This is a genomic window from Cognataquiflexum nitidum (assembly GCF_022538055.1).
GTDB classification, from domain to species: domain Bacteria; phylum Bacteroidota; class Bacteroidia; order Cytophagales; family Cyclobacteriaceae; genus Cognataquiflexum; species Cognataquiflexum nitidum.
In genome coordinates this window covers 57,672-115,342 of record NZ_JAKZAM010000014.1, presented here as the reverse complement: position 1 = coordinate 115,342, position 57,671 = coordinate 57,672, and the positions used below count along the sequence as shown (strand labels likewise).

At 41.2% G+C, this 57,671-nt stretch carries 58 protein-coding genes (2 of these 58 cut by a window edge); 31 read left to right on the top strand and 27 right to left on the bottom strand.

The annotated features are described in order from the left end of the window. Positions 1 to 592, top strand: the 3' portion of a protein-coding gene (locus MMU07_RS11445; protein ID WP_241126013.1) for a methyltransferase RsmF C-terminal domain-like protein. Its footprint begins 791 nt before the window's first position; the window shows 592 of its 1,383 coding nt (coding positions 792-1,383); its start codon lies beyond the left edge, outside the window; the stop codon is at positions 590 to 592. Between the two features lie 158 nt (positions 593 to 750). Here MMU07_RS11445 and hflX read toward each other — a convergent pair whose 3' ends face one another. Continuing rightward, a complete protein-coding gene (gene hflX / locus MMU07_RS11440; RefSeq protein WP_241126012.1) occupies positions 751 to 2,016 on the bottom strand; it encodes a GTPase HflX in 1,266 nt (421 codons plus the stop codon). Positions 2,017 to 2,244: 228 nt separating this feature from the next. Here hflX and rfbC point away from each other — a divergent pair, with 228 nt between their 5' ends. The 10 genes from rfbC (at position 2,245) to MMU07_RS11390 (ending at position 11,437) form a co-directional block, all read left to right on the top strand. After that, the gene (gene rfbC, locus MMU07_RS11435) at positions 2,245 to 2,796 is read left to right on the top strand and encodes a dTDP-4-dehydrorhamnose 3,5-epimerase (protein ID WP_241126011.1); all 552 of its coding nucleotides are present in this window, start codon (positions 2,245 to 2,247) and stop codon (positions 2,794 to 2,796) included. Next, positions 2,796 to 3,548: a tyrosine-protein phosphatase gene (locus tag MMU07_RS11430; RefSeq protein ID WP_241126010.1), complete on the top strand. Its 753-nt coding sequence runs from the start codon at positions 2,796 to 2,798 to the stop codon at positions 3,546 to 3,548. Before rfbC ends, MMU07_RS11430 begins: the two co-directional genes overlap by 1 nt. Then, on the top strand, positions 3,545 to 4,510 hold the full coding sequence (locus tag MMU07_RS11425; protein ID WP_241126009.1) for an SDR family NAD(P)-dependent oxidoreductase: 966 nt from the start codon (positions 3,545 to 3,547) through the stop codon (positions 4,508 to 4,510). The genes MMU07_RS11430 and MMU07_RS11425 overlap by 4 nt, the downstream gene beginning before the upstream one ends. 146 nt (positions 4,511 to 4,656) lie before the next feature. Next, the gene (locus MMU07_RS11420) at positions 4,657 to 6,084 is read left to right on the top strand and encodes a tetratricopeptide repeat protein (RefSeq protein WP_241126008.1); all 1,428 of its coding nucleotides are present in this window, start codon (positions 4,657 to 4,659) and stop codon (positions 6,082 to 6,084) included. A 20-nt stretch (positions 6,085 to 6,104) separates the two neighbouring features. After that, positions 6,105 to 6,875 (top strand): phosphosulfolactate synthase, encoded by a 771-nt coding sequence (locus tag MMU07_RS11415; protein WP_241126007.1) that lies wholly within the window; start codon positions 6,105 to 6,107, stop codon positions 6,873 to 6,875. Between the two features lie 52 nt (positions 6,876 to 6,927). Further along, positions 6,928 to 7,863: a polyprenyl-phosphate transporter gene (locus MMU07_RS11410; RefSeq protein ID WP_241126006.1), complete on the top strand. Its 936-nt coding sequence runs from the start codon at positions 6,928 to 6,930 to the stop codon at positions 7,861 to 7,863. Further along, positions 7,860 to 8,600: a shikimate dehydrogenase family protein gene (locus MMU07_RS11405; protein ID WP_241126005.1), complete on the top strand. Its 741-nt coding sequence runs from the start codon at positions 7,860 to 7,862 to the stop codon at positions 8,598 to 8,600. Before MMU07_RS11410 ends, MMU07_RS11405 begins: the two co-directional genes overlap by 4 nt. Positions 8,601 to 8,628: 28 nt before the next feature. Continuing rightward, positions 8,629 to 9,885, top strand: coding sequence for a pyridoxal-dependent decarboxylase (locus tag MMU07_RS11400; protein ID WP_241126004.1), 1,257 nt, complete (start codon positions 8,629 to 8,631; stop codon positions 9,883 to 9,885). Positions 9,886 to 10,198: 313 nt separating this feature from the next. Continuing rightward, complete coding sequence (locus tag MMU07_RS11395; protein ID WP_241126003.1) at positions 10,199 to 11,008, top strand: mechanosensitive ion channel family protein; 810 nt, start codon at positions 10,199 to 10,201, stop codon at positions 11,006 to 11,008. Positions 11,009 to 11,206: 198 nt separating this feature from the next. After that, complete coding sequence (locus MMU07_RS11390) at positions 11,207 to 11,437, top strand: hypothetical protein (RefSeq protein WP_241126002.1); 231 nt, start codon at positions 11,207 to 11,209, stop codon at positions 11,435 to 11,437. A gap of 255 nt (positions 11,438 to 11,692) precedes the next feature. On the opposite strand, the gene MMU07_RS11385 is transcribed toward MMU07_RS11390, so the two are convergent. The 8 genes from MMU07_RS11385 to MMU07_RS11350 form a co-directional block, all read right to left on the bottom strand. Beyond that, the gene (locus MMU07_RS11385) at positions 11,693 to 13,039 is read right to left on the bottom strand and encodes a transglutaminase-like domain-containing protein (RefSeq protein ID WP_241126001.1); all 1,347 of its coding nucleotides are present in this window, start codon (positions 13,037 to 13,039) and stop codon (positions 11,693 to 11,695) included. Between the two features lie 768 nt (positions 13,040 to 13,807). Beyond that, complete coding sequence (guaB, locus tag MMU07_RS11380; protein ID WP_241126000.1) at positions 13,808 to 15,286, bottom strand: IMP dehydrogenase; 1,479 nt, start codon at positions 15,284 to 15,286, stop codon at positions 13,808 to 13,810. A gap of 482 nt (positions 15,287 to 15,768) precedes the next feature. Next, positions 15,769 to 16,530 (bottom strand): hypothetical protein, encoded by a 762-nt coding sequence (locus MMU07_RS11375; protein ID WP_241125999.1) that lies wholly within the window; start codon positions 16,528 to 16,530, stop codon positions 15,769 to 15,771. After that, positions 16,527 to 16,967, bottom strand: a complete 441-nt coding sequence (locus MMU07_RS11370) for an ABA4-like family protein (protein ID WP_241125998.1) — start codon at positions 16,965 to 16,967, stop codon at positions 16,527 to 16,529. Before MMU07_RS11370 ends, MMU07_RS11375 begins: the two co-directional genes overlap by 4 nt. Before the next feature lie 87 nt (positions 16,968 to 17,054). Then, on the bottom strand, positions 17,055 to 17,759 hold the full coding sequence (locus tag MMU07_RS11365; RefSeq protein WP_241125997.1) for a hypothetical protein: 705 nt from the start codon (positions 17,757 to 17,759) through the stop codon (positions 17,055 to 17,057). A 100-nt stretch (positions 17,760 to 17,859) separates the two neighbouring features. Next, positions 17,860 to 19,602, bottom strand: a complete 1,743-nt coding sequence (locus MMU07_RS11360) for a T9SS type A sorting domain-containing protein (RefSeq protein ID WP_241125996.1) — start codon at positions 19,600 to 19,602, stop codon at positions 17,860 to 17,862. Positions 19,603 to 19,690: 88 nt separating this feature from the next. Continuing rightward, the gene (locus MMU07_RS11355; protein WP_241125995.1) at positions 19,691 to 20,416 is read right to left on the bottom strand and encodes a hypothetical protein; all 726 of its coding nucleotides are present in this window, start codon (positions 20,414 to 20,416) and stop codon (positions 19,691 to 19,693) included. 192 nt (positions 20,417 to 20,608) lie between these two features. After that, entirely contained in the window at positions 20,609 to 21,799 is a 1,191-nt protein-coding gene (locus tag MMU07_RS11350; RefSeq protein WP_241125994.1) for an RsmB/NOP family class I SAM-dependent RNA methyltransferase, read from the bottom strand. A 119-nt stretch (positions 21,800 to 21,918) separates the two neighbouring features. Here MMU07_RS11350 and prfA point away from each other — a divergent pair, with 119 nt between their 5' ends. The 6 genes from prfA to MMU07_RS11320 all read left to right on the top strand — a co-directional run bounded on the left by prfA (position 21,919) and on the right by MMU07_RS11320 (position 30,115). Next, on the top strand, positions 21,919 to 22,995 hold the full coding sequence (prfA, locus tag MMU07_RS11345) for a peptide chain release factor 1 (RefSeq protein ID WP_241125993.1): 1,077 nt from the start codon (positions 21,919 to 21,921) through the stop codon (positions 22,993 to 22,995). 444 nt (positions 22,996 to 23,439) lie between these two features. Then, a complete protein-coding gene (locus MMU07_RS11340; protein ID WP_241125992.1) occupies positions 23,440 to 23,982 on the top strand; it encodes a GNAT family N-acetyltransferase in 543 nt (180 codons plus the stop codon). A 33-nt stretch (positions 23,983 to 24,015) separates the two neighbouring features. Then, positions 24,016 to 25,149: a BamA/TamA family outer membrane protein gene (locus MMU07_RS11335; protein ID WP_241125991.1), complete on the top strand. Its 1,134-nt coding sequence runs from the start codon at positions 24,016 to 24,018 to the stop codon at positions 25,147 to 25,149. 74 nt (positions 25,150 to 25,223) lie between these two features. After that, positions 25,224 to 27,722 (top strand): TonB-dependent receptor, encoded by a 2,499-nt coding sequence (locus tag MMU07_RS11330; RefSeq protein ID WP_241125990.1) that lies wholly within the window; start codon positions 25,224 to 25,226, stop codon positions 27,720 to 27,722. A gap of 5 nt (positions 27,723 to 27,727) precedes the next feature. Continuing rightward, positions 27,728 to 28,990 (top strand): carboxypeptidase-like regulatory domain-containing protein, encoded by a 1,263-nt coding sequence (locus MMU07_RS11325; RefSeq protein WP_241125989.1) that lies wholly within the window; start codon positions 27,728 to 27,730, stop codon positions 28,988 to 28,990. Positions 28,991 to 29,116: 126 nt separating this feature from the next. After that, a complete protein-coding gene (locus MMU07_RS11320; RefSeq protein ID WP_241125988.1) occupies positions 29,117 to 30,115 on the top strand; it encodes a class I SAM-dependent methyltransferase in 999 nt (332 codons plus the stop codon). A gap of 109 nt (positions 30,116 to 30,224) precedes the next feature. Here MMU07_RS11320 and MMU07_RS11315 read toward each other — a convergent pair whose 3' ends face one another. Further along, on the bottom strand, positions 30,225 to 31,451 hold the full coding sequence (locus MMU07_RS11315) for a cation:proton antiporter (protein ID WP_241125987.1): 1,227 nt from the start codon (positions 31,449 to 31,451) through the stop codon (positions 30,225 to 30,227). A gap of 9 nt (positions 31,452 to 31,460) precedes the next feature. Beyond that, on the bottom strand, positions 31,461 to 32,291 hold the full coding sequence (locus MMU07_RS11310; protein WP_241125986.1) for a universal stress protein: 831 nt from the start codon (positions 32,289 to 32,291) through the stop codon (positions 31,461 to 31,463). Between the two features lie 241 nt (positions 32,292 to 32,532). On the opposite strand from MMU07_RS11310, the gene MMU07_RS11305 reads away from it, so the two are divergent. Beyond that, entirely contained in the window at positions 32,533 to 34,149 is a 1,617-nt protein-coding gene (locus tag MMU07_RS11305) for a M14 family metallopeptidase (RefSeq protein ID WP_241125985.1), read from the top strand. Between the two features lie 12 nt (positions 34,150 to 34,161). Beyond that, positions 34,162 to 35,901 (top strand): M14 family metallopeptidase, encoded by a 1,740-nt coding sequence (locus MMU07_RS11300; protein WP_241125984.1) that lies wholly within the window; start codon positions 34,162 to 34,164, stop codon positions 35,899 to 35,901. A 268-nt stretch (positions 35,902 to 36,169) separates the two neighbouring features. Here MMU07_RS11300 and MMU07_RS11295 read toward each other — a convergent pair whose 3' ends face one another. The 5 genes from MMU07_RS11295 to MMU07_RS11275 form a co-directional block, all read right to left on the bottom strand. Next, positions 36,170 to 37,276: a Fic family protein gene (locus MMU07_RS11295; RefSeq protein WP_241125983.1), complete on the bottom strand. Its 1,107-nt coding sequence runs from the start codon at positions 37,274 to 37,276 to the stop codon at positions 36,170 to 36,172. A 127-nt stretch (positions 37,277 to 37,403) separates the two neighbouring features. After that, a complete protein-coding gene (locus MMU07_RS11290; protein ID WP_241125982.1) occupies positions 37,404 to 37,985 on the bottom strand; it encodes a DUF4256 domain-containing protein in 582 nt (193 codons plus the stop codon). An 11-nt stretch (positions 37,986 to 37,996) separates the two neighbouring features. Then, entirely contained in the window at positions 37,997 to 38,272 is a 276-nt protein-coding gene (locus MMU07_RS11285; protein ID WP_241125981.1) for a type II toxin-antitoxin system RelE/ParE family toxin, read from the bottom strand. Positions 38,273 to 38,298: 26 nt separating this feature from the next. Continuing rightward, entirely contained in the window at positions 38,299 to 38,481 is a 183-nt protein-coding gene (locus MMU07_RS11280) for a hypothetical protein (protein WP_113923355.1), read from the bottom strand. 240 nt (positions 38,482 to 38,721) lie between these two features. Beyond that, positions 38,722 to 39,270: a hypothetical protein gene (locus tag MMU07_RS11275; RefSeq protein ID WP_241125980.1), complete on the bottom strand. Its 549-nt coding sequence runs from the start codon at positions 39,268 to 39,270 to the stop codon at positions 38,722 to 38,724. A gap of 82 nt (positions 39,271 to 39,352) precedes the next feature. On the opposite strand from MMU07_RS11275, the gene MMU07_RS11270 reads away from it, so the two are divergent. From MMU07_RS11270 to MMU07_RS11250, 5 genes are all read left to right on the top strand, one after another. Next, on the top strand, positions 39,353 to 40,090 hold the full coding sequence (locus MMU07_RS11270) for a CBS domain-containing protein (RefSeq protein WP_241125979.1): 738 nt from the start codon (positions 39,353 to 39,355) through the stop codon (positions 40,088 to 40,090). A 127-nt stretch (positions 40,091 to 40,217) separates the two neighbouring features. Beyond that, positions 40,218 to 40,712: an RNA polymerase sigma factor gene (locus tag MMU07_RS11265; RefSeq protein WP_241125978.1), complete on the top strand. Its 495-nt coding sequence runs from the start codon at positions 40,218 to 40,220 to the stop codon at positions 40,710 to 40,712. After that, the gene (locus MMU07_RS11260) at positions 40,693 to 41,328 is read left to right on the top strand and encodes a hypothetical protein (RefSeq protein WP_241125977.1); all 636 of its coding nucleotides are present in this window, start codon (positions 40,693 to 40,695) and stop codon (positions 41,326 to 41,328) included. Before MMU07_RS11265 ends, MMU07_RS11260 begins: the two co-directional genes overlap by 20 nt. Then, complete coding sequence (locus MMU07_RS11255) at positions 41,321 to 42,424, top strand: hypothetical protein (RefSeq protein WP_241125976.1); 1,104 nt, start codon at positions 41,321 to 41,323, stop codon at positions 42,422 to 42,424. The genes MMU07_RS11260 and MMU07_RS11255 overlap by 8 nt, the downstream gene beginning before the upstream one ends. A gap of 554 nt (positions 42,425 to 42,978) precedes the next feature. Beyond that, positions 42,979 to 44,031: a CNNM domain-containing protein gene (locus MMU07_RS11250; protein ID WP_241125975.1), complete on the top strand. Its 1,053-nt coding sequence runs from the start codon at positions 42,979 to 42,981 to the stop codon at positions 44,029 to 44,031. A 79-nt stretch (positions 44,032 to 44,110) separates the two neighbouring features. Here MMU07_RS11250 and MMU07_RS11245 read toward each other — a convergent pair whose 3' ends face one another. Together MMU07_RS11245 and MMU07_RS11240 are read right to left on the bottom strand one after the other, a co-directional pair. Continuing rightward, positions 44,111 to 44,344, bottom strand: a complete 234-nt coding sequence (locus tag MMU07_RS11245) for a hypothetical protein (RefSeq protein ID WP_113926050.1) — start codon at positions 44,342 to 44,344, stop codon at positions 44,111 to 44,113. Continuing rightward, positions 44,319 to 44,921, bottom strand: coding sequence for an RNA polymerase sigma factor (locus tag MMU07_RS11240; RefSeq protein WP_241125974.1), 603 nt, complete (start codon positions 44,919 to 44,921; stop codon positions 44,319 to 44,321). The genes MMU07_RS11245 and MMU07_RS11240 overlap by 26 nt, the downstream gene beginning before the upstream one ends. A gap of 410 nt (positions 44,922 to 45,331) precedes the next feature. On the opposite strand from MMU07_RS11240, the gene MMU07_RS11235 reads away from it, so the two are divergent. Both MMU07_RS11235 and MMU07_RS11230 read left to right on the top strand, forming a co-directional pair. Beyond that, positions 45,332 to 45,682 carry a DUF3127 domain-containing protein gene (locus MMU07_RS11235; RefSeq protein ID WP_241125973.1) on the top strand — a complete coding sequence of 117 codons (351 nt, stop codon included), beginning with the start codon at positions 45,332 to 45,334 and terminating at the stop codon, positions 45,680 to 45,682. Between the two features lie 98 nt (positions 45,683 to 45,780). Next, positions 45,781 to 46,239: a hypothetical protein gene (locus MMU07_RS11230; RefSeq protein WP_241125972.1), complete on the top strand. Its 459-nt coding sequence runs from the start codon at positions 45,781 to 45,783 to the stop codon at positions 46,237 to 46,239. Here MMU07_RS11230 and MMU07_RS11225 read toward each other — a convergent pair. The 5 genes from MMU07_RS11225 to MMU07_RS11205 form a co-directional block, all read right to left on the bottom strand. Beyond that, positions 46,236 to 46,385, bottom strand: a complete 150-nt coding sequence (locus MMU07_RS11225; protein ID WP_198669940.1) for a hypothetical protein — start codon at positions 46,383 to 46,385, stop codon at positions 46,236 to 46,238. The genes MMU07_RS11230 and MMU07_RS11225 overlap by 4 nt on opposite strands. Before the next feature lie 117 nt (positions 46,386 to 46,502). Next, a complete protein-coding gene (gene purE, locus MMU07_RS11220; protein ID WP_241125971.1) occupies positions 46,503 to 47,009 on the bottom strand; it encodes a 5-(carboxyamino)imidazole ribonucleotide mutase in 507 nt (168 codons plus the stop codon). 3 nt (positions 47,010 to 47,012) lie between these two features. Beyond that, on the bottom strand, positions 47,013 to 48,152 hold the full coding sequence (locus MMU07_RS11215) for a 5-(carboxyamino)imidazole ribonucleotide synthase (RefSeq protein ID WP_241125970.1): 1,140 nt from the start codon (positions 48,150 to 48,152) through the stop codon (positions 47,013 to 47,015). Positions 48,153 to 48,270: 118 nt separating this feature from the next. Next, the gene (locus MMU07_RS11210) at positions 48,271 to 48,423 is read right to left on the bottom strand and encodes a lmo0937 family membrane protein (protein ID WP_241125969.1); all 153 of its coding nucleotides are present in this window, start codon (positions 48,421 to 48,423) and stop codon (positions 48,271 to 48,273) included. A 71-nt stretch (positions 48,424 to 48,494) separates the two neighbouring features. Continuing rightward, positions 48,495 to 50,252, bottom strand: coding sequence for a MutS-related protein (locus MMU07_RS11205; protein ID WP_241125968.1), 1,758 nt, complete (start codon positions 50,250 to 50,252; stop codon positions 48,495 to 48,497). 188 nt (positions 50,253 to 50,440) lie between these two features. Between MMU07_RS11205 and MMU07_RS11200 the strand changes: the two genes are divergently transcribed. Genes MMU07_RS11200 through MMU07_RS11185 form a run of 4 tightly spaced genes read left to right on the top strand, consistent with a single transcriptional unit; the run spans position 50,441 to position 53,166 of the window. Further along, complete coding sequence (locus MMU07_RS11200) at positions 50,441 to 50,887, top strand: hypothetical protein (RefSeq protein ID WP_241125967.1); 447 nt, start codon at positions 50,441 to 50,443, stop codon at positions 50,885 to 50,887. 1 nt (position 50,888) lies between these two features. Beyond that, positions 50,889 to 52,085: a GTP-binding protein gene (locus MMU07_RS11195; protein ID WP_241125966.1), complete on the top strand. Its 1,197-nt coding sequence runs from the start codon at positions 50,889 to 50,891 to the stop codon at positions 52,083 to 52,085. Positions 52,086 to 52,141: 56 nt separating this feature from the next. Further along, a complete protein-coding gene (locus MMU07_RS11190; RefSeq protein ID WP_241125965.1) occupies positions 52,142 to 52,279 on the top strand; it encodes a hypothetical protein in 138 nt (45 codons plus the stop codon). A 47-nt stretch (positions 52,280 to 52,326) separates the two neighbouring features. Beyond that, a complete protein-coding gene (locus MMU07_RS11185; RefSeq protein WP_241125964.1) occupies positions 52,327 to 53,166 on the top strand; it encodes a hypothetical protein in 840 nt (279 codons plus the stop codon). Positions 53,167 to 53,243: 77 nt separating this feature from the next. Here the strand turns inward: MMU07_RS11185 and MMU07_RS11180 are convergent, their stop codons facing one another. From MMU07_RS11180 to MMU07_RS11170, 3 genes are read right to left on the bottom strand one after another with little or no spacing between them, the layout of a single operon-like run. Further along, positions 53,244 to 54,092 (bottom strand): mechanosensitive ion channel family protein, encoded by an 849-nt coding sequence (locus tag MMU07_RS11180; protein ID WP_241125963.1) that lies wholly within the window; start codon positions 54,090 to 54,092, stop codon positions 53,244 to 53,246. A gap of 41 nt (positions 54,093 to 54,133) precedes the next feature. Then, positions 54,134 to 54,841, bottom strand: coding sequence for a methyltransferase domain-containing protein (locus MMU07_RS11175; protein ID WP_241125962.1), 708 nt, complete (start codon positions 54,839 to 54,841; stop codon positions 54,134 to 54,136). Next, positions 54,841 to 55,917, bottom strand: a complete 1,077-nt coding sequence (locus MMU07_RS11170) for a type III polyketide synthase (protein WP_241125961.1) — start codon at positions 55,915 to 55,917, stop codon at positions 54,841 to 54,843. Before MMU07_RS11170 ends, MMU07_RS11175 begins: the two co-directional genes overlap by 1 nt. A gap of 88 nt (positions 55,918 to 56,005) precedes the next feature. Between MMU07_RS11170 and MMU07_RS11165 the strand changes: the two genes are divergently transcribed. Further along, entirely contained in the window at positions 56,006 to 56,899 is an 894-nt protein-coding gene (locus tag MMU07_RS11165) for a UbiA family prenyltransferase (protein ID WP_241125960.1), read from the top strand. Between the two features lie 135 nt (positions 56,900 to 57,034). On the opposite strand, the gene MMU07_RS11160 is transcribed toward MMU07_RS11165, so the two are convergent. After that, on the bottom strand, positions 57,035 to 57,671 hold the 3' portion of the coding sequence (locus tag MMU07_RS11160) for an NAD(P)/FAD-dependent oxidoreductase (RefSeq protein WP_241125959.1). It continues 476 nt past the right edge of the window; 637 of the gene's 1,113 nt are visible here — the last part of the coding sequence; its start codon lies beyond the right edge, outside the window; it ends in the stop codon at positions 57,035 to 57,037.

Sequence of the window (57,671 nt, the reverse complement as noted above, 5' to 3'; positions counted from 1 at the left end):
TGTGGAGTCGGAAGTTGGTATCGATGGAAGCAGTTTTTTTGGGTACCGATTTTTCCCACACCGTGTCGAAGGAGAGGGTTTTTTTATCACTGTCCTCAAAAGACCCGAAAGCTCTTTGGTACACCAACCAAAAAGGACCAAAGATTTCAAGCATCCTTATATCAAGCCAGTTGGAAAACAAGAAGCAGAAAAGCTGATGGTTCAATTGGGGTTACCCGATTACAGTTGCTTTTACAATCTTCAGGATAGCTATTTTTGGGTTAACAAAGATTTTCAGCAGCATTTTGAATACCTGTGCAGGTTTTTGAATATCCGGTATTTTGGAGTAGAACTTGGCAAAATCAACAAGCAGCAATTTATCCCCAACCATGAATTGGCTGTAAGTATTTTGCCGAAATCAGGGTTTTTGACTTATGACCTTGACTTGAAGGAGGCCTTGGATTATTTGAGAAAAGAGGATATTCCAGTTAAGGATTTTCCGGAGGGTTGGGTTTTGGTGACTTTTAAAAACATGCCTTTGGGTTGGCTTAAAAACCTTGGCAACCGGACCAACAATTACTATCCAAAAGATTGGCGGATCAGGATGAAGTAAATTATTAGGGCTTCATTTTTAAATTATGCGTCAATGAAACGTTGCCAATTGAATATATGGTGTAAAGGAAAAAGTCCCGCTACTTCCAACTTCGGTCTTCCGTCACTTAGCAATGGGGGAATGCGTTTCAGGCATGAATTCAGGAATCTACATTTAAGTTAACCTTCCCCCTCAAACTTTGACATGTCCACCACCTCATCTTCAAGGTAATGAGGGTAGATTTTGAGATGTTGTTTTCTGACTTCTTTTGTCAAAGAATCTCTGAATCCCTCCACGTTGGTCCCTTCAAAGGCTGCCATAAACACAGGAGCAATTCCGTATTTCTTTTGATAAGCAACAGCCAATTTTTGAAAATCCAGGTACTTACTTTCTGCAACTTCCAACTCTGTCATGTGCATCATTTCTTCCTCTGAAGGCATCTTGGGCACCAAGTCAACTTTGTTGAATACCAACAAAACCGGCTTATCACCTGCCCCGATCTCATTCAATGTGTTGTTGACGACATTGATATGGTCCTCAAAGTTGGGATGGGAGAGGTCCACTACATGCACAAGCAAATCTGCTTCCCGGATTTCATCCAAAGTTGACTTAAATGACTCTATCAGATGGGTTGGTAACTTTCGGATGAAACCTACGGTGTCTGAAAGTAGGAATGGAATATTTTCGTACACCACTTTCCTGACTGTGGAGTCTACGGTAGCAAAGAGCTTGTTTTCGGCCAAAATATCAGATTTTGTAATGAGGTTCATCAAAGTACTTTTACCTACATTGGTGTACCCTACCAAGGCAACCCTTACGATTCCCTTTCTCCCTTTTCTCTGTGTTGCACTCTGCTTTTCAATTTCCTTCAATTTTTCTTTGAGCAGGGTGATTTTATTCCTGATATCCCTTTTATCTGTTTCTATTTCTTTTTCACCGGCGCCACCTCTGGTTCCTGTTCCTCCCCGCTGTCTTTCCAAGTGGGTCCACATTCGTGTAAGCCTAGGTAAAAGGTATTGGAATCGTGCCAATTCAACTTGAGTTTTGGCTTGTGCAGTCTGCGCCCTATTTAGAAAAATATCCAAAATCAATAGAGAACGGTCGTAGACTTTAACCTTCAGTTCATTTTCAAGATTTCTCATTTGAGAGGGAGAGAGGTCATCATCAAAAATCACCATATCCACCTCAAAATGTGTCACATAGGCCCTTATTTCCTCCAACTTCCCTGTTCCTACAAATGTCCGCACATCGGGTCTCTCCAGCCTTTGGGTAAACTTATATACTGTTTTTGCACCGAGTGTCTCAGTCAAAAAAGCAAGCTCTTCGAGATATTCTTGTACCTGTTGTTCCGTTTGACCCTGACGAATCAGGGCAACCATCACGGCTGTTTCCTGTATCGGGGCAGTTTCAAATAATTTTTGGAATTTTCTTGAAATTTTACTCATACATTTTGGCAGTATAATAGAAAAAGGGAAGCAAACCGGAAATAGTTCCAATCAGGAATGTAGTACAAATTTAACATCCTAAGGACAATAAGCCTTATATTTGGAACATTAAAACCATGTGTTTGCCTATTATCCTGAATTTTATTCTCCTAATTTGATTCCGTTTTTGGAACTTTCCCTAATCTGTCATCGGATTCTTATTATCTTATTTATCTGTACCAACAAACAATGAAAGTAACAACCACCCCTATTGAGGGTCTATTTGAAATTTATCCTGTCATATTTAAAGACGAACGCGGTTATTTTTTCGAATCCTTCAAAAAAGAAGCTCTCCATACTCAGGGCATTGACAAAGATTGGGTGCAGGAAAACCAGTCATTCTCAAAGGCTGGCACAATTCGTGGGCTTCATTACCAGAATGAACCATATGCCCAAGCCAAACTGGTCAAAGTTATCAGCGGAAAGGTTCTTGACGTGGCAGTAGACCTCAGAAAAGGATCAAAAACCTATGGAAAGGTATTTAGCAAGGTTTTGGATGACCAAAACCACAACATGCTATATGTACCCGAAGGATTTGCCCATGGATTTTCGGTCTTGGAAGATGCAGTGTTTTCTTATAAATGTTCCAATTATTACAACAAATCAAGCGAAGGCGGAGTAATATGGAATGACCCGGTATTGAATATTGATTGGCAGGTGGATTCACCCATAATTTCTGCCAAAGACCAAATTCTTCCAACTTTCGAAGAATTTACAGAAATGACCAAAGGAGGACTATAATGGGATTATTTGATTTTTTGAAAGGTAAGACAAAAGAAAAACCACCAGAAAAGCTTGAATTGAGCTGGATGCAAGCTGACATGCATTCCCACTTGATACCGGGTATTGATGATGGCTCCAAATCCATCGAAGAATCTTTGGAGATGATCTCACGCTTGAAGGATTTTGGCATCAAGAAAATCGTGACCACGCCACACATCATGTCGGAGTTTTACAAAAATACCCCTGAAATTATTCTTGGGGGATTGGAAAAAGTAAAATCTGCACTTCATAGAGGGGCCATAGATATAGAAATCACTGCTGCGGCCGAATACTACCTGGATGAATTTTTTCTCGAAAAAGTCAGAAACGGAGAAAAACTGCTTACCGTCTACAAAAATCATGTGTTGGTAGAAACAGGATTTGTGTCAAAGCCACTCATGTTGGTTGAGATTTTTTTTGAAATGGAAATGAACGGATACAAACCTGTATTGGCGCATCCTGAGCGTTATCAATACCTGGCTCAGGACAAAAAATTACTCCATGAACTGATTGATCGTGATATTTATTTACAGCTGAATCTATTGTCTCTGACAGGTTTTTATTCGAGGCATGTGCAGGCATTTGCAGAATTGCTAGTAAAAGAAGGCAGGATCAAATACTTGGGTACTGATACACACAATCACCGTTACCTTGATGCCTTGGAAAACTTGCCACAGAGTAAGTATTACGATAAAATCCGGGAAATTCCCCTATTCAATACCCATTTATGAAAATTCTGATTACAGGAGCTACCGGACTTTTTGGAAGTTATCTTTCAAAAAAATTTGTAGAAGAAGGTGAGATTTTTGCCCTCAAAAGAGAGCACAGATCTAAAGGCCTATTGGAAAGAACAGATGCCCGGATCAATTGGGTGGACGGAGACATTTTGGATCCACTTTCTTTGGAAGAAGCAATGGAAGATATTGATCTTGTGATCCATTCGGCCGGGATGGTTTCCTTTAATCCCGGAGATGAAGATGAATTGATGAAAATCAATGTGACAGGTACAGCCAATGTCGTCAATGCGATGCTTGCAAAAGGTGTCAAAAAATTGATTCATATCAGTTCAGTTTCGGCATTGGGTAGAAGCGCGGAAGCCAAGGTATCTGACGAAAATACTCCTTGGGTTGAATCCAAACTCAATACGCCTTACGCCATCTCCAAATATCAGGCTGAATTAGAAGTATGGCGGGGTATGCAGGAGGGATTGGAAGCTTTGGTGGTTTTGCCTACCATTATTTTGGGAAAAGTCAGTGATGACAGAAGCAGCACACAGATCTATCACTATGTCTTGGAGCAAAGCAAATTTTATCCGGCCGGCACAGTCAATTTTATCGATATCCGGGATGCAGTCGAAATCACCTACCGGCTTTACAAAAAAAATCTTTGGGGAGAAAAATACATCCTTAACCAAGGCGCTGTAACCTATAAAGAGTTCTTTGAAACCATGGCCAAAGTCTTTGGAAAAAAAGCCCCATCTAAAAAAGTGAGCCCTTTTCAAATCAAACTTGCCATATTTTTTATTTGGATTGGAAGACTGATGGGATTGACCAAAAATCCACTCAACAGGCAGACAGCCATGCTGTCGCAACTGTCGATCACCATGGATAACAAAAAAGTACAGCAAGAAATCAACTTCAGATACCGTAGCTTGGAGGAAAGCTTCAAGTGGGCAAGGTCGAACGAAAAATAGGACAGGGGCGTTTATAGATTTGAAAATTCAAAATCCGCTCTTGGGTATTTTGGCTTGGATAGCATAGTTCCATAAAAAAATAATCAAAGAGTGATTTTGTACCAAGAAATAATTTGGTATCTTAAGTAAACTATTAAAAGAAACAGATGACCGGAGATTTTGATAACGATTGGGAAGAAGACAAAGAACTTGTAGAACGGTTTGAAAATTCACTTAAGTCCAATTTGGATCTTTATTTTGAAGAAGAAGAATTAGAAAACATTGTCCGGTTTTATTTTGACCAACAGAAATATGTAAAGGCTCTCAAGGCTTCTGCCCATGCTTTGGAGAAATTTCCATTTAGTGTGGAAATCAAGTTGCTCAAGGCACAATGTCTGATATTCAATGATGAGCTGGAAGAAGGATTGGAAATCCTTGAAAATCTCAATAACCTTTCTCCCAACAATGAGGATGTCGTTTTGGCTCTAAGTCAGGCCTTGATGATCAACAGCAATATCAAGGAAGCCATTGAATTGTTAGAGAGTTTTCTACCCTTGGCTGAAGACAAAGCTGAAGTATATTATACCCTCGGTAACCTCTATAAGGCCAACGAAAACAATGAAAAAGCCACTTTCTATTACAAAGAATGTGTCAAAATCCGGATCAACCATGAGGATGCTTTGTTTCAATTGGCGATGATCACCGAGGAGGAAGGTTCCTTTGATGAGATACTGGATTTTTATCAGGAATTTATAGATCAGGACCCTTACAGTCCGGGCGCATGGTATAACCTCGGGGTGGTGTATAATAGACTTGGAAGGTTTGAGGAAGCGATTCAGGCTTACGACTATGCACTGATAATAGATGATGCCTTTGCTTCTGCCTATTTCAATTTGGGTAATGCCTACATGAATACCAACCAATTTGAACTTGCGCTTGAAGCTTACCAAAATACCATCAACTGTGAGGGTGCAAATGCTGAAAACTGCTGCTATCTCGGTGCCGCATATGAAAAACTGGATCAGATTGACTTGGCTTTCAAAAATTTCAAAAAATCAGCCAAACTTGATCCCGAATATGACGATGCATGGTTTGGATTGGGCATGTGCATGCTCAAAAAAGAAAAATTCTTTGAGGCGATTCATTATTTCAAAAAAGCCATCAAACTCACCAAGGAAAATGCCACTTATTGGGTAGGCCTTGCAGATGCTGAATACAACCTAGGAAACCTCCAGGCAAGTTCGGAAGCTTATGAAGAGGCCATCACCCTAGAACCGGGCATTATCGAAACTTACGTCAATCTTTCGATTATTTATTTTGACCAAAATAGGTTTGAAGAGGCAGAAGACGTGATCAAAGAAGGGATTGAAGAATTGCCGGAAGAGTCAGAGCTTTATTACAGACTTGTAGTCTATCTGTTAAAATCAGCTAAATACAAGGAAGCCTTTTCATATTTAGAAAATGCATTAACTTTGGACTTTGGGAGACACACATTGTTGTATGATTTGATGCCGGAAATAAAACACCAAAAGGCTATTTTCAAAATTATCTCTCAATATAAGGATGCCGATACATCATCTAATCTAAACAATTAATTACCTGAAATTCGAACTTAATGAATTACGTTCTGAAGAATCTGCCTGTACGAACTGAAAAACCACGTACTACGGGGTTTACTATGGTTATGGACAAAGGCATGGGCATCAGGGAAGTCGAAAACTTCGTTGAGGCAAACAGTGATTTTGTTGATATCGTCAAGTTAGGATGGGCAACATCCTACCTGACAAAAAATCTTGCACAAAAAATCCAGATTTATAAAGATGCCGGAATTCCTGTTTACCTAGGAGGCACCTTGTTTGAGGCATTTGTTATCAGAGGACAATTTGAGGACTATAGAAGGGTATTGGATAAGTTTGACCTGTCTTTCGCAGAGGTTTCGGACGGTTCAATAAGTCTCAACCACGGCAAAAAGTGTGAATATATCCAGATATTATCCAAAGATGTTACGGTCTTGTCCGAAGTAGGATCTAAGGATGCTGCCAAAATCATCCCACCTTACAAATGGATTGAGCAGATGCAAAGTGAACTTGATGCAGGCTCTTGGAAAGTAATCGGCGAAGCAAGAGAAGGAGGAAATGTGGGTTTGTTTAGAGATTCCGGAGAGGTCAGACAAGGTCTGGTGGAAGAAATCCTTACCAAAATACCTGAAGACAGAATAATCTGGGAAGCACCGCAAAAAGAGCAGCAAGTTTGGTTTGTAAAACTTCTTGGAGCCAACGTAAATCTGGGAAATATTGCTCCAAACGAACTGATTCCACTCGAAACCATCCGTTTGGGACTTAGAGGGGATACTTTTGACCATTTCCTTGGCGCACACCTCATGTAATACCATTTATTGGCTGCCTGATTAAGTTGGGCAGCCCTTTTTTTGATCCACCATGAACTATCTCAAAGAATACATTTTAATTTTCCTCAAAGGAATGTCTATGGGAGCGGCAGATGTCGTCCCGGGCGTATCAGGAGGTTCTATCGCACTGATTGCAGGCATTTACCAAAAACTTCTGGAGAGCATCAAATCCATTGATAAAACTGCCCTGGGTTTTTTATTCAAATTTGAAATAAAAAGTTTTTGGGGACATATAAATGGTAGTTTTCTATTCACCTTGCTTGCGGGAATCTTGACAAGTATTTTTTCCCTTTCAAAGGTAATCACCTACCTGATGGACCACCATCCCATTCCACTATGGTCGTTTTTTTGCGGACTGATCATCATTTCTGCTGTGATCATCCTCAGAGACATCAAAAGATGGAATTTTGGCGTGATCCTTTCTCTACTTTTGGGAACAGTGGTCGCTTATTGGATTACAGGATTACCGCCTACAACCACTCCTGATGCACTTTGGTTTACTTTTGTAGCCGGAGCCATAGCGATCTGCGCAATGATTTTGCCGGGTATTTCAGGAAGTTTTTTATTGCTAGTCATGGGCCAGTATGAAAGGATCCTAGGTGCCGTTACTGACAAAAATTTTCTAATTATTGTTGTTTTTGGTTCAGGATGTGTCGTTGGATTACTGTCTTTTAGCAGGTTGATTTCTTGGCTTTTGAAGCATTATCATTCAGTTACCATTGGAGTTCTTTCCGGGTTCATGCTGGGCTCATTGAACAAAATATGGCCATGGAAGGAAGTTTTATCTTATCGGATGTCTTCAAGCGGCGTACAGAAACCTTTTATTACTGAGAATTTGATGCCTCAAAAATACATGGAAGTGACGGGGCAGGAACCGCTGATGTTGTATGCAATTCTCGCCTTTTCCTTCGGTATATTATTGGTTTTGGGGATTGAAAGAACAGCGTATTACTTAAAAAGACAATGAGAAAGTTTGGATTGATAGGCCACCCTTTGACCCACTCCTTTTCGAAGAAGTACTTTACTTCCAAATTCGAAAGGGAAGGCATCTTTGACTGTCAATATGATTTGTATGAAATCCCGGACATTACCCTTTTACCCAAAATCCTAAATGAAAATCCTGAATTGGAAGGAATAAATGTCACTATTCCCTACAAGGAAAAAGTGATACCTTACCTTGATGAAATGGATCCTGCCTGCCAAAAAATAGGTGCTGTCAATTGTATCCAAATCAAAGGTGGAACTCTTAAAGGCTATAATACCGACTACATAGGATTTAGGCAATCATTAGAGAGTTTTCTTGGCATAAATAGGCCAAAGGCACTTGTTTTGGGAACAGGAGGTGCCTCAAAAGCCGTAGTACAGGCACTTATGGATATGGGAATTCCTTACTTGATGGTATCCAGAAATACATCTGAAAACCCGGATTGGATCACCTACCAAGATTTGGAGACAAACCCTTCCATACTGGAATTTCACCACTTGATCATCAATACCACGCCGGTTGGCACCTTTCCAAAAACGGAAGAAATGCCGGAAATCAACCCTAAAAACATTACCGGGATGCACAAAGTCTACGACTTGGTCTACAATCCCGAAAAAACATTTTTGATGCGCTCCCTCGAGGCGCGCGGTGCATTGGTAAAAAATGGATTGGAAATGCTCCAACTTCAGGCCGAGGCTGCCTGGAAAATCTGGAATTGATTTCTTTTCACATTTTAATCTTATTGCCATGTACTGGAAAAAAAAATCTCACGAACAAATCAAAGAAACCATATTCAACGCCCTGACGCAAAACCTCGATTACAGGGGTGATCATCCCATTCTCGGTATTCCGGGGACCTATTTAGATACAGCAGAATTTTATCCTGATGCACCATTTCTGAAAGATGCCCCATATATGTCTGCTATGGTCCGCAATCCAAACCACATAGGCGTACATACACTCAGTGACAAATCTGTCTTGGAGATATTTGAAGGAACCCAAAAAATCGAAAGAGACCTGATCCGATTGGTGGCAGAAGAAATCCTCAACGGTGATCCAAACCAACAGGACGGCTATGTCGCCACAGGAGGAACAGAAGCCAATATCCAAGCCATGTGGATTTACAGGAATTTTTTCAAAAAAGAGTATGATGCCCGATTGGGCGAAATAGGCTTGGTTTATTCCCAAGACTCTCATTACTCCATGCCTAAAGGCGCCAACCTGCTCAACCTCACCAGCATCATCCTGGAAGTGGATCAGGAAAACAGGCAAATCACCAAGGAATCCTTAGAATCCAAAGTAAACGCTGCCATGGAAGAAGGGATCAAATATTTCATCGTTATCGCCAATCTCTCTACCACTATGTTCGGTTCAGTCGATGATATTGACATGTTGGGCGATTACTTTACAAATATTAATGCCCCTTTCAAAATCCATGTGGATGCGGCTTATGGCGGGTTTATCTACCCTTTTACAAATCCAATGAGCAGGTTTACTTTTCAAAACCCATACATGAATTCTATCACTGCAGATGGGCACAAAATGCTTCAGACTCCCTACGGTACAGGGCTTTTTCTGATTCGAAAAGGGTTTTTCGACTATGTCAAAACGGAGGAAGCACAGTATATTCCAGGAAAAGATTACACCGTCAGTGGCAGCCGCTCCGGAGCAAATGCCATATCCATGTGGATGATCCTACAGATTCACGGCTCGGAAGGATGGAAATATAAAATGGAAACACTCTGCGATCACACGGAGAGGATTTGCAAGCGATTGGAGGGAATGGGAGTAGAATATTTCAGAAACCAATACCTGAACATCATCGCTATCAAGGCAAAATACATCTCCAAAGAGCTTGCTGAAAAATACTATCTAGTAGCCAATACATACGAATTTCAGCCTGAATGGTATAAAATCGTCCTCATGCCACATGTGAAACCCGGCACGATCGATAGCTTTTTGATGGAACTTGAAGGAGAACTCCAGTCTAACCTTAGAAAATAAAATCAGATGAAGACCCAAAGGCGAAAGCTTTTGGGTTACTCTGGCTTAAATTTTCAAAGTTCAGTTTTGTAGGGGAGACCTTACCGATATGTCCCCTTACCATTAGAGTATAAAGATAGAACCAAAACCAAGCCATTCCCTTTTTTTGCCAAGATTGGATACTGGAAATAGAATGGTTATATATTTTTAATAAAAACAAGTTTATTTATAAATTTTTGATGGTTATATCATAAAATACTTAAGAATATTTCATCTACATTTTTTATTTTTATAGAATTTAAATGTTATACACACTTAATTTTAAATATATTCTATGGAGGAGGTAACCACTTACACAACAAGATTTATGGATTGGGTTTATGTTTTTGGCCCAAAATTAATAGGCGCTCTAGCCGTTTTTATCATCGGTCTCTATGTAGTCAATTTCATTTCGAAGTTCGTTTCAAAAGCGCTCAACAAAAGAGGAATTGACGTTTCCCTGCAATCCTTTTTAGGAAGTCTTGTCAGTGGAGGCCTAAAAGTCCTTTTATTGATCTCTGTAGCCGGGATGCTCGGAATTCAGACCACTTCTTTTGTAGCAGTCGTGGGTGCCTTGGGTTTGGCTGTAGGGCTGGCCTTACAGGGTTCTCTTGCCAATTTTGCAGGAGGAGTTTTGATTTTGGTTTTCAAACCATTTAAAATCGGTGATCTCATCGAATCCAATGGGCAGACTGGGTTAGTCACCGAAATCCAGATTTTCAATACCATCCTACTTACCGCGGAAAACAAAACCGTCATCCTTGCTAATGGCGCCGTGTCTAACAGTACCATAGTCAATTATTCACGGCACGGCAATCTCCGTGTGGACATCTCTGTGGCCGTAGCTGCTGACAGTGATGTGGCCAAAGCCAAAAGAGTGGCCATGGAAGTTTTAAAATCAAGTGAGTTTGTCTTAGAAGAACCCGCTCCTTCTGTCAATGTACTAAATGTCGGAGACGGAATGGTCACTCTAGCGATAAGACCTTATGCCTCTACTGCGCATTATTGGGACGTGTTCTTTTCTGTACAGGAACAAATCCGAACCGCTTTTGGTCAAAATGAAATTGAAGGGCCAACACCGACAAGGGTCATCATAAATAAATAGTCTGCAATCCCGGCAGTTCTTCTTTAAGGATTCTTTTTGATTTCCAGAGATTTTGGCAGGACTTCAAATCATTTACAAAAAATTACCCGGCCTTAATAAATGGCAAAAAAAATCTTTGAATAAGCAAATAATTGTAACTTTGTTTTGACTTTTAATTAAAAAGTCTAATAAATCACCATCAACCAAAAAAATAAGACTATGACCTTATTAAGAAAATTTAAATCAAGTACGCTTTTGGTTTTAGCCTTTGGCTTCCTTTTCGTAGCATCTGTTAGTTCATGCGGAGGCAAAAAAGAAGGTGAAGAGTCAACCGAACAAATAGAAAGCGCTGAGCATCCTGCTGAAGAAGCTGAGCATCCAACAGAAGGTGCTGAGCATCCAACCGACTCTACTTCTGAGCATCCTGCAGATACCACTGCAACGAATTAATTTCCCTTAGAACAATTTTTCTTAAAAGTGTCTGAAAACCGGGTTTAGATATTCGGATTTTCAGACACTTCTGCTTTTTAGATACCCTTTAATCTAGGTAGCCACTGGATATTTCTATGCGTTTTCCCATTGATTTTGAGACATTTCGCGGAAATTATTCTCTGATTAGGGGCACAATGAATTAGAAAAAAAATCAGTGCCAATCCGCATGACCAGCGGAAAACCATCATTCTTCATCCTGCTGATTTCGCAGAACTATTCCGTTTTCCTGTTGAAAGAAAAAATGGTCTCAGGAAAAGCCGGTTCACCATTAATCTCCATGATCGGATAGGCCATAAAATTGATCGGACCTCCAGATGGACCCGGACTTATCTTGAGGTCACGGCCCTGACTGAATTCAATCCTGTTGGCAGGATGTCTTCCAAAGTAATACGTCGCTAGGGCTGTATACTTGTTACCTTCGCTGATATCGACAGGCCACCACTTTCCTTCAGCATGGAATTCAGCCCAACAATGATATCCGTCGATTCCTCCCTCATTTCTGTCTGAGGGAATCGAAGCCCCGATGGAAAACCTCGCAGGAATATCAATAGACCTTGCCAGGGAAATGAAAAAGGAATGGAACTCGGTACAATTTCCAGTCTTGGAATCACAGGCATAATTGGAATCCCCACGCCCATATTTCCCGAATTTCATATACCGCATGTTGTCTATAATATAGTCATACAAAGCCCTTGCTTGGACGAGTTTGTTATCCTTTTCCTTGCCTTTGATGGCTTCTTTGGCGATTTCTTCAAATCTTCCACCTATTGGCATGAGAAGATTTGGAAGCAGGTATTTCTCGTCTATTGTTCCCACCGCCTCATACGGGCCTTTTTCTTTTCGTTCTACTTGATACGTAATGTCTATTTCTTTGCCGCTATCTTCAGGGCCGAGTTCGAGGTAAAGGACTGAATTGTCAAAATCCTGTTCTTTCAACATCTGATGCTTACCCGGAAGGGACATATTGGTGACCTTCACAGTTTGGTAATTGTCACTTTTAGCGATTGGAATCCACATCTTAGCAGATCCGGTGATCTTGGGAAGTTTGGAATAATAATGGAAATCAAATTCATCTTGCCCTTCCACCACGCCAAGCAAGTCCGTGGAGGCGGTTTCAACGGGGACGCGGCGCCAGGTTTTGTCCACGACTTGCTTCCAGGTGTAGAAAGGTTTACCGTTCAGTTTGTGAAGTGAAGTTTCGGTTACCTTCATGCTCCCGGGTTCTCCCTCCATAAAAAAATCCACATCATACACATCACCTTTTTCATCAGCCAAGTCCACACATGCAAAATGCTTCTTTGGCCCAAGGTTGGAAAGGTATTCTGTATGGACACGGACCAATTTCAAGCGAAAATTTCCCCTTTCATCATTGACTTGAAAATACCCGTCACTTGTCGCTGTTTCGGCGGCTATGTAAGCTTTGATGCCAGCTTCAATTTCGGCGATGGATACTTTTTTAGGCTTTTCCTCTTCCGTATTTTCTTCTTTTGCTTCCCTTCCTGATTGGCAAGATGCCGCCAAAAGTAGCATTCCTAATAAAATGTTGATTCGGTATCTCATCTTTGGGTAAATAATGGATTGATTTCTAAATCTAAGGTTTTTGGGGAAAAATCGGATTTTCCTTTGTCCCCAAATATACAATTTATCTACAGAAGGGTATTCTGAAAAAATCACGCTAATAAATCTGGAAAATAACAGATTTGATTTGATCCATGATTTTTAACCTGTTTTAGTTTTGTTTCCCCCGGATCCCTTCTGCGGCAGTCTGCGGAATCCGCGGGATATATATTTTTATTTATTGCCCCTTTTTTACTCCCTCAGATAGCGTAGATTTTTGCAGACTTTTTCTTTGGGATATTTATTGATCTAAGATTTGACTGTCTGCAAACCCATTTTGGTATTGACAAGAACCTTCTGCGGCAGTCTGCGAGATCCGCGGGATATATATTTTTATTTATTGCCCCTTTTTTACTCCCTCAGATAGCGTAGATTTTTGCAGACTTTTTCTTTGGGATATTTATTGATCTAAGATTTGACTGTCTGCAAACCCATTTTGGTATTGACAAGAACCTTCTGCGGCAGTCTGCGAGATCCGCGGGATATATATTTTTATTTATTGCCCCTTTTTTACTCCCTCAGATAGCGTAGATTTTTGCAGACTTTTTCTTTGGGATATTTATTGATCTAAGATTTGACTGTCTGCAAACCCATTTTGGTATTGACAAGAACCTTCTGCGGCAGTCTGCGAGATCCGCGGGATATATATTTTTTACACAAAAAAAAAGCGGCAGGAAAAACCCACCGCTCCGAATGCTTATTATTACTTCATTACATTTTGGCTGAATAATTTGGTGCTTCCCGGGTGATGCTCACATCATGCGGATGCGATTCTTTGACACCGGCAGCGGTGATTTTGACAAACTTGCCGTTTTTTTGCAAATCTTCAACTGTTGCTGTTCCGCAATAGCCCATCCCCGCCTGAAGACCACCTACCAATTGGTACAGCACTTCTGACACCAAGCCTTTGTAGGCTACCCTACCCACGATTCCTTCCGGCACAAGTTTCTTGATATTGTCCTCTGCATCCTGGAAATAACGGTCTTTGGATCCTGATTCCATTGCTTCGAGTGAACCCATTCCTCTGTATGTTTTGAATTTTCTTCCTTCGAAAATCAGCATTTCTCCGGGAGCTTCTTCAGTTCCGGCAAGCAGAGAACCGATCATGATGGATCCTGCACCTGCTGCGATGGCTTTGACCAAGTCACCGGAATAGCGGATACCTCCATCGGCAATAACTGGAACATTTCTTCCCTTCAAAGCTTCAGCACATTCGAAGACCGCAGAAAGTTGGGGAACGCCAACACCCGCAATCACCCTGGTGGTACAGATACTTCCCGGTCCAACCCCTACTTTCACTGCGTCTGCACCGGCATCTGCCAAGGCGATCGCTGCTTCAGGAGTTGCAATATTTCCCACGATGACTTCCAAATCAGGAAATGCGTCTTTGATTTTTCTGCAAGCATCCATTACTCCTTTGGAATGTCCGTGGGCAGTATCAATGGAAACTACGTCTACACCGGCATTCTTTAAGGCCTCAACCCTCTCAACGATATCGGCTGTCACACCGACAGCTGCGCCGACTCGAAGTCTGCCAAATTCATCTTTGCAAGCATGGGGTTTGTCCCTTCTTTTGAGGATATCCTTGTACGTGATTAGACCTGTCAATTTCCCCTCTTCGTCTACGATGGGAAGTTTTTCGATTTTGTATTCCTGAAGAACTTCCTCCGCTTGTTCCAAGGAAATCCCCGCTTTGGCTGTGATGAGGTTTTCACGGGTCATGATATCCTTGATCTTCACATTGGGATCTTTGATAAATCTCAAATCCCTGTTGGTAATGATCCCCATCAAAACCCTGTTTTCATCCACAACAGGAATCCCACCGATGTGGTATTCACGCATGATGGCATCCGCATCTCTCACTTTGGATTCGATATCCAAGGTAATCGGGTCGAGGATCATCCCTGCCTGAGATCGCTTTACCTTTCTCACCTGAGCTGCCTGCTGATCGATAGACATGTTTTTGTGGATAAATCCAAGACCACCTTCAAGTGCGATGGCAATAGCCAATTCAGATTCTGTCACCGTATCCATCGCAGCGGAAACAAGTGGAATATTGAGTCTGATTTTTTTGGTGAGTTGGGAAGAGGTGTCGGTATTTCTGGGGAGGACTTCAGAATATCCGGGTACTAAAAGCACGTCGTCGTAGGTAAGTGCTTCAAAAAGAAATTTATTGGAATTGAGGTTCATAGCAAATTCGGTTAGGTAACCCTATTTGCCCGTCAAAGATAAGAACATTTTCAGTTGTGGATCAAATCGGTTTGAAAATAAATTAATTGAGAGATGTGAGACGGGAGATATGAGGCAGGAGATATGAGGCAGGAGATATGAGAAACGTGAGACAAGATTCAAGAGACAAAGATTCAAGAATTGGATCACCCCTTCTGAGTAAGGCCTTCCCTTGTCTTTTCATAGGAGGTACAGCCTGTTCTGTTTTCTTCAGAAACTTACATTGGTTTACTCCTCTCCCTCCAAACGCCTAATCTCCGGTCCCTGAGCTTGTCGAAGGGGAAAATTCCATTTCTATCCTTGGTAAGGGGAACGACTGAAGGATCTCATTTGCCTTAGGTGAGACCCTTCGTGCCTCAGGGTGACGGTAGACAACCTGACAACTTGACAACCCGACAACAATGACAACGCGTAGCTGACAACAATTACAACAACTATAACCATTACAACCAAAATATTCCCCTCCCCGCCAAGGCATTCCACAAGGTTCCCAAAGAAAGGATAAAATAAATTGCAGCAAAAATATTTACCTTTTTGACGTTGTCACGGGCAAAATTCCAAGCAAAAAGAGGAACTGCCTGCAGTGCATGTAGTCCCAAAAAGTGGAATATCCGGAGATCACCATAAGTCTTTGCCCAATTGAAAAAGAAAATCCCTTCCTGTCCATCAGGGGCACCGATCGTATGACCCAAATTCCCAACCATCAAGAAACCTTCCAAACTCGCCACTACAAAAACCAACATCCCCAGTTGAATGCCTCTTTTATAACCGGGAAAAAGGGATTCTACAACCGAGAATAATCGGTAAGTCCAGAAAACCATGATGGTATTGATCAGGATTGCGATCCCCATAAGCTGAAAAAGAACCGCATTATTTATTGAGCTGATGTTGTAATGCGAGAGTTCGCCCATCGATGCCTGATAAATGATGATCACCTGCTCGATCAGCATGGCAGTGATGATGGTCAGTTTGATCTTTTGGACTTTCCTGATTTGAGGAAGATAAAATAGATACCAAGCCATCGTCCAAGAAAAGATCCCGATCGAAATCGCGAATTTCATCGGCTTCATCCAGACATTGACACCATTCAAAGTCCTGTCATCAAAAAAAGAAAGGGCCAACAAGACAAAAAATACAATGAAATTTAGAAGGCCAAACTGTCCCAGCGATTTGCTTCTCTTGAATATTTTTTTGATAAAAATCATGGATGATAAGGACTCTGATTGAGCTGTTTGATTTTCACTGCCCTGACCAGAAAGTAAAGCAATAAACCTACAGGTCCCATCATAAAGGTCAAAATCAAACAAGGTAATACCACCCATCGGCTGATGTCTTTTTCCCAAGAATCCTTGGCAATCCACATCCCCACAAACAAATCAAAAGCCAGGTAATGGATCCATCCGGCCAAAAGTGCTTCATCGGATCCAAACAATAACCTGACTTCTGATAAAGTACTGAATCCCCCTTCCCCTCCACTGAACAAGGCGGGAATGATGTAGAAAGCATAAGTCAGTGCCATCAAAATAAAAACCCCCGAAAAGAGGGTCTGATAGATCCATTTGTGGGGGTAGAAGATAAACAGTGCAATCCATGAGAAAAAGGCCAAGGTGCTGGCCATGCCAAAAACAGCTTCTAGAGTCATGGGAATAGGATGTTTGGTTTATTTAAATTTAGGGAAAATTATCCCGCAAAGGCGCAAAGGCACAAAGAAAAATTGGATACTAATCTTTTAAAACCTGTAATTCAGAAATATCCCTGTGTATGGCCTGAACTCAAAGGCAAATTCCCTTACTGTCAACCCAGGCTCTAGGGGCGTACTAGGCCCAAAATCATTTGAAAAATCAAAATCTCCAGATCCATCCCTAATAAGCTTAAATGCAACTTCGCTTGAGGTATTAGACCTTTGGTAGGATGTAATCAACCGAAATTCAGTAGTTGCAAAAAACCTTTCGGATATTTTGAAAGCCAAACCTATGAATGGCAAAACTGAAAATTTTATTGAATTACTAATTTCTGAATTCCTTTCTAAATAGGTGTTATTATCCGGAGGATTTGGAGTGATAAATTCTTGGGTCTTATTTGTGCTTGAAATAACACCCTCAGACTCTATCCCATAATATCCATACCATTTCTTACTAAAGCTTACCTGTCTTTCTATTCCTAAACCTATTCCAAAAAGAGTTAAATTATCCAAATTTTTATTTTCAAATTCTACCCTACTTATTCTACTTAAATCGAAAATTGGTCTTATTCTGATAGCTTGATTGGATTTTGTTTGTTTTCTAAGCAAAAATTCAAACGGAGCGTTATTTTCTCCGCTAAATACTTTCTCCAAGGCAAATTGGCTGTTGAAGCCAAATTGGATCCTTTTAACTGGGTGAATTGAAATAGAATCCTTTTCTGTAACTTCCTTTTCTTGTGCAAAGGAAAACAAAGGAAAAAGACAAACCAAAAACTGTATAAAGATAATTTTCATAGGATAAAAGTAAATCCGGTGTCTGCCATGATATGAACAGACACCGGTATTGAATAGCTTATTTTTCTAATTTTATTTTCTCTCTGATCATGCCATCTTTATTGTAAATATGGATGAAGTAAAAGCCACTTTTCAGATTTCTGAGTGATATTTGGATTTTATCACCTTTTGAAGTTGCTTTTTCCATTTCTTTACCATTTTCATCCAATACAGTGACTGTATATGGTTCTGTTTCTACAGAATCTTCCATGGATTTAAACAATTCTTTTATTTCAGGTTCTACGGTCAAAACATCAGAAGTGGGATTTGGATAAATACTGTAGCCATAATAACCTCCACCACAGCTGTATCCAGGTGCCACTTTCAATCCTGAATACTCCGACCATCCACAGCCATTGTTGACCCTGAACCGTACCGCCGGGAAAAAGTCAGGATTGTATTGAGGAACATATAACGTTATGGTATTGGCACTTTGGTTGATTATTGTCCAATTGGTAGGTTTTGTCCATTGGTATGAATAGGTACTTTGATGACCCAAAGGTGGATTTGCAGTAAATACATATGTGTTTCCCGGACATACATAACATAGTGTCCCAATATTGCAGGATGCAGAAATCGTGGCCTCTGAACCATTCACATACCCAATCTGGATCTGTTTGGTAATCGTAGGCAAAGCACCACAGGGGCCTGTGATATTAAATGTTAGTGTGGCCACACCAGAAGATGTGCCATTTGCCCTGGTTAAGTTCGCAGTTGTTCCAGTTCCTGATGCTACTGATACAAGACTTGCAGGTGATACTGACCAACTTCCGGTAGTTCCTGTGGGAAGGTTTTGTATAGAGTAGCCTGTATTCGGACTACATACTACCAAAGGACCCGCAATTGAAGGAGGACTTGATGGGTCAAATAATTGAAGTGTAACCGTTCTTTGTAATGGGGCTGTTTGTGTGGAACAGATATTTGCCCTGACTTCTATGATTCCACCATTTGTCCCGCTGGGTGTCAAAGTAATAGAATTTGTGTTACTTGTACCAGCCCAACCGCTTGGTTTGGTCCAGGTATAGCTTGTTGCACCTGGTACAGGATTTACAGAAGCCGTAATCGGGGAAACGTTGCTGCATAGAATAGTGGCAGGTGGTGCTTGCAAAATGGTAAGGGGTGGAGGATTTCTTGAAATTGTAATTTCCTGTGGATTACTTAAAAAACCTGTCCCACATGCACTGTAACCCCATACTTTGATTTTTTCATTATTCCCGCCACAAGAATTTGGTTTTACTGATACAGAAAATCCTGTAGTGGTAATGGGGGTAGTTCCATTACTAGTTGTTGTGCCAATCTGCCAACCTGCAGGAATTAACCATTGATAACTGTCCGCATAAAGTGTACTTGGGTGTCCGCCTGGAACTCCGGTGTTTGGAAATGCTAATCTAGTGATTGAATAAGTTATGTTATTTATTGATCCAAGATTGACATTTGGAGAGCCTGAAATGGGTGAAGGGTTAACATTATTTAGTGTTTTAATTATAATATTTGGAACAGTACTTGAAATAATTTCACCCACGGGTAAGGCGCATCCAGATGCTGTGACAGAAATCGTACCTTTAGGAGCTACGCTTCCACTCGTAGCTACAACATTGTTCCAAAAAACTGTAACAGTACTGACAAATGCATAAGATCCTGAAATTTGTGTTAATCCATTACTAAAAACCCCATTGGTTACATTCCAAGTATATACACAATTACTTCCATTTGTAGAGGTTGGTTCTGTGAAATATTGAGTTGGCTCATTTGGGCAGACCAATTTCTGGGCATTTGTAATCCAAACTTGGCCAAAAGTGGAATTAGAAATAAATAAAATTTGAATAAAGAATAGCAGTTTTTTCAGGGTTTTAAAAGTTTATGTGGATTCCGGTATAAGGTTGAATACTAAATTTAAATTCTTCAATCGAGAACTTACTAATCGTTGGAGTTAAGAGATAATCCTCTTCTTCAATAGCTTTATCATAAGTGTTAACTAGAGTTTGGAAATTTGAATAATATAAACCTTGTTTAATTTCTGTGGTAAGAATAATATATGAATTCAGGCGGAATGAAAATCCTATAATTCCTAACCCATTTAAAAATAATTTGCTCCTATCATAATATTGCTTGTTCGTACGAAGGATTCCGTCAAGATTATATATCGGTTTTGTTTCTATCGAATTGTCCCAATTCTTATTGAATTCTGCCTCTAAGCCGAAATACCAACCAAATTTTTTTCCGATCGGACGATGCCATTCCTTTCCGATTGCCATTCCTAAAGTTGCAGACTTTGTAGTTTTACTTGTATCTCCTTGGTTTAGGGATCTATTCGAGGAAATTCCCATAAGCCGTAACCTAATCGCTTGATTGTTCTTAATTAATTTTCTTACCGTCACTTCCAATGGTGTAGTAAGCTGTTGGTCAAAAAGTCCCTCTACAGCAAATTGGGTATTGATCCCAAATACAAGTTTCTTGTATCCAAAAGTAGGAGGAGGGATATTTGAAGCAGTTGGAGGAATACTATCTGACTGTGCTTCTACGTAGGACAGTGTCAAAAAAAATAAGGAAAAAAAAAGGATTGACCTGATTCCCATAAAATGCCTGAGTTAAAATGAATACAGGAACAAAAGCTAAACTTAAAAAACAATAAAAGCAAGCGTTTTTCGTTAATCAATTATGCTTTTCTTTTGAAATTTCAAAAAAGGCTCTTCCTGACTAGGATTGGGCATTTTTAACTCGATGAAAAAATACAGACCTTTTCTTTTCAAGTAGGCATTGTAAATGGTTTAAATTTTTCTCTTGATCTTGGCGATATAAAACCCATCATATCCGCTTTCCTGCGCCAACACTTTTTGGTCTTCTACCAATTCAAAATCCTTCCCGTTTGGAGAAGCAAGGAATTTCTCGACCTGCATCTGGTTTTCGGTAGGGAGAATACTACAGGTCGCATAGACCAACAATCCGCCTGGCTTGACCATGCCTGCATAGTTCTGAAGGATTTCCTGTTGGATAGCTTGTACCTTTTCTATAGACTCTGGAGTCAATTTCCACTTGGTATCCGGATTGCGTTTCAATACGCCCAATCCCGAGCAGGGCACATCCAACAGCACCCGGTCAGCAGACTCTTTCAGCCTTTTGATGGTCTTATTGCCTTCGATCACCTTAGGTTCGATGATGCTGATGCCGTTTCTTCTCGCCCTCAGTTTGGTATTCTTAAGCTTCCATTCCTCCACGTCCATAGACAGGATCCGACCTTTATTCTGCATCAGTGCGGCAAGGTGAAGGGATTTACCTCCCGAACCGGCACAGGCATCGATCACCCGCATACCGGGTTCCACTTCCAAAGCTGCCGCCACAAGTTGTGACGAAGCGTCCTGAATCTCAAACAATCCTTCTTTGAAAGCGGGATTTTTAAAGATATTCTGCCTCTTTGCAAGGACCAAAGCATCTTTGTAGCCTTTTGGGGCAAAGGATTCTATGCCATCTTCCGCAAGTCTATTCATGAGTTGCTCACGGGTCACTTTGAGCGTATTAACCCTGAGGACGACATCCGCTTCTTGGTTTAGGGTTTCGATTTCTTTCTCCCATTTGTCACCCAAAAGCTCAGCTCCCATGTCATCCAGCCAATCCGGAATTGACTGAAGCACTGCCCTTTCTCTGATCCTATCATAATTTGCTTTGATGAATTTTGGATCCATGCCTTTGAATTCTCTCCAATCAGGAAGTTCATTTCCCTGAAGCACCCAATAGGTCCCAAACAAGTGGTACAGGTCATCCGAAGGACTGACCTCGTTGAGCAATCTCCACCAGCGGACCATTTCATAAGCAGACTCAGCGATAAACCCCCTGTCTCTTGCACCCCATTTTGGATTGGATTTCAGGATTCTTTCAATCACCTTGTCAGCATACCTGTTTCGGTTAAAAATCTCATCGATGGCTTCAATGACTGCACTGACGGTATTGGTGAAGAGTTTCATGGTAATTTTTTGTTTGAGCTCACAAAGATAACAGGATTCCGATGCCCGATAGCCAAAGGTTTAAAATCCCAAAACCGATATTTTTGTTAATTTTGCACCCGCTCAACAATTACTGATTTATGCTTGACAAACTCCAAGCGCTGAAAGAAAGATTTATAGAAGTAGGTCAGCTCATCATACAGCCGGACTCCATGTCCGACATGTCCAAATACACCAAACTCAATAAAGAGTACAGAGACCTCGAAAAAGTGGTAAATCTGTATGATGAATATAAGTTGGTCAAGGAAAATATAACCAGCACCAAGGAAATCCTGGAAAAAGAAAAAGATCCGGACTTTCGCGAAATGGCCAAAGCTGAACTTGACGAATTGAAGCAAAGGGAGGAAGAATTGGAAGAAGCTTTGCGTCAGCAATTGATCCCCAAAGACCCCAACGATTCCAAGGATTGTATCCTCGAGATCCGAGGTGGAACCGGAGGGGATGAGGCAGCGATTTTTGCAGGTGATTTGTTTAGGATGTACCAGCGTTTTTGCGAAAAAAAGGGTTGGAAACTGACTGTACTCGATTTGACTTTTGGCTCCTCGGGAGGATATAAAGAAATCATCAGTACCATCACCGGAGAGGATGTGTATGGGATGATGAAATATGAATCCGGCGTGCACCGCGTGCAGCGGGTACCTGCCACAGAAACTCAAGGCCGTGTCCACACTTCAGCCGCCACTGTTGCAGTTCTTCCCGAGATGGATGAAGTCGAAGTCAACATCAACATGAATGAAATCCGAAAGGACACTTATTGTTCTTCCGGTCCGGGTGGACAATCGGTCAACACGACTTATTCTGCGGTCCGGTTGACGCATATTCCCTCGGGACTTGTCGTGACCTGTCAGGATGAAAAATCCCAGATCAAAAACTTCGAAAAAGCATTGAAAGTATTGCGGTCGAGGTTATATGAAATTGAACTTGCCAAGCACAACGATGCCGTCGGTGCCCAAAGAAGGACGATGGTAGGAAGCGGGGATCGTTCCGACAAAATTCGGACTTACAATTATCCCCAAAGCCGTGTCACTGACCACCGGATCAACAAAACTGTCTACAACCTCCCTGATGTGATGGAAGGCAATATTGAGGATTTCATTTCTGCGCTGCGTCTTGCCGAAAACCTTGATAGGATGAACCCTTCAGAATTGGAAGATTGAGAAAATAGTCGACAGTTTACAGTCCGCAGCCGGCAGTTTGTGAAATTGAACTTTCAACCAAATTATTAATAGTTTTGGTTTTGATCAGCTAATGAAAACAACCTGAACTAACAGCAAAAACTTTAAGAGAATCTGAAGAGAAGGTAAAAAGTGGATGTGTATGTACGCTTTCTTGCCACTAACTAAATAGAACTTGGTGTGATTACAATTTCAGGGGCAATGGACGTAAAATGTTGACTATGTTCAGATTATCCGCAGATTTAATCATTAATTTTCAGCATTGGCAAAGTAGCGGATAATCAAAAAAGGGAATGATGATTGCGTAAAAGCAAAAAGAAAACATTAAAAATCAAAGTCACATTCCCAGTGATAAAAAAAATACAAATTCTTTTCAAAAAAACTCAAAAAACTCCGTTATCTTAAGAATAAATAGCCAGCCAAAAAATGAAGATTCAAGGAAAGAGAAATGTAAGCTTGGTGACATGGCAGGATGGCCATTACCACAGCTTATATCCTATCGCCAACAACCCAAATATTGCAAAAAACCTGAGGGATAGTTTCCCTTCTCCCTATACCATCCACGATGCGCGGCATTGGATAGAGCATAACCAAAAATTCAATCCCCCCCAAAATTTTGCAATCGAATATGATGGCAAATTGGTGGGTTCTGTTGGCTGTGAAATTGGTAAAGATGAACTCCGAACCAATATGGAAATCGGATTTTGGGTCGCCGAGCAATTTTGGGGAAAAGGAATCGCCACACAAGCCGTGCAGTTGTTCACAGAATATGTGCTCGAAAAATTCCCCTCAATTAAAAGGATATATGCGCAGGTTTATGATTTCAATGTCCCTTCGATGAAAATCCTAGAAAATGCAGGATATGAACCGGAAGCCATTCTGAGACATGCCTATATCAAAAACGGTATAGTCGGTGACCTCTTCCAGTATGTTATTATTCGGGAAGAAGTAGAAAAATTTATGGATTAAGGTTTTAAAAAACATTCCTTACTTTTGGGGCTGATGAAAACAGCCCTTTTTTTATTTTTTTTATTTTCATTGACCAATTCATTGGCTCAGGAAGCAAACGACTCGGTTCCGAAGTCTGGAGGGATTGACAGGTTTTTTGATTTTGGTGATCAGGTCATCGATCTCATTTCCGGTGAAAAATGGGCATTCATTCCGGCAGTGACTTATTCCCCCGAAACAAGACTTGGTCTAGGGGTTAAGGCTATTCGTGTTTTCAAATATAAAGGAGAATCCAGTCCAAACCTCCGTCCCTCATCCCTTCCGATCACTATTCTGTATACAGTTAATAATCAGACAATATTTTCCACAGAGCTCGACCTTTGGGCAAATGAAAACAAGGAATACCTCAGCGCCCGACTCGAGCTTTCAAATTTTCCTTTCAAATTTTATGGTATCGGCAATGACCCAATTACAAACGAAGGCGAATCCTACACCACCCGATTTGCTTATTTTCATTTGAATTACCTTCGTCAGCTCACTCCAGGATTATTGATAGGACCGAGGTATGAGTTTAGGGTGGATGATATTTACAGGCGTATTCCCGGTGGAATATTGGAAAACAGCCAAGTGGCGGGATATGATGGGCAAAGACTTTCCGGTTTGGGATTAAATCTTACTCAAGATACGAGAGACAATATCTTTCAGCCCACCAAAGGCTGGAACAACAGATTCAGTTGGATGGGATTTTCTTCTTTCTTGGGGAGCAACTTCAGTTTCCACCAATACAATGCGGATTTACGAAAATATATTAAAATTACCGATACCCACGTCCTTGCCTTTCAATCGTGGTGGAGTTTCACCACCGGTAATCCTCCTTTCCAGCATATATCACTGATCGGGGGAAGCGACCGGATGCGGGGATATTTTGAAGGACGATACCGGGACAACCATGCCATGGTCCATCAGGCCGAGTATAGATTGCCTGTCTACAGAAATCTGGGAATGGTACTTTTTGGGCATGCAGGACAAGTAGCACCTAAGGTGGGCGATTTTGGATTGAAAAGATTTCGATATGGGGCAGGCTTTGGATTTCGGTACAAGCTCAATGATGAAGGCCTCAATATCCGTTTGGACATTGCATTTGGAGATCAGAGCGCATTCTACTTCGGTTTGAATGAGGTGATTTAGGATTAATAAATTATCAAACTATTTTTTTATCCTATCGTTATTTTATTAAGTTTATAATGACTGTTAAACAACCTATGAAAAAATCCCTTCCTATATTTCTGCTTAGTGGTTTCTTAGTTTTTTATGCCAGCAGTCTTTTTGCCCAAACACCCATAGAAAAATTAACCACATCCTTCAAGGATTACAACAGTACTTTTCCATGGGAAAAAGTATACCTACATACCGATAAGGCTCATTATGTCCTTAATGACACCATTTGGATCAAAGCCTACGGCATGATTGAAAATGGCGGTGAGGCACCGTTAGCGACTAAATCAGTCCCGCTATATGTAGACCTATACGATGCAAAATTCGAAAGGTACATTGACCGCATCATCATAAGGCTGGAGGAGGGGCAAGGTCAGGGAGACATCATCTTACCACGAGACCTGGAGCATGGTGCTTATTCGCTACGGGCATACACCCAATGGATGAAAAATTTCGGTGATCAAGCTTATTTCTATAAAGACATTTGGGTGGGGGAATTGGGTGAAGGCTGGAAATATGCAGGGTCAGATTCCAAATTAAATCTCGGCTTTTTCCCCGAAGGGGGGGATCTCGTAGAGGGTATCAAAAGTAAAATCGGCTTCAAAGCCACTGATGCTTACGGGCGGAGTACGGATGTAATCGGGTATATTTTAAACAGCAGCTCAGATACCTTATTACGTTTCCAATCTGAGCATTTAGGTATGGGAAGCTTCACATTCACCTCAAAAGAAAACGAATCCTATGAGGTCTATGCCAAATCTTCTGAGCAGGACTGGAAGAAATTTGCCTTCAGCAACATTCAAAAACAAGGCTATGTACTTGATTTTGATCCACTCTATTCAGATGAAGAAGTAAAAGTAGAGATCAGGCATAACCTGGGAAATGCCAATGATGGCAAGAAACTCTTTCTCATCGGACTTTCCAAAGGACAAAAAGTCTATGAAAAAGAATTTGATGCAAAACATACTACAAACTCAATAATCATATCCAAAGAGGATTTTTATCCAGGCTTAGTCACTTTTACACTGATGGATGAGCAGACTACACTTTTGGCAGAGAGACTGGTCTATTTTTTCCCATTTTCTAGGGCAACCGCAGCCTTCAAAACCGCAAAAGCTGAATACGTTCCCAAAGAACGTGTTCTGTTGGAGATCAGTGTGATAGATGAATTCCAAAGGGCTATAGAAGGTAATTTTTCTGTTTCCGTAACGGATGCTTTTCAGGTTTTGCAGCCTGATAATGCAGAGAATATCCATTCCTACTTTCTGCTGAGTTCGGAGGTCAAAGGAGAAATAGAGCAACCGGACTATTACTTCAATTCTGAAAACCCAAATGCTGAAAAATACCTCGACATCCTTTTATTGACCCAAGGATGGAGAAGATTCTCTTGGGAACATTTGGCAAAATTAAGCAGTCCGCCTAATTACGGATTTGAGGAAGGTCTGACTTTGACCGGAAAAGTGTATAAGGTGAACGAAAAACCAATAGAAGAACCGCATGAATTACGTATTTTGGTCAACCATAGGTTTGGAATGCCAATTGTTTATGAAGGGGTTTCCAATGAATTTGGGGAGTTCTCTTTCATCGGGATGGATTACCAGGATTCTGTGGGGATTTACCTGCAGGCATACACCGAAAGGGAAAAAAGCAACGGTAAAACCACAGAAGTCAAAAGAAATGAAGTAAGCATGACAATTCCAGAAACTCCCAAATTCCAAGAAAGAAACAAAGCTTTGCTTCCATCGGGAGATAAATTTGAGGATTTTGACAATTATCTCGTTTCTGTCAAAGAAGCCCGAAACCTCATGGAGCAATTCAGACTCAGCCAGGAAATAGAGCTGGGAGAAGTTACAGTAAAGGGGAGAAGGAGTCAGCCTATCCCTGACAAACGTGCCATCCAATACAATGATGCGCCCGATAGGTCTCTGCCTGTGACCAAAGAATTTTACTACTTCCAAAATATTTTTCAGGTTCTCAGAGGAAGGTTTCCGGGTGTGAATGTGGTTGGAGATGTATTTAGCATAAACCCTGTTCCAAGTGTCATCATCAGAGGTGGTGGGGCTACATTTGAGAATGCCGGAGGAGCAACGTTTTTTATCGATGGCATGAGAGCAATGCCGGGAATGGTAGCAATATTACCTGTTTCGGAAATTGAAAGAATCGATATACTTACAGGTCTAAGCAAAGGTTCCCTTTTCGGCAATGACGGTGCCGGGGGAGTAATCAATGTTTTAACCAAAGCAGGAAATCCAAACCGGAACCCCGCTGACGATCCCATCACCGGCAATGCCGCAATCAAAGCCAAAGGATATGTCCCCGTCCGCGAGTTTTACTCTCCATCGGGTGTTTATGACATCAATGCTCCCTTTGCGATAGACTTCAGATCTACCATTTATTGGAATCCAAATGTGGTCACAGACAATACAGGAAAAGCCCACATAGAATTTCTTCTGACAGAAAGTAAGCCTGAGGTATTTGTCAATCTCCAAGGCATATCCACATCTGGAGAACCAATCTATGCTACCTATCGCTTTCAGGTAAAATAAAAAAAATGCCCGGCATAAAGACTTTCTATTCCTTGAAATTTATTTACCTCTTTTTCACAGTATTTTTGTTGACTATTTTGTCCACTTTTGGTCAATATAGCCTCAAGGGAAGGGTTTTGGATGCAGAGACTTTAGAGCCTCTGCTTTTTGCTACGGTTTTTATCAGCAATTCCAGCATCGGTACTTCTACCAATAAGCAAGGGGAATTTGAACTTACCATCCCTGAGGGAAACCATGAACTGGTAATCAGCTACATTGGATTTCAGCCCTTTAGCTATACCATTTCAACCCAGGTTCTGAGGAATTTTTACGAATTCAGGATTTTGCCGGAAACTATAGAATTGGAAGGAAGTGAAGTGAAAGAAAAAAGAGACAAAACCTGGTATGAAAATCTTGAAGTTTTCAAGAAATATTTTTTGGGTAGCAGTGCCAATGCCAAAAGCTGCATCATCCTCAATCCCGAAGTCCTTATCTTAGATGGAGAAACCAATCCAAACTTACTGTTAGCGCGGGCCAAAGATATTCTCCAAATAGAAAACCCAAACTTAGGCTACCAAATCAAGTATGTTCTTACCGGGTTTGAATTCGACAAAGTCCGAAATGAGGTGGTCTATGCCGGATATCCATACTTTGTGGAAGAAAAACTTCCAAAAAGAAGGGTTAAAAAAGTAACCGAAAGCCGCGAGGAAGCCTATTTGGGTAGTATGATGCATTTTATGAGGAGTTTATTTGAAGGAAATACAGACAAATCCGGATATAGGATTTTTGCTACTCAAAAAGTCCCAAAGCCAAATAATGTGATCAATTTGAACTTAAATCCTGATCAGGAGAAACCCATCTCTCCGGAAAAATCCACAGCAGCGGAAGATCCAAATCCAGATGTAACAGTAGCTGATTCCATTTATATTCCATTCATAGATCCTATGGATGCTGCATTACTTACCAAAGCAACTCCAGACGGGAAGGTATTTATCACCTATAACAAACCTGTATATATCCTTTATTTGAATGAAGAGGAGGAGTCTGCATTTTTCCCATATAGCCTTCGCAATATTAATTTTACAATCAAAAATATCGGCTCGGGTGAAATCCGGGAATCAGGAGCAAAACTACCCCAACTCAGCAAAATTGAAATGCGGTCAAAGGCTGTTCAGGTGTTTGAAAACGGAAGTTATTTTCATCCTTTTGACATTTTTGTTCAGGGATACATGGGCTGGGAACGTATCGGTGACCTGATGCCTTTGGATTACGGAATGGTGGTAAAATAAAGTTTACCCTTCCAATTGTGAATCAAAGCGATTTAGTATTTCAATCTTTACTACTTTTGTTAAAGGGGATAAGTCGTTGGACTTTTGAATTTTACCCTAAATGCTTTGAACTAAAACAAACCCAAAATGAGCTCTGAGAAAATGACGGATAGTCTTGTTTGTAGAATTTGTAACAATACCGAAGGAAACAAGACCTATCAGGTAAAAGAAATGATGTTTGGGATGAGGGAAAAATTCCAATATTTTCAATGCAACAAGTGCCATTGCCTTCAGATTTGTGACTTTCCGCAAGACATGTCAAAATTTTATCCCGAAAATTATTACAGTTTTGGGAAATACGATGGGAAAAAATTTAAGGGAATTTCTGGCAAAATCAACCGCCAAAAATATACACAGCTTGTTAGTGGGAAAAGCCCATTTCTTCGAAAAATGGCAGGTACTATTTCGGGGACCGATCTTTTTTTTATCTTAAAGGGACTACCCATGAGCAAGGACACCAAAATCTTAGATGTGGGTTGTGGTAACGGCAAGAATTTTTTATACCCTTTGGCTGAGATCGGATTTGAAAATGTGCATGGTTGTGATCCATTTCTAGCTGAATCTATTGACTATGAAAATGGTCTGCAAATCAGTAAATCAAATGTATTTGATGTCAAAGGTCTCTGGGACATCATCACTTACCACCATTCATTTGAGCATATTCCGGATCCATTAGATCACCTTCAAAAAGTTTTTGAACTACTCGCTCCGGGAGGAATCTGCATTATCAGAATACCCACGGTGTCGTCTTTTGCTTGGGAGCATTATAAAACCAACTGGGTTCAACTTGATGCGCCTAGGCATTTTTTCCTGCATTCAAAAGAAAGTATGGAGATACTGGGTGAAAAGTCACATTTGGAATTGTTTAAAACTATATATGATTCGACCCATTTTCAGTTTACCGGAAGTGAAAGGTATATCCAAGATATTCCACTGATAACACCAAACCCAAAGGGACCTGTAGCGGTGTTTCAAAGAAAAATGAAGAAGAGGGAATATTCCCATACAGCCGCAAAACTCAACAAAGAGGGTAGGGGCGATCAGGCTGCATTTTTCTTTAGAAAGCCTTTTGAAATCAAAAAGTAATTCAAATTGAATTTGTCTTATTGTTAAATACATAACAAACACAAAATCCCTGTTCGAATGGACAGGGATTTTGGTTTTATCATCAATATGAGATACTCAATACAAACAGCTACTTTTTCAAGGCCCACTTCATCAGCGGCCCGCTTGACATGCTGGTGACGATGGCCATGACTACCAAGGCCACAAAAACCTTTTCATCGATCAGCCCATTTTCCAAGGCTATCAAACCCAAGATGATCTCCATCGCACCGCGGGCATTCATCCCAAATCCAACCGCCAAAGATTCTTTAAAATTGAATCCTCCTCTTGAAGCTCCATATCCACTACCAATTATCTTTCCTGCAAAGGAAATGACAATTATTGCTAGGGTAAGGAGAAATTCAAAATTGGTAACAAAGTTGATTTTCAAGCCAATAGATACAAAGAAAAGCGGGGCAAAGATATTGTTTATAAACTGATGTACGATTTCCTTTGCCCTTTCGGACATATGTTCCGAATCTCCCAAAGCTACTCCGAGAAGAAAAGCCCCAAAAATAGCATGGATCCCAAGCCACTCTGTAAATGCTGCTGAAAGAAAACAGAAAGCCATAGACAATGACAATACTCCTCCCGGCCAAGCCAGTTTTTTATTGACCCAAGGCAAAACCCTGTTGATAATAAACTTACCCAAAGTCAGCATAAAAAAGGTAAACAACAGGGTAATCCCGACGGTCTGAATAAGCGAGAGGTTACCGCTTTTTCCCATAAAGGAAAGAATCACAGAGAAAATCAACCACCCGATGATGTCATTGACCATCGCCGAAGCCACGATCAGCATCCCCATCTTGGTCTTGAAGAGATTGAGATCCATCAATATCCGGACCACTACAGGCAAAGCCGTAATCGACATGGCCGTACCCATAAAAAGCGAAAACAGAAGCCTGTCCCCATCTGCCAACCCAAAAAATGAAGAAAAGAAATAAGGGAATACAAATCCCAAAATAAAAGGAACCACCAAGCCAAGTAAGCTGATGCTTATTGCTGCTTTTCCCTGCGACCATACAAGGTGGAGCTCCACTTCCAGTCCTGCAATAAACAAAAGAAGTACAACGGCTATCTGCACAAAACCATCTAAAGCGAGATTTGCATTGGGATTGCTCATAAAGAGGTACTCGTGGAATTCGGGAATAAAAGTCCCCAAAATGGTAGGACCCAAAAGTATCCCTGCCAATAACTCACCTACCACAGCCGGCTGCTTGAACTTTTGCGCCACCTCCGCAAATATCCTAGCCAGCAACAGCATTGCTGCCAATTGCAGAAAAAGGTTGACTACATCTTGATGCGATAAACTCTCCATGTAATCTTCCTATTTTTTAAGTATCAGTAAATTGCAAGGCAGATTATTGAGGATTTCTTCAAGATCGTGTGGAAAAAGCCGGTCCAAAAATCCAAGTTTTCCTTCGTCGCCCACTATCAATAGGTCTGCTTTCACATCCTCAGCGAATTTTGCAAGTTCTATTGCCCATTTGCCACAAGTGACTTTGACATTGACTTTGAGGTCACCTTTGTCAAGATCTTTCAAAATATCATTGACATAAGCGACTTCATCAGCAACAAGTTTTCTCCGTGCGATAGCTATTTCTTCTTCGTTTCCTTCCCCGGCGGTTGCCATTTTCAGGCCATACATCTTTATCTCATTGACGACAAAAACCTGCTTGGCTCCATCCAATTTACACCATTCAAGCCCTTTTTGGATGACCAGTGGCGTTTGGTCTTGCTCCGTACCATTGATCACTACCTTGTCAAAAGCAGTAGGTTTAACGAGCGGTTCTATCAAAGTCAGCACCGAACATTTGGAATTCCGTATGATCTTTCTTGCAATAGAGCCAATGTAATAGTTTAAAATACTTTCGCTTTTTAGCGCGCCGGCCACCAATAGATCGACATTTTCGGCCTCACAGGTCTGAAGGATCCTTTTTGCCGGTTTGCCTTCTGCCCAGATGATTTTGACATCATTTTGGGAAAGACCGTGTTTGTCAAGCATCTCGTTGAGTTTTTCTTCAAGCACCACGGTTTTTTCACCCACATGGATAAGCAACAATTCTGCTTGAAAGAGGTCTTTCAGTCTTTTTGATTCAGCAATCAGGGCCTCCATTCTTGGAGAGAAAGCAATGGCAAGAGCAATTTTACGAAACATACCTTGGGAATAGTGTTTGTGGAAAAATACCAAATTTTTTGGCCAGGAAATAACTTTTCACGCTTTGTTTTTTAATTGGCTTAAAATTAGATCCCGCTTATCCATGCTGAAAACCTTTCAAAACCATGCTAATCAATACGGCGAATCGGCTTTTATTTAACGGTTTAAATTTTGTAACATAGCACAGCAAAAGACACTTTGAGTGTCTTTTTTCATTAAAGAACTAAACCTGATATACTTTATGAAGAAAATTTATCTATCGTTGGTCTTGGGGGCGGGATTGCTATTCTCCGTTCACTCTACCGCGCTGGCACAGGGCGATTATCCTACTCTAAGCCAGGTAAGCCAAAGGCTGCAAGCCATCTCCGGGAGCGGAAGTGCGGCCAAACTCAGTTCTCTTACCAAAACCGAAGGCGGGAAAGACATCTGGGTATTGAAAATCGGAACCGGAGATCTGGACAACAAGCCCGCTATAGCCATTGTGGGCGGGGCAGAAGGCTTTCATGTCCTCAGTGTTGAATTGGCCTTACAGTTTGCCGAAAGATTGGTCAAAAACCATGCGTCAGCACTGGACAGAAACACTTTCTACATTTTTCCAAACATGTCTCCCGATGCTTATGAGCAGTACCATGCTTCCTTGAAGTATGAAAGAAGAGGCAATGCCGCCAAAATCGATCATGACCGTGACGGACAAGTATCTGAGGATGGCTATGAAGACCTCAACAAAGATGGTCTTATCACCATGATGCGCGTCGAAAGCCCCATGGGCGACTATATGTCCAATGAAAAGGACAACAGGTTGATGGCCAAGGCAGACAGGTCCAAAGGCCAAAAAGGTACTTACCTGATGATGCCTGAGAGTATGGACAAAGATAAAGACGGAAGTTTTGGAGAGGATCTGGTAGAAGGTATTGCCTTCAACAAAAACCAGACTTACAAGTTTCCGATCTTCCAGCCACTAGCAGGTGATTTTGCGGTATCGCAGGTCGAAAGCCGCGCTTTGTTAGATTACCTTTTCGATCAGTGGAACATCTTTGCTTTTGTGACTTTTAGTCCGGCAAATAACCTCTCCGCTCCCCTGAAATACAATGCCGGGGATGCCAAGAAAAGGATCATTACCTCCATGTTGGAAAAAGATGTAGCCATCAATGGCATGGTTTCAGGAATTTACAATGAAACGATCTCCCAAAAAGCATTCAACCAAACCAATCAAGGAACGGATGGTGATTTTTTCCAATGGGCATATTTCCACTTTGGAAGACTCAGCTTCAGCACACCGGGATGGTGGGTGCCTGAGGTAAAAGGCGAAGATGGCAAATCCAACAGCAATGCCGAGGCAAACTTCATGGCTTGGGCAGCAAAAGAAAATCTCAGCGATGTACATGTTCCTTGGACAGCGGTGACGCATCCGGATTTCCCCGGTCAGAAAGTAGAAGTGGGCGGCATCAGGCCTTTTGTGATGCATAACCCTCCTTTTGCCAAAGTAGATTCTATAGCCTTGGAGCATACAGCTTTCATCTTGAAATTAGCTGCTATGAGTCCCAAGCTGGAGTTTCACAATGTGAAATCAGAAAAACTTGGCAATGGCCTTACAAGGATCACAGCAGACCTTTTTAACAATTCTGCACTTCCGACACATTCAGAAATGGGTGAAAAATCCCGTTGGCTGAGGAATATCAGAGTAGACATCAGCAAAGATGCAACTGACCTAGTTTCCGGTGAAAAAATCAAGCTGATTGAAAAAATTGATGCTTATGGCAAAATTACGCTGTCATGGGTCGTCAAAGGAAGCGGCTCCGTGGATATCAAAGCCGGTGCAGCACATACTGGTATCGCCACACTCAATGTGAAACTCTAAACCGACAAAAAAATGAAATTCAAAAACTGGATATATACAACTGCCTTAGGACTGGCAATCGGTTTTGCAGGCATTCAGGAGACTAGCGCACAGGAAAAGTATTTCCGCGCCATCGGTACTCCGCACAATCCCAAAGTTTCCGTTTCCTGGAACAGGTACCATACCAACCTTGCTTTGGAAGAAATCATGAAGGACATGGCCAAAAAGCATCCCGATCTGGTGAAGCTCGAAAGCATTGGTAAATCCTACCAAGGAAATGACATTTGGGTACTGATCGTCACCGACTTCAAAGCCGGTAAAGCAGAAGACAAGCCGGGCATGTGGATTGACGGCAACATCCACTCCAATGAGATTCAGGGAACTGAATTTTCCCTTTACACAGCTTGGTACCTTTCTGAAATGTACGGGGAACTGGAATTCATCACCCAATTGCTCAAGGACAAAACCTTCTATATCGCGCCTACCATCAATCCGGACGCGCACGACAACTTCATCAAGGAACCAAACACACTGAATTCTCCACGATCAGGAATGATCAATATGGACGATGATGGCGATGGAGTGATCGGTGAAGATCCTTTTGACGACATCAACAAGGACGGCCATATCACCATGATGATCCGCAAGTCACCGACAGGCCGCTATGTCAAAGACCAAATGGACCCGAGGAAACTCATTATGGTCGCTCCTGATCAAAAAGGAGAATATGAAATGTTGGGTTTTGAAGGAATAGACAATGACGGAGATGGTGTAATCAATGAAGATGCCATCGGTTATTATGACCCTAACCGTGATTGGGGATGGAACTGGCAGCCTGATTATGTACAGCGCGGTGCTTGGAAGTATCCCTTCAGTGTCCCTGAAAACAAGGCTGTGATGGAATATGTGATGAAGCATCCAAACATTGCCGCAGCGCAAAGCTACCACAACTATGGTGGCATGATCCTGAGAGGCCCGGGTGCGGAAGAAGACTTGGGGACCTACAACCAAACTGACATCCGCATTTATGATGCTATTGCCAAAAAAGGAGAAGAATTCATGCCGGGTTACAAATACCTTGTGGTGTACAAAGACCTTTACTCCGTATTTGGCGGTCAACTGGACTGGTTCTATGGTGGAAGGGGAATTTTCACTTACTCCAATGAATTGATGACATCTTACCTCTATGTGCACAAAAATGCAGGAAGAGGCAATCAGGATGAGCAAATGATGGTAGACACTTACCTGACTTTTGGCGATGCATTTGTCAACTGGGCAGAATACGACCACCCTCAATATGGCAAAATCGAAGTTGGTGGATTCAAGAAAAACTTTGGCCGTCTGCATCCGGGATTCCTGTTGGAGCAGGACGCCCATAGAAATGCCGCCTTCACCATCCTCCACGGCTACCACACTCCAAAACTCAGCGTGATGGATGTCAAAGAAGAAGATCTTGGAGGAGGATTAAAAGCAGTTACAGCTACGATCTACAACGAAAGGTTGATACCGACCCATTCCAGCCAAGATCTGAAATACAAAATCGAAAGACCTGATTATGTCAGCATTACCGGTGCCAAAGTGGTGGCAGGTTTTGTGGTGGACAATGAGGACTTCAACAGACTTTCCGAGCAAAAGACAAATCCCGAAAAAATCTCCGTCGCCAATATCCCGGGAATGGGTGCGGTAAAAGTGAGATGGATCGTCTCCGGCAACAGCAGCTACAGCATCAACGTGGATTCTGCCAAAGGCGGAAAAGCAAGCTGGAAGAAGTGATTTCAATAGCTGAGAGTCCATAGGCAATAGTCCATAGCGGATAGTCATCAAATAGAAATAGCTAACTTAGAGATCGGGAATGGCCAAATAGACCACAGTCCATAGTCGATGGTCTACGGCGGATAGTCACCAAATAGAAATAGCTACCTGAGAAATCGGGTAGCTATTTTGTTTTTGTGGATCTCTATTTTTACTGCAAACCATATATAACTCGGATTGAAGTTCCATTGTCGTGGCTATGGACTGTCGACCATGGACTATGGACTTTTTATTTTGGAAGATTCAGGAAATATCTTGTTCCTTTTAATTCTCCGGTTTTTGTCAATACCTCAAGATCCACGAGATATTGTAAATCTCTGGTGGCGGTAGCCCGCGAGGCTCCCGTGATCGATAAATAATTTTTGACGCTCAATCCTCCTTTAAAGCCTTCCGGTCCTTCTCTGAATATCCTGGAAAGCAGTTTTTCCTGTCTTTCATTCAGTTGGGTCCTAACCTTATCGTAGAGTTTTGTTTTTTTAATTATAAAGTCAACCAGTTCAAGTGTTCGGACTTGGGCTTTGATAATTGTTTCTGAAAAATACATCAGCCAATCTGTGATTTCAATTTGGGTATTGTTTCGCTCCAATGCGGCATAGTAGTCCTTCTTATGCTTTTCAATCACAAAAGACAATGCTATCAATGAAGGTTGACCAAGACTTTGTGCCAGAGACTTTTCGGCAATGGCGCGTCCTATCCTTCCATTTCCATCTTCCATGGGATGGATACATACAAAATATAGATGTGCAATCCCTGCCTTGATAAGCGGTCCCAACTTCCTATTCCCTTTTGGCCCTGAGCTTTCAAACCAGTCCAAAAAGGCATTCATTTCCCCTTTCAACGTATCAGAGGGCGGAGCCTCAAAATGGACAATCGGTCTGTTTATTGGACCTGAAACCACCTGCATAGCATCACTACCTGTTCTGTACCTGCCAATATCTGTCAGGTCTCTTCTCCCTTTGGTAAGCATCTCATGCCATCGGAAAAGGGCTTCATGGGTTAGTGGTTCGGAGAAGGTCTGATACACATCGACCATCATTTCCGCTATTCCTTGTTCGGCTGCCGGCACTTTCCCAATGTTGGTTTCAAGGCCAAATTGTTTGCGAATGGAGGATTGTACGCTTGCCCGGTTCAAATATTCACCTTCAATTTCTGAGGTCTTCAGGGCTTCATCAGCTATGATTTCCACTATCAGGTTGCTCTTCTCATCTTGCTCAATATGTTTGAAAGCACCTACCAAAAGACCGGAATTTTTAAAAAATTCTTGTTCAAAAACCGATAACTCTTCCAGGTCAAACCTGAATGACGGCCAGTCTTTTGATTGCCAATTCCACTTCATGAGTTATAAATCTGAATTTTATAACTCAAATATAAACAAATTGTGAGTTATAAATTTGATTTTTATAACTCATGGGAAATCATTGATTCAAAACAAGTACCTAAAAATACATTTTGGAAGATTGAAATCAGATCCTAAGCATCCCGCGGAATGCCCGTACTCCATAATAGGATTGGGCTCCATTATGATAGGTAAAGACATGATTGTAGCGACGGTCGCAAAAAAGTGCTCCCCCAAGTTTCCTGATGGCATCGGGTGTTTGGATCCAACTTGAGGTTTTGGTATCGAATTCTCCCAACTGCTGCAATTCCCGGTATTGGGATTCTGTCAGGATGTCAATGCCCATTTCGGTAGCCATGTCGACGGCGTTGTTTGAAGGCGGGAAATCTTTCCTCGACTCAAGGCCTTCCCGATCAAAGCAAATACTCCTACGGCCTTTGGGGCTTTCTGCCGAACAGTCATAAAAAATGAATTCCCCGGTATTGTCATCAAAGCCGACCACATCCGGTTCTCCGCCTGTGATTTCCATTTGATGCAGTGACCAAAGCTTTTCTGAGTTTCTCTTTCCTTTGAGATGGAATTCCAATTTGGCTTGGACAGATACCCATTCCAAACCTTGGTGACGGTTTTTGTTTTTCTCAAACCTGGATTTCAACGTTCTGAAAAGCACTTCACACTGATCGCTTGTCAATTCCTTTTTAGTATCCATGGTTCTCCCTACTAAACTATTGGAGTAAAAATATCAATCCTTTTTCCCAGATCTCTAGCTGAATGGTGAATTGTCAGGATATCTATCCTTGATTCATCAACAATTCTATAAATTATTAAATAATTTCCTTCAATAAGCTGTCTAATTTCTTTCTTGCCGAAGAATTCTAAAATCTGACCAGAATATGAGTTTGTCTTAAGGATTTGCGTTCTATTCTTAATTCTTTGGATTTGAAGCGAGGCATACTTTTTTGAGTCTTTGCTTATATATTCCGCAATTTCCTTCAAATCAATAACCGCTTGTGCGGTCCAATTTATTCGAACCATTTGTCGATTTCCTTTTCGAGTTCTTCTTCAGAAATAAATCTTCCCTCATTGGAGTCCAACAAGCCTTTTTCTACTTTTTGGATCAAAATCAATTGTCCTACCAATTCATCCAAAGAAAACTCTTCAGGCAGTTTTTCCAATTGCTTTTTAACTATAGTTTTTGTCAACATACCTCTTCGATTTAATCAAATATAAAAAAAATCTGTTTTCAATAACAGAATACCTCGAATCGAACTCCTTATTTTTCACATTTCACAAAATCAATTTTAACAAGTCATTAAGACGATCCGCATCTTTCCATATTAATTATCTCCAAAACTTCGATCCTCCTACCTTTCACCTCAAACCTTCAACTTCTTACCCAATTCCCAACTTTGAAACTTTTTCAACATTGAAACCTTCAAACCAAATCAATCCTCCTTCCCTGCTCCTTTGAAGTAATCCTCCTTGTCGGCAAAGAGTACATTGAAAGTGGTCAGTGAACCGTAGGCACGCGTAATGTATTGCTGCAGGGCAATTCTGTCCTGATCGTCGAGTTTCTCGTGGTTGTTGATATTCTGCTCAAGGACGCGGAGCCGCTCCCTGACCATGACGATCTTGTGAAAAAATGTCGCGATCGGCACTTCCTTGTTGCTCAGTTCGGGATTGTAGGGATTGAGAATCATAGTGCCTTTGAGCCACTTTTGGGCCATGCTGACTTTTGGCAAAGCTTCCGCAGGCGGGATTTTTTTGATGGCATTTTCTACTGCCCTTTCGATATCCGCAAGGCTAAACGCGATCGGTTCTGCTTCTTTCTTTTCTATCAGTTCAAAATGCTGAAAGTCCCTTGCGATGGTTTTGACCTCCGCGATAAAGTTGAAATAAATCTTGTAATAGGAGGCGTCTGCCTCCACGACCACGCCTTTTCCAAATTTTGGATGTCTGACTTGACTGCCGATTCCCAATTCCATTGCTGACATAAAATAATTGGTTTTGTTACCTAATGTTTCGGTCAATATAAAAGCTATTTTTATATTTTCACAAAAACTTTCCACCAAGCCTATGAATTCTTTGGACCGCCTCCGATTGCTTTTTGAAGAACAGATCAATGTCATGCCCATTGCAGAAAACCTGCTGGTTTTTGACCAAAACAGTTACAGAGAAGAAATGGAAAAACGGAATTTCCAATCGGCCGTCGTGGATGTCGATGGGATATTGATGAAATTCGATATCGGGGATGCATCTCCGGTTCCCATCCCTGAGGAAGACATCATGCCATCTGAAACTCCGCTGTTGATCGCCTTCAGAATGCTGATCGACAAGAGGAGGTTTTTCATTGAAGAAGATGGAAAAATCGCGCACATCGTCACCCGGACTGACCTTGACAAGATTCCGCTCAGGATCGGATTTTTTGGATTGATCAGCCTGTTGGAAACCCACCTGAAGGAACTGATCCGCAAATACCTGCCACATTGGGAACAAAGCATTTCCGAAAACCGGCTCAACAGCGCCCGATCACTTTATGAGTGGAAAAAGGGACGGAAGGAGGAGATTGATTTGGTGCAATGCCTGCAATTTGGTGACTTGGGTTCTATCTTTTCCAAAAATCAGCGCTTCAAAAAATTTGATCCGGAGTATAGCAGAGACCGCTTTGTCAAAATGATGAATGATATCGGTCAGCTGCGCGATGCACTTGCCCACTCCCAGGGAAATCTTGGCTTTTCATGGGAGGAAATAGACAGTATCATCCGATTTATCAGGATTATTATCGATGCCGAAGATCAGGTTTTTGAGGAATAGAATTTTTTTCTTGGAGATAAGGCAACCATCTTAGTAGGTATGGCATTTATTTTTATAAACCTTGAATCTCTTGATCCAGAAAAACATCATTGAGGAAGCCCTTAAGGGTAGTGAAAGGGCGCAATCCTTGATTTATGACCAATTGGCCAAACCTATGTTTATGCTTTGTCTTAGGTATTTGAAGAATCAAGAAGACGCTGAAGATGCGTTTTGCGTAGGGTTTTCAAAAATTTTTCAAAATCTGAACCGATTCGAATATAGAAACGAAGGTGCTTTTGAGGCCTGGGCAAAAAAAATAATGGTAAATAATTGCCTCATGTCATTACGGCAAAAAGCACGTGCTCCTATGATGGTTGAACCCAAAGATGACCAAGCAACCACTGAATGTTCCGCATTGGAAAAATTATCTGCTGATGAATTGTTCAACCTCATCCTTTTACTTCCCGAAGGATATAGAACAGTTTTCAACATGTATGAAATTGAGGGCTATACTCATGTTGAAATTGCAGAGAAATTAAATATCAGCATAGGAACTTCAAAGTCACAACTGAATAAGGCTAAATCCTATCTAAAAAAAATCATCAATAGAACAGATCAAAACGATGCTAAAAAAATCATTTGAAAATATAGACAACAGAGCTTCAATCCCCAAGGAAATAGCCTTTAACAAAGCGCTTTATTGGGATCGAATACAAAAAATTCCTGTCAAAAATCCACCCACTTATTGGGTATGGGTAGCTGCAAGTTTTATCCTTCTTGCTGCTTCTGGCGTTTGGTTATTCTTGGGATCTTATGGGCATCAGCCTCAATACCTCACAACACAAATTTCACATGACAGTCAAATGAATATGGAAATCGTGAAAATTTCTAAACCCTCTTCAATTAAAATCTACTTTGAAGATTCCAATGAAATAAAAATCGCTCAGTCCCATACTCGACATAAAACGGATACCCTGATAGAAAATGATACAGCAAAGCATAGTATCACAAATATGCAACGAAGACCTTCGATTGCTTCTTTTATTCTTAATGAAAAGGATGAAGTAATCCAAGAACAAAAGCCCCTAAGTCCTTCAGCAGATGCCCTCAAAAAGGCACTGGCCAATACTAAAAAGGAAGTGCCGAAAGAGGAGAAACCGGTGTTTGAAAAACTGACTTTTGAGAAGGCAATCCAAGCCAGAAAGAACTATTTTATGGAAAAGGGAAATCAAGGAAAATCCAAGAAGGACAATGAATAGATTTAAAATCATCACTTTAATATTGTTCATCCAAGTCTATTGGATTTTGACATCTTTTGTCCTTGGACAAAATTTATATGATTTGTTACAATTTCACCCAAAAACATGGCAGCCTTATCAAAAACCATTGGAGTATTTCTATGACGCGACCGAGTTAAGATTGAACACCGCACATGATACCTTGGACATCTTTATTTTGGGTCATAAAAAAATGTCTTACCGCTGGCATGACGTCCAAAGGCAAAGGGAGTTTAATGGCTGGTTTGGTTTTGAGAAAGACATTGAAGCCTTGCTGGAAAAAATTCAATTCCTTGGATTGGATTTCGAAAGACAAAACTACCATATTATTTACAGTCCTGAATCAGACGGCATAAAAACGATCCTCCGTCCTGAAGCGAGATTTGATAAAATAGGGGAACAAATATTACCAACTTTTAGACATCAAATTACCCTGACTTATTATTCCTATTTGATGGAGGTTGATTTTTTCTTAGGGGAAATTGATGAGCTTGAGGTGTTGAAAAGTGCAGGCATCAATGACCTTGTACTTGCTGCAGCCATAAAAAACAATTGGTACACTACATATAAGAAAAAGAACCTTAACAAGATAATGACTATCAATGAAGACGGAAGCATCAGTGTCGACACCTTTGTTTCAAGAGAAAATCCATACTATCCCAGAACAAATTTAGATTTGGGTTCCGGTTATGTGTTTGGAAATAGCATCAGTTTTATGGCTCAGCCTCGATTTAACATTCGAATTAGAACTAAGAAAACCAATATAACCAATGAAATGCTGTTTTTCACTTTCACAGGATATTTATCTCATTTATCCCAAAATGACTTATCCTTTCAAGTTGCTCAGGATTATTATTTGGGAGTTGGCTGGGAATCAGATCAATTGGGAAATAACGTGTCGGGGGTTTTTGGGTATAGGTTATTCGGTAATAACGGTTTGTTCGAAAATAACCCTGCTATGTTTAAGGTGGATTATTCCATTTTACCAAAACTTAAAGTTTTTCACTCCATATTTTTCAATTTTTCTGGAGATTCCCGATCAGCAAACCTTATTGGTATTTCTTTTTTAATTTATTGAAAATCTAAAAGCAGGATAATTATCGATGCAGAAGATCAGGTTTTTGAGGAATAGATCAAGTGGTTATCTGCTTCGTTGCCAATAAGCTTATATTATACTTCAAGCAGGACGGAAGACCGAAGTCGGAAGTATCGGGCTTCTCAGTGTTTAGCCAAGAATTATATCGAACTATCATTTTTCTGGCTTCATTGCGTAAGTACATAGGCGGGGCATAGGCCCCAAATCTTCGTAGCTAATTGATACGATATGTGAACGAAGGGGGCGTAGCCCTGAGATCTAGCATTCAAGCGTATTTACACATTGAGTTTTAAGATTTCAGGGTTTCGCCCCCTTTGTTTATCAGAAATATGCGTGATTTAATACCCAATAATCCTCATTGACAGGCATAAGTATTATTTTTTGATATGAATATTAGAATGTTGGATGACTTTTTGCTTTGAATTCTATCAAAGTCGCCAACTATTGGGACTACTTTTCCATTTAGACAGAATTGATATAGGGTTAGCTTGTCAGAATTCCTCCCAATAAACACATTTCAAAAATTTTAAAAAGCCATGACTTTACTCTTAACATACCTTTTTCTTGCCCTCATTATATCATTCCTATGTTCTATTATGGAGGCTGTTTTGCTATCTGTTCCAATCTCCTATTTAAAATCAAGGTCCGCAAATGGCGACAAAAGTGTGGACACGATGATAGGACTTAAAGAAGATATTGATAAGCCTTTGTCGGCTATCTTGTCTTTAAATACGGTAGCCCATACGGTAGGCGCTGCCGGGGTTGGTGCGCAAGCCGCTGTGGTATTTGGGGATGCCTATTTTGGGGTAGTATCGGCGGTCTTGACCATATTGATTTTAATTTTGACAGAAATAATTCCAAAAACTTTAGGAGCTAATTATACCAAGGAACTGGTGGGTATTGCATCAAAACTCATCAAAGGAACAATTTTTATTGCTTATCCCCTGGTTTATATTTCTTCAATCCTGACCAAAATGCTCTCAAGAGAAAAATCAGAACTTACTACAAGCAGAGAAGAAATCTCGGCTTTGGCTAGTATTGGAACATTAGAGGGGATATTTGTAGACAAAGAGAATAAAATTATCCAAAACCTGATCAAGCTAAAAACTATTAAAATCAGTGAAGTGATGACTCCTAGGGTGGTGGTAGTCACCGCAAATGAAGAAATGACATTACAGGAATTTTTGAAAAATAAAGAGTTTTTGCACTTTTCCCGAATCCCCATATTCCATGAAAACAAGGATTCGGTCACCGGATATGTTTTTAGACAACGTGTCTTCGAAAAGCTAGCCGAGGACCAATTCGACCTGAAACTGAAAGACATAAAACGTCCGATAATTACTTATCCTCAGCCCATAACATTGTTTGACGCTTGGGAGGAAATGATCCAAAGAAGAGAACATATTGCATTGGTGTTGGGGAAATATGGTGGGATGGATGGCATTATTACCCTTGAGGATATAATCGAGACTTTCTTGGGTTTTGAAATAGTAGACGAAAAAGACACAGTGGAGGACATGCAACAATATGCCGCAAAAAGGTGGCAGGAAAAGCAAAAGAAGTATGAACTTCTTAAAAACGGAATTTAAGTCGGTAAATCTCAAAATATTACACAAAAAAACCTGAAAGCTTTTCGCCTTCAGGTTACCTTTTTTCTTTTCGATAGGTTTAGACTTTTTCGAGACCGGTAGAATTGGCTTTCCGAAGAATGCTCTTTACTACTTTTTCCGAAGGTGTAAGAATGAGTTGATTCAATTGGTCAAGCGTGCTCAGCATGTCTAAATAGTCCTGCATCAAGTGATCATCACTGCGCAGGGCCTGCACAACCAACTCATTTTCACCCTCACTCATTTCCTGATAGATATATCTTAACAGGTCATTTGGGGTAAAAGATTTTGTCATAGGCAACGTTTAATTGTTTTAGTTTTTTCCTCATGTTTATCAATGCATACCGCATCCTTCCAAGTGCCGTATTGATACTGACACCTGTCTGTTCTGCGATTTCCTGAAAACTCAAATCCATATAGTGCCTCATAATGAGCACCTGTTTTTGTGATTCGGGAAGTTCATCGATCAGTCTTCTTACCAACTCCACGGTATCCTCTTTGACTTTGACATCTTCGATGGTTTCCTCAGCAAATCTCAGCGTATTGAAGACGTCCATCCCATCTTCCATCACGATGGTGGGATAGCGCTTCCGTTTTCTGAAGAAATCAATGGCTAAATTGTGCGCGATGCGCATCAACCATGGCTGAAATTTTCCTTCTTCGTTATAACCGTCAGCACTTAGGGTGTGAACCACTTTTACAAATACATCCTGTAGTAAATCTTCGGCGACGCCTTGGTCTTTGACTATCAGGTAGATGGTGGTGTAAACCCTCGATTTGTATTTATTTACTAACTTTTCAAATGCTGCCTCGCTTCCACTTCTGTACTGCGCGATCAACTCGGCATCTTTAGGACTTATCCTTTCATTCATACAAATTGACTTTAAAATAACGTAGAGGTTTATGCCATAGTATATATTAGAGGGTGAAACAATTAAAATATTATAATCAAATGTAAAGAATCACTTTGTTTGATGCAATAGATACAGGATTTTTTTATTTCAAAATTTCACAAAATTCAGTCAATATGAAATAATTTGTATTTTACTGTCAAAAAACTGAAATTTAATTTTGGAATAGAGCCGGTGATCTTTAAAAAATTTTTTTACTTGAATATTTCTTAAACGCATATACTCTTTGCTTTAGTATATTGTTGCAAATCCCGCGCCTGATTTTGCCAGGAAATATAAAAAAGAGAAAATTAAGGTTACAGGTCTGGGTGAAAGCTGTATTTACCTATTGAAATTTATTAACTTCGGTTTTTCAATACTAACAAAAAATTATGGAAATAATCGGAAAAGTAGTTCAAATCATGCCAGAGGCAAGCGGGTCCTCCGCCAAAGGGACTTGGAGAAAAAGAGAATATATCGTAGAACAACCGGGACAATACCCAAAGAAAGTATGCATGGTCATCTGGGGTGACAATATTGATCAGTTTGCCCTCAAAGTTGGTGACGAGGTCACGGCTTCCGTTGACCTGGAAAGCAGGGAGTATAACGGCAGGTGGTATACCGATGTGAAAGTATGGAAGGTAGAAAAAGGAGGTACCCAAAAACCAAAAGAAGCAGCCAAATCCATTCCTGACGTTACTACTTTTTCTGATGAAAGCGGGGATGATGTATTGCCATTTTAATGGTATTTTACTTACTTGAATTGTATATAATTTGTCTCAAAGCAGCATTTTGAGACAAATTTTTTTTATCTATAAATGTAGACAATAACCAAAATGCCATGTGGGAAGACGATGACGAAAATGATTCCTGGGATGGAAGTGATGAAGAGGAATTCAGAAAAGAACATGACCGGATCAATAACCATCCACTCAAAGCCAAGGGAATGGAGATATATAAGCTTACAAGGGCTTTGGTAGGTTCACTTGACGAAGCGAGAGCCGAACTCTATGGCAGTCTGATGATGGAAAGTGCTTTGATCCTTCCTTCCAAATTTTCCGGTGCTGAAGGTGTCAATGATTATATCCTCAAAATGGAAAATGCCACCATTATGAAAATCCATGCCCGCAGTCTGTATTCGATGACCTATCAGTTGGCTTTGGAGGGAACGCATGCCGAGGAACACCTGCAACTTTTGCGGGATGCGATCCAAGAGTACAAGGAAATGTTTGTCGTGTGGGTGAAGGGATTTGCGTCCGCTGAAAAATACGATGATGGATGGGGACTTTTTATTGATTAATGAAGGCTTTGACCAAATCTGAATCCAAGGTACGCCCCGCCAATCATCAGGACCAAGGTGATTCCACCCACCAACAAAACCACGCCTAGTGGCATTTCCCAATTTTCGGAGCCAATTTTGAAGCGGATAATTTTTTGGAGATTCATGATATAAATAAAATGTAAAAAAACTTTAACTCAATGCAGGGACAATAAAAAAGCGGGCTTACATAAACCCGCTCTTTCAATCAAACTAGTAAACTTTAATTTATAAGCCACTAGTTTTTACGCATGTTTCCAGCCTTTGGTTTCAATTTCTTCGGCAGACTTTTCTACTTTTTCTTTTAGTGATTCCTTAAAGGCCAATAAGTTTTTGGATATTTCTTCAGAAAACGCCCCAATCATGGAAGCGGCCAAAATCCCGGCATTCCTACCACCGTTTAGTGCGACCGTGGCCACGGGAATCCCCGAAGGCATCTGCAGGATAGAAAGGATGCTGTCCCATCCATCAATGGAATTGGAGGACTTCACAGGAACTCCGATCACCGGCAGTGTAGTCAAAGAAGCGACCATTCCCGGCAGATGTGCTGCGCCACCGGCTCCAGCAATGATGACTTTGAGGCCTCTATCTTTTGCACTTTTGGCATAATCCACCATCCTGTCGGGGGTGCGGTGGGCCGACACGACGGTCAGTTCATAACCTACCCCAAGTTCTTCCAATACCAAAGCTGCTTCCGACATGATGGGCAAATCGGACTTGCTTCCCATAATTATTCCTACCTGTATATCCATAATTTAGGCTTTTACCTTGATCAGTTCTTTTATTTCCAAAGCTCTCTTTTTCAATACTTCAATCTCATTGTCCAGGATGGTGATATGGCCCATTTTTCTAAAAGGCTTGGTCGTTTTTTTGCCATATAGATGCACATATACTCCTTTTTGGGACATGGCCTCATCCAATCCTTCGACATAGGCATCGCCTGTAAATCCTTCTTCGCCGAGCAGGTTGACCATTGCGGCGGGGCATCGGGTGTCCGTATTGCCCAATGGCATGTCCATCACGGCCCTGAAATGCTGCTCAAATTGGGAGGTAAAATTGGCCTCAATCGTATGGTGACCGCTGTTGTGTGGGCGAGGCGCTACTTCATTGACAAGGATTTCTCCCGATTTGGTGACAAACATCTCCACGGCCAAGAGGCCGATCATTCCCAGTTCTTCGATGACTTGTAGGGCTATCTTTTTGGCTTTTTGTTCAATTTCATTGCTGACCTGTGCTGGGGAAAATAGAAACTCCACCAAATTAGCGGTAGGGTGAAAAGCGCACTCGACCGCAGGAAATGCCACAGTCTCCCCATTTTTATTTTTTGCTACGATGACGGCGATTTCTTTGTCAAAATCAATCAACTTTTCCAGTAATCCCGGGGCTTCAAAGGCTTTTTCCAAATCACTTTCATACCTCAGAATCTGCACGCCTCGACCATCGTAGCCTTCTCTCCCAAGTTTGTTGACGGCAGGAAGAAAAGAAGCATTTCTAATCACATCCGTCCTGTCTTCAGTCAATATAAAATCAGCAGTGGGAATCCCTTTTTCCTCGTAAAACTGCTTCTGCAGCCTTTTGTCCTGAATCATTTTGATGATATGAGGCTGCGGAAATACTTCCTTGCCCTCGTCGGCCAATTTTTGAAGGGCCTCGGTATTGACATTTTCGATCTCTATCGTGATGATATCACAATCCTGACCAAAGGCATACACTGTCTCAAAATCATTCAGACTGCCTTTTACAAATTTCTGACAAATGGATTTGCAGGGAGCGTTGGGATCAGGATCCAAGATATGGATGTCGATATTATAGCTGATGGCGGATTGGATGACCATGCGGCCAAGTTGACCTCCACCTAATATTCCTAAGGTTTTTTGCTGATAATTCTGTTGCACGGATGGACTGTTGAAGGATCAAAAATAAGTTAAAAATGCGGGTATCCGAAATCCGACAAGACCTAAATAGAAAAAGCCCTCACGTGAGGGCTAAACTTATTATGAATGAATAAAGTGATTAAACTGACCTTCCTCCGATCAACCTAAGTAGTACTGCAACGACTGCCAATACGAGAAGCACATGGATCAAACCCCCCGCGCTGTACACAAAGAATCCAAAGATCCATCCGATGATCAAAATCACAGCAATCAAATACAACAGTGAGCTCATGGTTTTTTTGGTCTAGGTAAATAATTGATTTATAACCAAATAAACCAACTATCATGCCATAAGCTTAATTACTAGAATTTGATACCCATCAGCTCCATGAGTTTGTGGGCATTAAAACTTGGGCATGGACCTTCTTTGAGCTTGTAGTCAAAATGGATTTTGTCGTCCATAATTTCACTGTGAAAACTCTTATTCACCAAGTAATCCAAGCTGTTTTGCAATTGGCTGAGTTCAATGTCATGGGTAGAAATGATCCCTTTACAGTTGCTCGCGGCGAGTTGTCTGATCAATGCTTCACTTCCCATAATCCTATCGGCGGTGTTGGTTCCTTTGAGGATTTCATCCAACAAGAAAAATACCATATCCCCTTCATCGGCTTTGGATAAAAGTTGTTTGATACGCGCGAGTTCGGCATAGAAAGAACTCACACTCTCTCCGAGGTTGTCAGAATTTCGCATGCTGGTAAACAACTGAAAAGGCCCGAGTATAAATGATTCAGCCATCGGTCCCAAGCCGATATTGGCCATGACCATATTTATCCCTAAGGTCCGCATGAAGGTCGTCTTGCCCGACATGTTGGAACCCGTAAGCAGGATGGTCTTGGTATTTTCAAGAAGCGAAAAATCATTGCCAACCGCTTTTTCTTTGGCGATCAAGGGGTGTTTGAGGTTTTGGACTTCAATGGTTTTTTCTCTAGACCATGTTGGAAAGGAAGTATTTTGTTCTTCATATGTAAATGCCCCCAAGGAAACCAAAGCCTGCCAGGTATCAAAAACTTCTTCCCAACCTGCAATGTAGCTGCCGAATTTTTTGCGCCAGATTTCTGCCCGCCAAAGGAGAAAAAAGTCAATCCAAAAAATCAGGTTGAATATTACAAACATCAGGTTGATCCTGTTTTGGATCATAAAGGTCTTTTGCTCCAAAGATTTCAACACTTCGGAAGCGACAAAATTTTCGTTTTTGATAGGTTCTTTCAGTGAGTGAAGATAAGGATCAGCAAAGTCTGATTTTTCTATCAGAGAAGCCCACTTTCCATAGGTCTTGATGTCTCCCTGATTTGGAAAAACTTTGGATGCTTCCTGAAGTGGTTTGAAAACCAATGTCAGGGAAAAGATACCCAAAACAATCCATGCCCCAATCCACACAGGAGTAATCATTCCCACCGCTGCCAAAAAAAGCAGGATACTGCCACCTATCGGCCCAAGTACCAAGGGTAAAAAGTAAAAAGGCCGCCAAGATTCAGGTTGTTTGAGCCAAGTATAAAAACCTGCCTTTGACTTTTCTTCTTTGATAAAAGCCCTGCCGGTCGCTTCAAAATCAGCAACAAACTTAGGATGCCGGTTCAGTTCCCGGACTGCACCGGACCTTTGGGTGGCGAGTTCAGGATTCATTTGTGACTGAAGCCAAGAGGCCAACTTTACTTTTCCTCCCTTGTTGACGGTGTGGTTGAGCAATTGGAACAAAGAATGGCTTCCAAAAATATCGAGGTCACTGGAAAATGGATGGGCTTTGTCTATGAATTCGGTTCCGGCGTCAAATCCCTGAAGGCTTCGAGAGGATCTTTTCACTTTCTCCTCTTCCATTTTGACCAATTCAGTCAAAAACGCAGTCTCATCCCGGTTTTGATTGAACAATAAAATCAGGTAGATAAACCCTGACAGAGACAGTAAAAACAGCAATAGAAATAAAGGCCTTTCCGTAACGCCCACAATAAAAGCCGCAGCCATCACAAAAAAAACTGACAGCCTGACCAAAGAAAGCATGATCCCTTTTCTTTTTGCTTTGGCAAGCAAACCGAAAATATCCTGCGAAACGTATGCAATATCCATGGCCTAAAGATACCAAAAGAATCTCCTTGGGCTAAAGATTTATATTTGCAATATTGTTGCATTTAAGATGAAAATCTCTACCTTTGAACCATATTATTCTTGTAGTGTTCTCTTCATTAGAATAATGGTGGTTGACAGACGACTCCGGTAACCCCGGAGTCTTCTTACATTTAGAGCACAAAAACAGGATGATGAAAAAATTGATGATTGTGGCTTTGGTCATTTTGGTGGTCGGGGCAAGTGCGCAGCAGAAGCCTTTGGATATGTGGGGTATGTTTACCAAAACAAGGTTTGTGGAAAAGCTGAACAGGGAATTTGGGATGTATTTCCTCTATCCCATTTTTCCCGATGAGCTGAAGGCCATGGAAGGAAAAGAGGTTTCAGTCACCGGTTTCTATATTCCGCTTGATATGGTCACTTCCAATTATGCAGTCTTGTCCAAGTTTCCCAATGCAGAATGTTTTTTTTGCGGAGGGGCCGGTCCGGAAAGCATTGTGGTAGCATACCTTAAGAAAAAGCCCGCCAAAAGAATCAATGTGGACGAAATCATTACCATCAAAGGAAAACTTAAACTCAACGATTCGGATATTGACGAATTGAATTTCATCCTTTTGGATGCAGAAATTACCAACTGATATGAAGAAAAAATTGCCTGTCACAGTGCTTAGCGGATTTTTAGGCGCTGGAAAAACAACCTTGCTCAACCATATCCTCCACAACAAAGAAGGACTGAAAGTAGCCGTCATCGTCAATGACATGAGTGAAATAAACGTGGATGCACAGCTTGTGAGGCAAGAAAATACCCTTTCCAGGACCGAAGAGAAGCTTGTCGAAATGAGCAACGGCTGCATTTGCTGTACACTCAGAGAAGATCTCATGATCGAAGTCGAGCGTCTTGCCAAGGAAAATAGGTTTGATTATCTGTTGATAGAAAGTACCGGGATATCAGAACCGCTGCCAGTTGCCCAGACTTTCAGCTTTGTAGATGAAGAGAAAGGAATTGACCTGTCACGCTTTAGTCAGCTTGACACCATGGTGACTGTGGTGGATGCTTTTAATTTTTTCAGGGATTTTGGGAGCTCTGAAACCGTATTTTCCAAAAACCTCAATGACGATGAGGAGGATCAGCGCTCCATTGTCAATTTATTGACCGATCAGATTGAGTTTGCAAATGTCATCCTTATCAACAAGGCTGACTTGGTAGCAAAAGCCCAAGTGGAAGAATTGAAGGCGATCATCCAAAAACTTAACCCTTCTGCGAAAATCCTCATTACCGACCATAGTAAAATTGATCCAAAAGAAATCCTCAATACCGGTTTGTTTGATTTTGAGGAAGCATCACAATCTGCGGGATGGCAGGCAGAGCTTGAAAAAAGCCATCATACTCCCGAAACAGAAGAATACGGGATTTCCTCCTTTGTATTCAGAGACAAAAGACCTTTTCATCCTCAGCGGTTTTGGACTTACATCACCGAAACATGGCCTTCGGGAATCATCCGCAGCAAAGGACTTTTTTATATCGCTTCAAGAAAAGACCAAGCCATCTCTTGGTCGCAGGCAGGCGGATCGGTCAAAGCAGATCCTGTCGGTGTCTGGTGGGCAAGCATGCCATATAAAGAAAGAATGATGTACCCTTCCTATGTGGAAAACAGGGATTACATTGACTCTAAATGGGACAAAAACTTCGGAGACCGGATGAATGAACTCGTAATCATTGGTCAGGATCTTGACAAAGAGAAAATTGGTATGGAACTTGAATCATGTTTGTTGGACAATTACGAATTAGCGGATTTTTTGAATGGTGAAAGATACAAAGACAATTGGCCCATTTAGACAAAATCATGGTGAAGAAAAAGTCGAATCGAGAAAAAAAAATCCAAAAAGAGACTTTGGCTGATGCATGGGATTTTTCAGAGGGTTTTGGTGGCATACCAGAAAATGCATCTCTTACCAAGAATATTGGATGTGCCTCAAATTCAGGAGATAAGGATAAAAAAAGTGAAAAAAAATCCTCTTCAACTGATTAACCAATTGATTTTTTTTACGTTACTTTCAGACATAAAACTTAATCCACATGAAAGTAAATCACCCACAAATCCCTACTTTCCTGTTTGCCCTAGGAATAATCTTTTTGATGTTTTCTTGTGAAAAAACAGAAGAACTATTGCCTCAACAGGACACTGCAGTCCTGCAAGAAGGGGCACAGGTTAATGCCGCTTTTGATGAAGCAGACTTTTTTACCCTCTCTGCCATGCAAAGCAACGGTCTTGGTCTTAGGACCAATATGAATATCCAAAGCGATTTTTGCGCAGATACAAAAGTTGATTTTTTTCCAAACAACAAAGCAATCGTAATCAATTTTGGAGCGGGCTGCAAAAGCCCCAAAGGAATCACCAGAAAAGGCAAAATCATGATTTATTATTCTGCACTTTCGTTTGATTCGGGGTCTGAAATTACCATTGCATTTGACGGATACGAAGTCAATGGGCTCAAAATTGAAGGTCGAAGAAAAATCATCCAGAAAGGATTCAATGCAGAAGGGAAATATTTCATGTTTCAAACTGTCATTGTAGCCGGTAAAGTCACTTGGCCGGATGGAACATATGCGACCATAGAAGGCGAACACGACAAAAAACTCTTCTTGCCTACAGATAGCAATGGCATTAAGCTAGAGGTTACAGGCGGATCAGGTGGTATCACCAGGCTTGGCATTCCATTTATGTCCCTGATTGAAGAAAAATTGGTGTTTATCCAATCCTGCACAGATAAAGGAAATTGGGTACCGTCTTCAGGGAAGTTAGAACTGACCGTCAATACAGATTCCAAATTCCTAATCGACTATGGTAATGGAGAATGTGACAAAATCGCTTCTGTTACCCACAACGGTAAAACAGTTTCTGTAAAATTTGATTGATAAATTGAAAATGGGAAATTTATTGAAACTAGACCATAGTTCATAGATGTAAAAAAGGCCGGGAAACCGGCCTTTTTTTATTTTTGTCCTTCGGGATAAAAGTGATGGACATCTCTTTGAGGAAAAGGAATACTTATTTTGTTTGCCTCCAATGCCTCCTTGATCGCCTCCATATTGTCCCAAAAGACCGGCCAAAGGTTTTCGGTATCAGTCCAACATCTGATGGTAAGGTCCAAAGAGCTATCTCCAAAATTCCCGAAATAAACTACCGATTCGGGTTCTTTGTGGATCCTTTCATCTTTATTCAATACGTCAAGAATTATCATTCTCGCTTTCTTGATGTCCGTCCCATAGGCAATTCCTACTTTCATGTCCACTCTTCTAGTTGATTTTTGGGAATAATTGATGATCAGGTTATTCGCCAAAATCCCATTTGGGACTGTCACCAATTTATTATCAAAGTTTCTGATTTTGGTATAGAGTATGTCAATACTCTCCACTTCACCGGTAGTCCCCTGTGCCTCTACGGTATCCCCCACTTTGAATGGCTTAAACATCAGGATCAATACCCCTCCTGCAAAATTTGCCAAAGATCCTTGTAATGCCAAGCCAACTGCCAAACCCGCAGCACCCAATATGGCAACAAAAGAGGTCATCTCGACTCCCATGGTCGTAGCAATGCTGATCAGCAACAAAACCCAAAGAATGGCCTTTGCAAAACTATTCAGAAAAGTCGCAAGTGAAGGGTCCACATCTGATTTTTCAAATGCTTTGCTCATTATTTTCTGAACCAAATTGATCAGGTATTTACCTATTAGGTAGATAATAATTCCAAGAATCAGCTTTGGTCCAATAGAGAAAGCAAGGTCTACCGCCTGCTGTTTGATTAGGTCTAAAGTTTTTAAGTCAATTCCGTACCCTTCCATGCGTATTAAATTAGTGTTTGAAAATTAATTTAAGACCAAATTTAAATGAATCTGCAAATTACCCGCCATCTGAATGCCCAATTCCACTGAACCTGAACGGGTCCGATGCCGGCTTTTTGTAAAATATGCTTGATGTCTTTTCGTGAAAAACCCCTGAGAACAGACAATGGTCCATCGTTTTGGACCATTGGGGATTTTGAAAACCAAGCCGTAAGTACCCTGATGCTGTAATAAGCTAAAGGATGGCGATGGAGGTCATTGATGACCAAGCCCAAGGATGCGCCTTTTTTTAAAACCTTCAGGAGCATAATTAGTTCATTATCGGTAAAATGATGCGTAAAAAGAGTGCAGGTGAAGACATCTATTTTTATGTTTTCAAACTCTCTATCAAATACATTTTGGGTCAAAAAACTCACATTGGGATAATTCTTTAAATTCTCTTTTGCCATTCCTATTGTGTAGTCATTGGCATCAATTCCTACAAATTGGCAATCATATCCATTCTTTGAAGCCCAATCAGCCATGACACGCAGCATGTCGCCGCCGCCACAACCGATATCGGCGATGGTGTATTTCCGGCTTTTGTCTCCTTTCAGGAGAATTTTAAGCCCTGAGGTGGTGACATGATTGCCTCCCAAAAAACGGTTGATCGTGCGGAGCTCGCGCAAGGTCTGCTTCAGGACTTCTCCACCGACTTCTAAGTCATCCATGATCTCTTTGTCGTAGCAGCGCTGATCGAACTTTCCCATTATTTCTCCAACAAAAGTGTCTCCAAAGTCAATCCGGGGCCAAATCCCATTGCCAAAATATCTCCCTTGGATTTCGGATCTAGGAGCCATTTTTTCAAAACAAATAAAATGGTTGCCGAGGACATATTTCCAAAAGCTTTCAAAATCTCATGGGAGTGTAAATTCTGTTCAGGTGTGATTTGGAAGGCATTTTCCACTTTCTGTAAAATCTGTTTTCCTCCCGGATGGATTGCAAAATTTTTGATTTTTGACAGTTGAAAAACTTCCTCTAAGTAGCCAAGGATCTCATTCAATCCTTTGTGCAACAGGTCAGGGACGTATTTGCTCAGTCTCATTTCAAAGCCAAAATCCCCGATAGACCAAGCCATGTCGTTTTCGCCTTCTTTGAAAACACGGCTGTGGTATTTTTTGATCTTCAATCCAACCGGAAGGCGTCTCACCAATGCCGCCGCAGCGCCATCTCCAAAAATGGCATTTGCCAAAAGATTATCCTCTGTGTAGTCCTTTTGAAAATGGATGGTACAAAGCTCGATCGCGAGTACCAGTACCTTGGCACCGGGATCGCTGTCACAGATACGGTCTGCCAACTTGATGGCATTGAAAGCCGCATAGCAACCCATAAAATGGATGGCATAGCGCTCCACGTCATTTCGGAAACCAAGGGCGTGGATAATCTCCAAGTCCAGACCCGGGGCAAACATGCCGGTGCAGGAGACCAAAATCAAATGGGTGATTTCCTTGGCTTGGATATGGGTTTTGGAAAGACAATCATCAACGGCCCTTTTTGCCAGAGTCAAAGCTGATTTTTCAAAAAGTCCCATCCTCATTTTTGTAGAGGGGAAGGGTTCCAGTTCCTTGTTTTTAGGAAAAAAGCTGAATTTTTCGGGATTGACAAAATTAAAGTCTTCAATCACGCTGAATCTATTTTCTATTCCAGTTTGCCGGTATACAAAATTTAACTTCCTTGATTCCTGAGTATCCAAGCCATGGGCCATTTTCATAAATTCCCCGATCTGAAATTGGGGGACAGGATTCCCGGGATTTGCTGTTCCAATACTTACGATGTGGTTGTTCATTAATTTAAGTTACACTTATTTTTTCTAACTTGGGATGCCTGAAAGATAACCATCCCTTACCTTTAAAGTTAAAAATCTAAATTTATTTATGTTTAAACTATCAAGTTGGAAACACCTCAGAATTCCATTTTCCTTCTATCTCCTCCCGATATTTATTTTTGCCCTGGCTTTTACCCCAAACCACAATCCCGAAAGGATGCTGATTGTGCTGGTAGCTTTGCACTTGTTTCTTTACCCTTCGAGCAATGGTTACAATTCTTATTTTGACAAGGACGAAAAAAGCATCGGCGGTCTGCGCAACCCGCCCAAAGTCACCAAAGGCCTTTATTTTCTTTCTTTGGTGTTTTTTTTTGTTTCCCTGGCGCTTGGTTTGATGATCAATTGGCAATTCAGCAGCATGCTGCTCGTGTATAGCCTCGTGTCCATGGCTTACAGCCATCCCTCCATCAGACTCAAAAAGTATGCCTATGTAAGTTGGGTGGTCGCAGGGTTCTTTCAGGGCTGCTTCACTTTCTGCATGGCTTATGCGGGATTGAGTGATTTTGGTTGGGAGGTATTTACCAAAAGCCACGTCTTGATTCCGGGCTTGCTGTCCAGTCTGATGCTGTGGGGTTCTTATCCCCTGACCCAAGTTTATCAACACGAAGAAGATTCCAAAAGAGGGGATATCACGCTGAGTCTGAAACTGGGCAAAAAAGGAACGTTTGTTTTTTCAAGCGTCTGGTTTTTGGTGACGGGAATCTGCTTCAGCTGGTTTTTCCTAAGCAGGAATCAGGAAAGCGCCTTTTATGGATTCCTGGGCGCCATGCTTCCGGTGATTTTGTTTTTTCTCATCTGGTTTTCTTTTGTGCAGAAGGATGAACAAAAATACACCAACTATACCTGGACCATGTGGATGAACAGGATATCTGCCATTGCGTTGAATATCTTCTTTGCTTGGTATTTCTTGGAGAATACGCAGATTTTGCAGGCTATAAGTTGATTCTCAAGTTTGAAATCAAAACGTGCATTGTTTTTAAGATCAATATCTTCAATATCCAAATATCAATCAATATCGATTTGAATCAAGAAAGACAGTCAGTTAACCAGTCTCATTTCCGACATCTAAAGCTTTGATTTAGAATCTTTCCCCATGCGTCATTTTCATAATCTCCTTTGCCAAAAAAGTAGAGTTTTTGATCAGTCCCACTGAAAATTCTGAAACTGCTTTTGACCCAAAAAGCCACTGCACTTTTCTGCCGATCCACAATCTGGTTTTGAAAATACCATCCCATTGGCTGCGGTATTGGCTTTCAATCGGAATTCTTTCCTTATTGAGAAGAATGGCTTCAGCAGCCAATTTGCCTGTATGGATCGCGATCGCCATGCCATTGCCGCAGAGCGGGGTAATCAAACCCGCCGCATCGCCGACCATCAGGATATGGTCTTCGACAGGCTGCTTGGGTGAAAAATTGATTTCGTTGATGACTTCCGGTTTGTCAAAAAGGAACTCACTGTTTTGAAAAATTTGCCTGAGATGGGGATTTTTGTGGAGTACTTCCTTTTCCATTTCAGGTATGCTTCCATAATGTCGGAGCTGCTCTTTGGAACCCAAGTAACAAAGATTAAAAATCCCACTTTCCACTTGGTTGAGGCCACAATATCCCCCCTCAAAATTATGCAAGGCGACAGTATTTGGGTCAAAGTCCGTTTTGACGTGGTATTTGACCCCAATAAATGGACTGCGCTGATGCATAAAATGCCTGTCCATGGCT

Excerpts from the sequence above, each read along its gene's own strand:
- MMU07_RS11230 (WP_241125972.1), top strand. The coding sequence starts at position 45,781 with ATGTGGGAAGACGATGACGAAAATGATTCCTGGGATGGAAGTGATGAA.
- rfbC (WP_241126011.1), top strand. The coding sequence starts at position 2,245 with ATGAAAGTAACAACCACCCCTATTGAGGGTCTATTTGAAATTTATCCT.
- MMU07_RS11260 (WP_241125977.1), top strand. The coding sequence starts at position 40,693 with ATGCTAAAAAAATCATTTGAAAATATAGACAACAGAGCTTCAATCCCC.
- prfA (WP_241125993.1), top strand. The coding sequence starts at position 21,919 with ATGCTTGACAAACTCCAAGCGCTGAAAGAAAGATTTATAGAAGTAGGT.
- MMU07_RS11325 (WP_241125989.1), top strand. The coding sequence starts at position 27,728 with ATGCCCGGCATAAAGACTTTCTATTCCTTGAAATTTATTTACCTCTTT.
- MMU07_RS11240 (WP_241125974.1), bottom strand. The coding sequence starts at position 44,921 with ATGAATGAAAGGATAAGTCCTAAAGATGCCGAGTTGATCGCGCAGTAC.
- MMU07_RS11390 (WP_241126002.1), top strand. The coding sequence starts at position 11,207 with ATGACCTTATTAAGAAAATTTAAATCAAGTACGCTTTTGGTTTTAGCC.
- MMU07_RS11385 (WP_241126001.1), bottom strand. The coding sequence starts at position 13,039 with ATGAGATACCGAATCAACATTTTATTAGGAATGCTACTTTTGGCGGCA.
- MMU07_RS11425 (WP_241126009.1), top strand. The coding sequence starts at position 3,545 with ATGAAAATTCTGATTACAGGAGCTACCGGACTTTTTGGAAGTTATCTT.
- MMU07_RS11235 (WP_241125973.1), top strand. The coding sequence starts at position 45,332 with ATGGAAATAATCGGAAAAGTAGTTCAAATCATGCCAGAGGCAAGCGGG.
- MMU07_RS11400 (WP_241126004.1), top strand. The coding sequence starts at position 8,629 with ATGTACTGGAAAAAAAAATCTCACGAACAAATCAAAGAAACCATATTC.
- MMU07_RS11170 (WP_241125961.1), bottom strand. The coding sequence starts at position 55,917 with ATGAACAACCACATCGTAAGTATTGGAACAGCAAATCCCGGGAATCCT.
- purE (WP_241125971.1), bottom strand. The coding sequence starts at position 47,009 with ATGGATATACAGGTAGGAATAATTATGGGAAGCAAGTCCGATTTGCCC.
- MMU07_RS11200 (WP_241125967.1), top strand. The coding sequence starts at position 50,441 with ATGATGAAAAAATTGATGATTGTGGCTTTGGTCATTTTGGTGGTCGGG.
- MMU07_RS11430 (WP_241126010.1), top strand. The coding sequence starts at position 2,796 with ATGGGATTATTTGATTTTTTGAAAGGTAAGACAAAAGAAAAACCACCA.
- MMU07_RS11255 (WP_241125976.1), top strand. The coding sequence starts at position 41,321 with ATGAATAGATTTAAAATCATCACTTTAATATTGTTCATCCAAGTCTAT.
- MMU07_RS11320 (WP_241125988.1), top strand. The coding sequence starts at position 29,117 with ATGAGCTCTGAGAAAATGACGGATAGTCTTGTTTGTAGAATTTGTAAC.
- MMU07_RS11300 (WP_241125984.1), top strand. The coding sequence starts at position 34,162 with ATGAAATTCAAAAACTGGATATATACAACTGCCTTAGGACTGGCAATC.
- MMU07_RS11355 (WP_241125995.1), bottom strand. The coding sequence starts at position 20,416 with ATGGGAATCAGGTCAATCCTTTTTTTTTCCTTATTTTTTTTGACACTG.
- MMU07_RS11185 (WP_241125964.1), top strand. The coding sequence starts at position 52,327 with ATGAAAGTAAATCACCCACAAATCCCTACTTTCCTGTTTGCCCTAGGA.
- MMU07_RS11310 (WP_241125986.1), bottom strand. The coding sequence starts at position 32,291 with ATGTTTCGTAAAATTGCTCTTGCCATTGCTTTCTCTCCAAGAATGGAG.
- guaB (WP_241126000.1), bottom strand. The coding sequence starts at position 15,286 with ATGAACCTCAATTCCAATAAATTTCTTTTTGAAGCACTTACCTACGAC.
- MMU07_RS11295 (WP_241125983.1), bottom strand. The coding sequence starts at position 37,276 with ATGAAGTGGAATTGGCAATCAAAAGACTGGCCGTCATTCAGGTTTGAC.
- MMU07_RS11395 (WP_241126003.1), top strand. The coding sequence starts at position 10,199 with ATGGAGGAGGTAACCACTTACACAACAAGATTTATGGATTGGGTTTAT.
- MMU07_RS11420 (WP_241126008.1), top strand. The coding sequence starts at position 4,657 with ATGACCGGAGATTTTGATAACGATTGGGAAGAAGACAAAGAACTTGTA.
- MMU07_RS11250 (WP_241125975.1), top strand. The coding sequence starts at position 42,979 with ATGACTTTACTCTTAACATACCTTTTTCTTGCCCTCATTATATCATTC.
- MMU07_RS11175 (WP_241125962.1), bottom strand. The coding sequence starts at position 54,841 with ATGGGAAAGTTCGATCAGCGCTGCTACGACAAAGAGATCATGGATGAC.
- MMU07_RS11205 (WP_241125968.1), bottom strand. The coding sequence starts at position 50,252 with ATGGATATTGCATACGTTTCGCAGGATATTTTCGGTTTGCTTGCCAAA.
- MMU07_RS11280 (WP_113923355.1), bottom strand. The coding sequence starts at position 38,481 with ATGTTGACAAAAACTATAGTTAAAAAGCAATTGGAAAAACTGCCTGAA.
- MMU07_RS11370 (WP_241125998.1), bottom strand. The coding sequence starts at position 16,967 with ATGACTCTAGAAGCTGTTTTTGGCATGGCCAGCACCTTGGCCTTTTTC.
- MMU07_RS11180 (WP_241125963.1), bottom strand. The coding sequence starts at position 54,092 with ATGGAAGGGTACGGAATTGACTTAAAAACTTTAGACCTAATCAAACAG.
- MMU07_RS11335 (WP_241125991.1), top strand. The coding sequence starts at position 24,016 with ATGAAAACAGCCCTTTTTTTATTTTTTTTATTTTCATTGACCAATTCA.
- MMU07_RS11410 (WP_241126006.1), top strand. The coding sequence starts at position 6,928 with ATGAACTATCTCAAAGAATACATTTTAATTTTCCTCAAAGGAATGTCT.
- MMU07_RS11305 (WP_241125985.1), top strand. The coding sequence starts at position 32,533 with ATGAAGAAAATTTATCTATCGTTGGTCTTGGGGGCGGGATTGCTATTC.
- MMU07_RS11315 (WP_241125987.1), bottom strand. The coding sequence starts at position 31,451 with ATGGAGAGTTTATCGCATCAAGATGTAGTCAACCTTTTTCTGCAATTG.
- MMU07_RS11165 (WP_241125960.1), top strand. The coding sequence starts at position 56,006 with ATGTTTAAACTATCAAGTTGGAAACACCTCAGAATTCCATTTTCCTTC.
- MMU07_RS11405 (WP_241126005.1), top strand. The coding sequence starts at position 7,860 with ATGAGAAAGTTTGGATTGATAGGCCACCCTTTGACCCACTCCTTTTCG.
- MMU07_RS11415 (WP_241126007.1), top strand. The coding sequence starts at position 6,105 with ATGAATTACGTTCTGAAGAATCTGCCTGTACGAACTGAAAAACCACGT.
- MMU07_RS11340 (WP_241125992.1), top strand. The coding sequence starts at position 23,440 with ATGAAGATTCAAGGAAAGAGAAATGTAAGCTTGGTGACATGGCAGGAT.
- MMU07_RS11195 (WP_241125966.1), top strand. The coding sequence starts at position 50,889 with ATGAAGAAAAAATTGCCTGTCACAGTGCTTAGCGGATTTTTAGGCGCT.
- MMU07_RS11290 (WP_241125982.1), bottom strand. The coding sequence starts at position 37,985 with ATGGATACTAAAAAGGAATTGACAAGCGATCAGTGTGAAGTGCTTTTC.
- MMU07_RS11270 (WP_241125979.1), top strand. The coding sequence starts at position 39,353 with ATGAATTCTTTGGACCGCCTCCGATTGCTTTTTGAAGAACAGATCAAT.
- MMU07_RS11225 (WP_198669940.1), bottom strand. The coding sequence starts at position 46,385 with ATGAATCTCCAAAAAATTATCCGCTTCAAAATTGGCTCCGAAAATTGG.
- MMU07_RS11210 (WP_241125969.1), bottom strand. The coding sequence starts at position 48,423 with ATGAGCTCACTGTTGTATTTGATTGCTGTGATTTTGATCATCGGATGG.
- MMU07_RS11245 (WP_113926050.1), bottom strand. The coding sequence starts at position 44,344 with ATGACAAAATCTTTTACCCCAAATGACCTGTTAAGATATATCTATCAG.
- MMU07_RS11330 (WP_241125990.1), top strand. The coding sequence starts at position 25,224 with ATGAAAAAATCCCTTCCTATATTTCTGCTTAGTGGTTTCTTAGTTTTT.
- hflX (WP_241126012.1), bottom strand. The coding sequence starts at position 2,016 with ATGAGTAAAATTTCAAGAAAATTCCAAAAATTATTTGAAACTGCCCCG.
- MMU07_RS11375 (WP_241125999.1), bottom strand. The coding sequence starts at position 16,530 with ATGATTTTTATCAAAAAAATATTCAAGAGAAGCAAATCGCTGGGACAG.
- MMU07_RS11350 (WP_241125994.1), bottom strand. The coding sequence starts at position 21,799 with ATGAAACTCTTCACCAATACCGTCAGTGCAGTCATTGAAGCCATCGAT.
- MMU07_RS11275 (WP_241125980.1), bottom strand. The coding sequence starts at position 39,270 with ATGTCAGCAATGGAATTGGGAATCGGCAGTCAAGTCAGACATCCAAAA.